48 protein-coding genes and 1 tRNA gene (1 of these 49 running past the window's edge) are annotated in these 57,671 nt (G+C 39.2%); 30 read left to right on the top strand and 19 right to left on the bottom strand.

Annotated elements, in window-relative coordinates:
• The 4 genes from B4B65_RS15805 to B4B65_RS15790 all read left to right on the top strand — a co-directional run.
• On the top strand, positions 1 to 1,011 hold the 3' portion of the coding sequence (locus tag B4B65_RS15805) for a Na+/H+ antiporter (protein ID WP_293916739.1). Its footprint begins 567 nt before the window's first position; the window shows 1,011 of its 1,578 coding nt (coding positions 568-1,578); its start codon lies off the left edge, out of view; it ends in the stop codon at positions 1,009 to 1,011.
• A gap of 54 nt (positions 1,012 to 1,065) precedes the next feature.
• Entirely contained in the window at positions 1,066 to 1,824 is a 759-nt protein-coding gene (locus B4B65_RS15800) for a sensor histidine kinase (protein WP_293916738.1), read from the top strand.
• A complete protein-coding gene (locus B4B65_RS15795) occupies positions 1,802 to 2,506 on the top strand; it encodes a LytR/AlgR family response regulator transcription factor (RefSeq protein ID WP_293916736.1) in 705 nt (234 codons plus the stop codon). The genes B4B65_RS15800 and B4B65_RS15795 overlap by 23 nt, the downstream gene beginning before the upstream one ends.
• Before the next feature lie 135 nt (positions 2,507 to 2,641).
• The gene (locus B4B65_RS15790; protein WP_293916735.1) at positions 2,642 to 4,918 is read left to right on the top strand and encodes a cation:proton antiporter; all 2,277 of its coding nucleotides are present in this window, start codon (positions 2,642 to 2,644) and stop codon (positions 4,916 to 4,918) included.
• 469 nt (positions 4,919 to 5,387) lie between these two features.
• Here the strand turns inward: B4B65_RS15790 and B4B65_RS15785 are convergent, their stop codons facing one another.
• Complete coding sequence (locus B4B65_RS15785) at positions 5,388 to 7,577, bottom strand: glutamine synthetase III (protein WP_201679900.1); 2,190 nt, start codon at positions 7,575 to 7,577, stop codon at positions 5,388 to 5,390.
• Between the two features lie 472 nt (positions 7,578 to 8,049).
• On the opposite strand from B4B65_RS15785, the gene B4B65_RS15780 reads away from it, so the two are divergent.
• Positions 8,050 to 8,820: a DUF3050 domain-containing protein gene (locus B4B65_RS15780; RefSeq protein WP_293916733.1), complete on the top strand. Its 771-nt coding sequence runs from the start codon at positions 8,050 to 8,052 to the stop codon at positions 8,818 to 8,820.
• The gene (locus tag B4B65_RS15775; RefSeq protein WP_293916731.1) at positions 8,817 to 9,563 is read left to right on the top strand and encodes a metallophosphoesterase family protein; all 747 of its coding nucleotides are present in this window, start codon (positions 8,817 to 8,819) and stop codon (positions 9,561 to 9,563) included. The genes B4B65_RS15780 and B4B65_RS15775 overlap by 4 nt, the downstream gene beginning before the upstream one ends.
• A 150-nt stretch (positions 9,564 to 9,713) precedes the next feature.
• Here the strand turns inward: B4B65_RS15775 and B4B65_RS15770 are convergent, their stop codons facing one another.
• A complete protein-coding gene (locus tag B4B65_RS15770; RefSeq protein WP_293916729.1) occupies positions 9,714 to 12,509 on the bottom strand; it encodes a S9 family peptidase in 2,796 nt (931 codons plus the stop codon).
• Positions 12,510 to 12,619: 110 nt separating this feature from the next.
• Here B4B65_RS15770 and B4B65_RS15765 point away from each other — a divergent pair, with 110 nt between their 5' ends.
• From B4B65_RS15765 to B4B65_RS15740, 6 genes are all read left to right on the top strand, one after another.
• Positions 12,620 to 13,354 carry an SIMPL domain-containing protein gene (locus B4B65_RS15765; RefSeq protein WP_201679896.1) on the top strand — a complete coding sequence of 245 codons (735 nt, stop codon included), beginning with the start codon at positions 12,620 to 12,622 and terminating at the stop codon, positions 13,352 to 13,354.
• 49 nt (positions 13,355 to 13,403) lie between these two features.
• On the top strand, positions 13,404 to 14,921 hold the full coding sequence (locus B4B65_RS15760; protein WP_293916727.1) for an NAD(P)H-hydrate dehydratase: 1,518 nt from the start codon (positions 13,404 to 13,406) through the stop codon (positions 14,919 to 14,921).
• Positions 14,922 to 15,032: 111 nt separating this feature from the next.
• Positions 15,033 to 15,842, top strand: a complete 810-nt coding sequence (locus B4B65_RS15755; RefSeq protein WP_201679894.1) for a DUF2314 domain-containing protein — start codon at positions 15,033 to 15,035, stop codon at positions 15,840 to 15,842.
• A 13-nt stretch (positions 15,843 to 15,855) separates the two neighbouring features.
• A complete protein-coding gene (locus B4B65_RS15750; protein WP_293916725.1) occupies positions 15,856 to 16,626 on the top strand; it encodes an MBL fold metallo-hydrolase in 771 nt (256 codons plus the stop codon).
• Positions 16,627 to 16,661: 35 nt separating this feature from the next.
• On the top strand, positions 16,662 to 17,240 hold the full coding sequence (gene nudK, locus B4B65_RS15745) for a GDP-mannose pyrophosphatase NudK (RefSeq protein ID WP_293916724.1): 579 nt from the start codon (positions 16,662 to 16,664) through the stop codon (positions 17,238 to 17,240).
• Between the two features lie 238 nt (positions 17,241 to 17,478).
• Positions 17,479 to 18,831: a PDZ domain-containing protein gene (locus B4B65_RS15740; protein WP_293916722.1), complete on the top strand. Its 1,353-nt coding sequence runs from the start codon at positions 17,479 to 17,481 to the stop codon at positions 18,829 to 18,831.
• 36 nt (positions 18,832 to 18,867) lie between these two features.
• Here the strand turns inward: B4B65_RS15740 and B4B65_RS15735 are convergent, their stop codons facing one another.
• The 5 genes from B4B65_RS15735 to B4B65_RS15715 form a co-directional block, all read right to left on the bottom strand.
• The gene (locus B4B65_RS15735; RefSeq protein ID WP_003001180.1) at positions 18,868 to 19,269 is read right to left on the bottom strand and encodes a hypothetical protein; all 402 of its coding nucleotides are present in this window, start codon (positions 19,267 to 19,269) and stop codon (positions 18,868 to 18,870) included.
• A gap of 110 nt (positions 19,270 to 19,379) precedes the next feature.
• Complete coding sequence (gene dapA, locus B4B65_RS15730) at positions 19,380 to 20,258, bottom strand: 4-hydroxy-tetrahydrodipicolinate synthase (RefSeq protein WP_293916718.1); 879 nt, start codon at positions 20,256 to 20,258, stop codon at positions 19,380 to 19,382.
• 47 nt (positions 20,259 to 20,305) lie between these two features.
• Positions 20,306 to 22,327: an NAD-dependent DNA ligase LigA gene (ligA, locus tag B4B65_RS15725; RefSeq protein WP_293916715.1), complete on the bottom strand. Its 2,022-nt coding sequence runs from the start codon at positions 22,325 to 22,327 to the stop codon at positions 20,306 to 20,308.
• Between the two features lie 122 nt (positions 22,328 to 22,449).
• Positions 22,450 to 23,481, bottom strand: coding sequence for a glycosyltransferase family 2 protein (locus B4B65_RS15720; RefSeq protein ID WP_293916713.1), 1,032 nt, complete (start codon positions 23,479 to 23,481; stop codon positions 22,450 to 22,452).
• The gene (locus B4B65_RS15715) at positions 23,478 to 24,344 is read right to left on the bottom strand and encodes a lysophospholipid acyltransferase family protein (protein WP_293916711.1); all 867 of its coding nucleotides are present in this window, start codon (positions 24,342 to 24,344) and stop codon (positions 23,478 to 23,480) included. Before B4B65_RS15715 ends, B4B65_RS15720 begins: the two co-directional genes overlap by 4 nt.
• A gap of 83 nt (positions 24,345 to 24,427) precedes the next feature.
• Between B4B65_RS15715 and B4B65_RS15710 the strand changes: the two genes are divergently transcribed.
• The 3 genes from B4B65_RS15710 to B4B65_RS15700 all read left to right on the top strand — a co-directional run bounded on the left by B4B65_RS15710 (position 24,428) and on the right by B4B65_RS15700 (position 27,455).
• Positions 24,428 to 25,039 (top strand): WbqC family protein, encoded by a 612-nt coding sequence (locus tag B4B65_RS15710; protein WP_293916708.1) that lies wholly within the window; start codon positions 24,428 to 24,430, stop codon positions 25,037 to 25,039.
• A 67-nt stretch (positions 25,040 to 25,106) separates the two neighbouring features.
• Positions 25,107 to 25,790 carry a hypothetical protein gene (locus tag B4B65_RS15705; RefSeq protein WP_293916705.1) on the top strand — a complete coding sequence of 228 codons (684 nt, stop codon included), beginning with the start codon at positions 25,107 to 25,109 and terminating at the stop codon, positions 25,788 to 25,790.
• A 6-nt stretch (positions 25,791 to 25,796) separates the two neighbouring features.
• Positions 25,797 to 27,455: an ABC1 kinase family protein gene (locus B4B65_RS15700; RefSeq protein ID WP_293916703.1), complete on the top strand. Its 1,659-nt coding sequence runs from the start codon at positions 25,797 to 25,799 to the stop codon at positions 27,453 to 27,455.
• Between the two features lie 152 nt (positions 27,456 to 27,607).
• Here the strand turns inward: B4B65_RS15700 and lon are convergent, their stop codons facing one another.
• A complete protein-coding gene (gene lon, locus B4B65_RS15695; RefSeq protein WP_293916701.1) occupies positions 27,608 to 30,073 on the bottom strand; it encodes an endopeptidase La in 2,466 nt (821 codons plus the stop codon).
• A 372-nt stretch (positions 30,074 to 30,445) separates the two neighbouring features.
• On the opposite strand from lon, the gene B4B65_RS15690 reads away from it, so the two are divergent.
• Both B4B65_RS15690 and B4B65_RS15685 read left to right on the top strand, forming a co-directional pair.
• Positions 30,446 to 31,120 carry a tetratricopeptide repeat protein gene (locus B4B65_RS15690; protein ID WP_201679882.1) on the top strand — a complete coding sequence of 225 codons (675 nt, stop codon included), beginning with the start codon at positions 30,446 to 30,448 and terminating at the stop codon, positions 31,118 to 31,120.
• 338 nt (positions 31,121 to 31,458) lie between these two features.
• A complete protein-coding gene (locus B4B65_RS15685; protein WP_293916699.1) occupies positions 31,459 to 32,973 on the top strand; it encodes a DUF3943 domain-containing protein in 1,515 nt (504 codons plus the stop codon).
• Positions 32,974 to 32,997: 24 nt separating this feature from the next.
• Here B4B65_RS15685 and B4B65_RS15680 read toward each other — a convergent pair whose 3' ends face one another.
• On the bottom strand, positions 32,998 to 33,645 hold the full coding sequence (locus B4B65_RS15680) for a hypothetical protein (RefSeq protein WP_293916696.1): 648 nt from the start codon (positions 33,643 to 33,645) through the stop codon (positions 32,998 to 33,000).
• Between the two features lie 339 nt (positions 33,646 to 33,984).
• On the opposite strand from B4B65_RS15680, the gene B4B65_RS15675 reads away from it, so the two are divergent.
• Positions 33,985 to 34,425, top strand: a complete 441-nt coding sequence (locus B4B65_RS15675; protein WP_293916694.1) for a DoxX family protein — start codon at positions 33,985 to 33,987, stop codon at positions 34,423 to 34,425.
• Positions 34,426 to 34,589: 164 nt separating this feature from the next.
• Here the strand turns inward: B4B65_RS15675 and B4B65_RS15670 are convergent, their stop codons facing one another.
• Positions 34,590 to 35,900 (bottom strand): ABC transporter permease, encoded by a 1,311-nt coding sequence (locus B4B65_RS15670; RefSeq protein ID WP_293916692.1) that lies wholly within the window; start codon positions 35,898 to 35,900, stop codon positions 34,590 to 34,592.
• A complete protein-coding gene (locus tag B4B65_RS15665) occupies positions 35,893 to 36,837 on the bottom strand; it encodes an ABC transporter ATP-binding protein (RefSeq protein ID WP_293916690.1) in 945 nt (314 codons plus the stop codon). Before B4B65_RS15665 ends, B4B65_RS15670 begins: the two co-directional genes overlap by 8 nt.
• A gap of 243 nt (positions 36,838 to 37,080) precedes the next feature.
• Here B4B65_RS15665 and yihA point away from each other — a divergent pair, with 243 nt between their 5' ends.
• The 5 genes from yihA (at position 37,081) to cmk (ending at position 42,173) form a co-directional block, all read left to right on the top strand.
• Positions 37,081 to 37,704 (top strand): ribosome biogenesis GTP-binding protein YihA/YsxC, encoded by a 624-nt coding sequence (gene yihA, locus B4B65_RS15660; protein WP_201679877.1) that lies wholly within the window; start codon positions 37,081 to 37,083, stop codon positions 37,702 to 37,704.
• Positions 37,705 to 37,713: 9 nt separating this feature from the next.
• Positions 37,714 to 38,568 carry a 4-hydroxybenzoate octaprenyltransferase gene (locus tag B4B65_RS15655; RefSeq protein WP_293916687.1) on the top strand — a complete coding sequence of 285 codons (855 nt, stop codon included), beginning with the start codon at positions 37,714 to 37,716 and terminating at the stop codon, positions 38,566 to 38,568.
• Between the two features lie 97 nt (positions 38,569 to 38,665).
• The gene (gene topA, locus B4B65_RS15650) at positions 38,666 to 41,035 is read left to right on the top strand and encodes a type I DNA topoisomerase (protein ID WP_293916685.1); all 2,370 of its coding nucleotides are present in this window, start codon (positions 38,666 to 38,668) and stop codon (positions 41,033 to 41,035) included.
• A gap of 25 nt (positions 41,036 to 41,060) precedes the next feature.
• Positions 41,061 to 41,474: a hypothetical protein gene (locus B4B65_RS15645; RefSeq protein ID WP_293916683.1), complete on the top strand. Its 414-nt coding sequence runs from the start codon at positions 41,061 to 41,063 to the stop codon at positions 41,472 to 41,474.
• Positions 41,475 to 41,477: 3 nt separating this feature from the next.
• Complete coding sequence (gene cmk, locus B4B65_RS15640) at positions 41,478 to 42,173, top strand: (d)CMP kinase (RefSeq protein ID WP_293916681.1); 696 nt, start codon at positions 41,478 to 41,480, stop codon at positions 42,171 to 42,173.
• A 93-nt stretch (positions 42,174 to 42,266) separates the two neighbouring features.
• On the opposite strand, the gene B4B65_RS15635 is transcribed toward cmk, so the two are convergent.
• The 5 genes from B4B65_RS15635 to B4B65_RS15615 all read right to left on the bottom strand — a co-directional run bounded on the left by B4B65_RS15635 (position 42,267) and on the right by B4B65_RS15615 (position 46,818).
• A complete protein-coding gene (locus B4B65_RS15635; RefSeq protein ID WP_003001111.1) occupies positions 42,267 to 42,560 on the bottom strand; it encodes a hypothetical protein in 294 nt (97 codons plus the stop codon).
• A gap of 124 nt (positions 42,561 to 42,684) precedes the next feature.
• Positions 42,685 to 43,884, bottom strand: a complete 1,200-nt coding sequence (locus tag B4B65_RS15630; RefSeq protein ID WP_293916677.1) for a pyridoxal phosphate-dependent aminotransferase — start codon at positions 43,882 to 43,884, stop codon at positions 42,685 to 42,687.
• Positions 43,885 to 44,037: 153 nt separating this feature from the next.
• Entirely contained in the window at positions 44,038 to 44,412 is a 375-nt protein-coding gene (locus B4B65_RS15625) for a DUF1573 domain-containing protein (protein WP_003003872.1), read from the bottom strand.
• 119 nt (positions 44,413 to 44,531) lie between these two features.
• Positions 44,532 to 45,794 (bottom strand): cation:proton antiporter, encoded by a 1,263-nt coding sequence (locus tag B4B65_RS15620; RefSeq protein WP_293916672.1) that lies wholly within the window; start codon positions 45,792 to 45,794, stop codon positions 44,532 to 44,534.
• Between the two features lie 58 nt (positions 45,795 to 45,852).
• Positions 45,853 to 46,818, bottom strand: coding sequence for a KpsF/GutQ family sugar-phosphate isomerase (locus tag B4B65_RS15615; RefSeq protein ID WP_293916670.1), 966 nt, complete (start codon positions 46,816 to 46,818; stop codon positions 45,853 to 45,855).
• Positions 46,819 to 46,917: 99 nt separating this feature from the next.
• On the opposite strand from B4B65_RS15615, the gene recQ reads away from it, so the two are divergent.
• Together recQ and kdsA are read left to right on the top strand one after the other, a co-directional pair.
• On the top strand, positions 46,918 to 49,107 hold the full coding sequence (gene recQ, locus B4B65_RS15610; RefSeq protein ID WP_293916667.1) for a DNA helicase RecQ: 2,190 nt from the start codon (positions 46,918 to 46,920) through the stop codon (positions 49,105 to 49,107).
• A 25-nt stretch (positions 49,108 to 49,132) separates the two neighbouring features.
• Positions 49,133 to 49,948 (top strand): 3-deoxy-8-phosphooctulonate synthase, encoded by an 816-nt coding sequence (gene kdsA / locus B4B65_RS15605; protein ID WP_115171065.1) that lies wholly within the window; start codon positions 49,133 to 49,135, stop codon positions 49,946 to 49,948.
• Positions 49,949 to 50,020: 72 nt separating this feature from the next.
• Here kdsA and B4B65_RS15600 read toward each other — a convergent pair whose 3' ends face one another.
• Complete coding sequence (locus B4B65_RS15600; protein WP_293916663.1) at positions 50,021 to 50,572, bottom strand: ferritin; 552 nt, start codon at positions 50,570 to 50,572, stop codon at positions 50,021 to 50,023.
• Between the two features lie 96 nt (positions 50,573 to 50,668).
• Positions 50,669 to 51,571 (bottom strand): serine hydrolase, encoded by a 903-nt coding sequence (locus B4B65_RS15595; protein WP_293916660.1) that lies wholly within the window; start codon positions 51,569 to 51,571, stop codon positions 50,669 to 50,671.
• Between the two features lie 76 nt (positions 51,572 to 51,647).
• Here B4B65_RS15595 and B4B65_RS15590 point away from each other — a divergent pair, with 76 nt between their 5' ends.
• Together B4B65_RS15590 and B4B65_RS15585 are read left to right on the top strand one after the other, a co-directional pair.
• Positions 51,648 to 52,205, top strand: a complete 558-nt coding sequence (locus tag B4B65_RS15590) for a DUF1543 domain-containing protein (RefSeq protein WP_293916658.1) — start codon at positions 51,648 to 51,650, stop codon at positions 52,203 to 52,205.
• 48 nt (positions 52,206 to 52,253) lie between these two features.
• Positions 52,254 to 52,979 carry an AAA family ATPase gene (locus B4B65_RS15585; RefSeq protein WP_293916655.1) on the top strand — a complete coding sequence of 242 codons (726 nt, stop codon included), beginning with the start codon at positions 52,254 to 52,256 and terminating at the stop codon, positions 52,977 to 52,979.
• Between the two features lie 102 nt (positions 52,980 to 53,081).
• On the opposite strand, the gene clpB is transcribed toward B4B65_RS15585, so the two are convergent.
• Positions 53,082 to 55,688 carry an ATP-dependent chaperone ClpB gene (gene clpB / locus B4B65_RS15580; RefSeq protein WP_293916653.1) on the bottom strand — a complete coding sequence of 869 codons (2,607 nt, stop codon included), beginning with the start codon at positions 55,686 to 55,688 and terminating at the stop codon, positions 53,082 to 53,084.
• A gap of 263 nt (positions 55,689 to 55,951) precedes the next feature.
• Here clpB and B4B65_RS15575 point away from each other — a divergent pair.
• From B4B65_RS15575 to B4B65_RS15565, 3 genes are all read left to right on the top strand, one after another.
• Positions 55,952 to 56,024 (top strand) — tRNA-Thr (locus B4B65_RS15575).
• Between the two features lie 121 nt (positions 56,025 to 56,145).
• Positions 56,146 to 56,892 carry a hypothetical protein gene (locus B4B65_RS15570; protein ID WP_293916651.1) on the top strand — a complete coding sequence of 249 codons (747 nt, stop codon included), beginning with the start codon at positions 56,146 to 56,148 and terminating at the stop codon, positions 56,890 to 56,892.
• A 3-nt stretch (positions 56,893 to 56,895) separates the two neighbouring features.
• Positions 56,896 to 57,489, top strand: coding sequence for a hypothetical protein (locus B4B65_RS15565; RefSeq protein ID WP_293916649.1), 594 nt, complete (start codon positions 56,896 to 56,898; stop codon positions 57,487 to 57,489).
• The last annotated feature ends 182 nt before the right edge of the window (positions 57,490 to 57,671 follow it).

Below are 57,671 nucleotides of genomic sequence, written 5' to 3'. Positions count from 1 at the left end.
GGTATAGGGGTGGGAGTCCTGGTCGGTTTTGTATTTTTCAAAGCACACCGTTTGTTTCCGACAGACGTAAATACTGATATTGTCCTGTCACTTGTGGCCCCTTATATTATGTATATAGCGGCCGAATCGATCGAAAGCTCCGGTGTTTTGTCTGTGGTCAGCGGAGGATTGTTCCTCGCAAACAGAAAACATCTTTTTCTAAGTAACAGCAGCCGTCTGCGTGCGGAAAATGTATGGGAATCCCTATGTTTTATCCTGAACGGGCTCGTTTTTATTCTGATTGGCCTGGATTTGCCGGAAATAACAGCAAATCTGAATGATGTCAGTATGGGTGCTGCCATAGGTTATGGAATAATGATCACGGTGGTATTAATAATTGTACGTATACTTTCTGCATATGGAGCAGTTGTATTCACGTTGATTGCTAAAAACTTTATTACAGTTGCGGATACAAGAAGTCCCGGACTTAAGGGGCCGTTTATATTGGGATGGGCAGGGATGCGTGGAGTTGTATCTTTAGCTGCTGCACTTTCTATCCCCATTTATTATAATGGTGTAGCATTTCCGCAACGAAATCTGATCTTGTTTATCACTTTTGTGGTTATTCTGCTGACATTGGTATTGCAGGGGCTTACATTACCTTATCTTATCCGCAAAATGAATCTGGTAGATCAGGATAATCATCTTCCCGAGGGCGAAGCTTATCTGCAATTATACAAGCAACTGGCAGAACAAAGTCTTGTACATCTGAAAGAAAATTATGCTGAAGAACTTCAGCAGCAACAGGTTTTGCAGCAACTTGCCCGAAAATGGGAAGACAGCCACCAACTTCTTGAAAATGAAATTATGGCTACCGAGTGCAGAGTCGTATATGTCCGTATGTTGGATAAGCAAAGAGAATGGCTGAGAGATTGGAATAAGGATTATACAATTGATGAAGAAGTGATCAGAAGGCATTTGCACCGACTGGATCTGGAGGAAGAAAAGATGAAATTCATGGCAACGGAATAATTATTTTTATAAAACAAGGACAATAACGCCGGAATTATTTGATAATTTTAGAAAATGGATATCTTTTATTCTCCGTTAGTGTATCTTTTTGTTATTCTGGTCCTGATTGCTGCGATTGTAATGCTTATTATTTATAATAAACGTCAGCAAGAGCATACCAAGGCAATCGAACAACGCTACAGAGATCTCGAGAAGAAAGTAGATGGGTTTCAATTGAAAAATCTGGAAGCAAAATTACAACCGCATTTATTCAAAAATATACTTAATTCGGTACAGTCCCATGCCTATCAGACTTATTATACATTAGATAAACTGGCTACAGTATTGGACTATGTGTTGTATGAAGCCCGGGACGAATTCGTATCTGTGCGACGTGAAATAGATTTTGCAAAAAGTCTGATCGATATTAATAAGATAAAAGTAAGTCCGCTTTTTGAAATTAAAGTGAAGACCAAAATAGCTACACAGAATCCTTATTATGAACAAAAACTGATTGTTCCGATGGTCTGTCTGGACCTGATCGAGAATGCTTTTAAGCATTCTGATCTGCAAAGTGCTGATGCTTTTATATCGTTCTATTTTGAATTGTCGGAAGATGGTATATTTGGGATTACCGTATCCAATACATCCAGTGAGTTGAAACCGTTGACTAAGCAGGCAGGTGGATTGGGGATGGAAGCTTTTGAACAACGGCTTCGGATATTGTATAAAGACTGTTTCAAACTGGAGCGGTTTATGGAAGGAAATATTTACACAGCTTACCTTAAATTAGATCTTAAACAAATTGAGCGTGCTAAAATGTATAATACTTGATGATGAATTGCCGGGACTTAAGTTTCTGAAACTGATTACCGAACAGATGGAAGAGCTGGAGGTTGTCAGGACCTATAATGATCCCGTAAAATTACTTCAGGAAGCAGATGAATTGCAATTCGATCTCTGCATCATGGATATTGAAATGCCAGTCATCAATGGTTTGCAGATCGCAAAACAACTGCCGGACAAAATGATTATTTTTGTGACAGCATATTCTGAGTATGCTGCGGATGCCTTTGACCTGAATGTGGTGGATTATGTCCGCAAGCCTTTGAGTAAAGAACGGTTGCAGGTAGCTATCGATAAAGCTGTAGCCCGAAAGCCCCGGGAAAAAGAAATCGCACCCATCAATTTTAATACAGATCAGGGTAAATATTTACTTCATCTTAATGAAATAACACATATTCTCAATTCCAAAATCGATGGACGTGATAAAGATGTATTCTTACGTAACGGCGAATCCATCTGTATTAAGAACGTTAATTTTGCAAAATTAGAAGAGCTGTTGCCTGAAAAGAATTTTTGCAGAATCAATAAAAAACAAATAATAGCGCTGGATATTGTAAGATCCTACACGCATAATACCATCAGCTCAATACCATTGACTTCAGGTGAATCTTTTACCTTTCAATTGTCTAATACCTACCGCCAGGCTTTTCTTTCCAAAATAAGAGACTAATTCATTTCATTTTTTTTTAATTTCATTACATCTTGATTCAAGATATAAAATCATTTTCTGTAAAAATTGGCATCTTGCACTGCAAAAAAGCAGAATGACTTTATAATGTTTAAGCACTAAGGGAAAATAGGATAGATGAAAAGATTTAAGAATACGTTTTTTTACGCCGGAGTAATCGGGATATGTGGTCTGCTGATGTACGGGACTTACCAAATGGGATTAGATAAACAGGAGGGCAGACATTTTGAGACCGTAGGAACAGGAAAAGGGCATTGGCCGGAGTTTCTGGATACACTCACACACAATCTTCAACATCCTCTGGCTATTTTGTTAGCCCAGATTATTACTATTATTGTTGCAGCCCGTCTTTTTGGATGGATTTTTAAAAAGATTGGTCAGCCTTATGTTATTGGTGAAATTATAGCAGGTATAGCATTAGGTCCTTCATTTTTCGGTTCATACTTTCCGGAATTCTCGGCATTACTATTTCCGGTAGCCTCGTTAGGTAATCTGCAGATGCTCAGTCAGGTCGGACTGGTCATGTTTATGTTCGTGATCGGTATGGAGCTGGATTTAAATATTTTACGGAATAAGGCGCATGATGCAGTTGTGATCAGTCATGCCAGTATTGTGATTCCATTCTCTCTGGGGATGGTTCTGGCTTACTTTATATACCTGGATTTTGCACCTGAACATGTCGAATATTTATCCTTTAGCTTATTTATGGGAATTGCAATGAGTATTACCGCATTTCCTGTTCTGGCACGTATAGTACAGGAGAGAGGGATACAAAAAACACGTTTAGGAACGGTAGTATTGACCTGTGCTGCGGCCGATGATATCACTGCATGGTGTATCCTTGCTATCGTGATTGCAATAGTAAAAGCCGGTTCATTTGTCAGTTCACTCTATGTAATTGGGTTAGCAGTAGTGTACGTCTGGATTATGATCAAGCTGGTAAGGCCATTTCTGAAAAGAATCGGAGATTTGCACGCACAGCGCGAAAGCTTAGGCACGCCCATAGTAGCAATCTTCTTTATCGTATTAATAATATCTGCCTATCTCAGTGAAATAATTGGTATACATGCATTGTTCGGTGCTTTTATGGCAGGAGCGATTATGCCGGAGAACAAGAAGTTCAGACATATATTTATTGAGAAAGTTGAAGATGTTGCCCTTGTATTATTGTTGCCACTCTTCTTTGTATATACAGGTCTTCGTACACAAATCGGTCTTTTAAATGATATTGAGCTTTGGAAAACGACAGGCTGGATTATTCTGGTTGCTGTGGCGGGTAAATTTATTGGAAGCGCATTGGCCGCAAGATTCGTTGGACAGAACTGGAAAGACAGTCTTACTATCGGTGCGCTAATGAATACAAGAGGGTTAATGGAGCTGGTGGTGTTGAATATCGGCTATGACCTTGGCGTGCTCTCTCCGGAAATATTTGCCATGTTGGTAGTAATGGCATTACTGACGACCTTTATGACCGGCCCTGCACTCGATTTTATCAACTGGGCTTTCCGTAAACAAACACAGATCGCTCCGGATTATATTTCGGACAAAACAAAATATAATATCCTCTTATCTTTTGGCAATCCGGATACCGGAATTTCATTGTTAAGACTGGCCAACAGTATGACGCGTAAAAATACGCAGCTCAATACAGTGACAGCACTGCATCTCTCAGCAGACAATATGTTGCCTCAGTATGATTGGGAAACAGAAGAGAAAGAAAGTTTTGCTCCTTTGATTACGCTTTCAGATGATCTCAAACAACCACTTACCACACATTTTAAGGTGTCTAATGATATCAATGCCGATATCGTAGATATCGTGAATGAGGGTAATTATGACTTATTACTGATCGGAGTAGGACAGTCTATTTTTGAAGGAAGTCTGCTCGGTAAAATATTAGGTTTTACTACTCGTTTTATCAATCCTGAACGTATTTTCAACCAGATGTCCGGTAAAGAGCAAATTTTCTCTTATGCTGCATTTGACGATAGGACATCTTCTATCCTTAGTGGGAGTGAAGTTTCCGTTGGTGTATTGATCGATAAAGGTCAGACTGTGTTTAATAAGATATTAGTTCCGGTATTCTCTGACGAAGATTCTTTCCTTATAGACTATGCAAAGAAATTTATTACCAATAACAATTCACAGGTCGTAATTCTGGATGTACAAGGAATCTTGCGTGATAATTCATATGTAAAGGAAGCGGTAAGAGCTATTGAACATATTGCATCCAATCATATTAGTCTGATGCATGAACGAGTGATTGATAAAACTTTTGTGGCAGAGCAGCAACTGATGCTCGTCAGTCTCAAGAGTTGGAAGAAACTGGTTGAGTCAAAAAGTGTATGGCTTACAGATGCACCTTCTACACTTATTATTAAGCATAAGCTGTGAAGCTGATCCGCAAACAAGATCGTAGAAATTATAAGAAGTCCCGCAGGACATAATATAAATTTATTTACTCTACCTGTTAAAACAAACTAAAGGGGTTGTATCATAAGTACATGATGCAGCCCTTATTTTTTTAGCTATGTGATGAATTAAAGGCACAAGCGGACGCTTGCGCCAGACAATTAATATTTGTTAACCCGGATTAATTCTCTCTTTTATAAGAAGAGATGCCCGCAGGGCAGAGAGGTTGATTGTAGAAGTTAATAGGGTTTATAAAGTTGATAAAGTTAAGAAGTGATAGAGTTAGAGGGCTGTTTGTGTCTGTGCTACTACTGCTATTCTCTCCTTTCTAAGGAGAGATACCCGAAGGGCAGAGAGGATAAGACAGACAAAAAAATCCCGGACTTATTAGGTCAGGGATTTTGATTATTTAAGAAGTATCTCTTTACTCTTTCAGAACAGTAATGTCTGCTTAGCGAATGAAAAGTAACTCTCTCAATTTCGGTAAAGGCCATTTACTGTCATCTACGATTTGCTCCAGTTTGTTAACATGGTAACGGATCTGATCAAAATATGGTTTAACCAATTCGTCATAAGCAATGGAACGCTCACGTACATCTTCCAAAGCATTTGCTTTTTTACGTTCCTGACGCATAGCTTCTGCTTCTTCAAGAATAGTGTTCGCATGTTTAGAGATGCGTTCGATCAGGTTTAACTGAGAGCTGTAAGCTTCTTTTGGAAGACCCAGATCTTTTAATCCTTTTACATTTGTGATCAAATCATTTTGGTAGGTGAATGCTGCAGGAGCAATCAGGCTACTTACGATCTCACCAATCACACGGGCTTCAATCTGAAGTTTTTTGTAAAAGTTCTCTAACAAAATCTCATGACGTGCTTCGCTTTCACGGTGGCTGTAGATACCCATTTTTTCGAATAGTGAAAGAGAGCTCTCTTTCGTGTAGATATCTAATGCTTTTGGTGTAGACTTGATATTAGACAATCCTCTTGCAGCAGCTTCTTGTTCCCATTCGTCGCTGTAACCATTGCCTTCAAAACGAATCGCTTTTGATTCTTTGATATATTTGCGGACAACATTAAGGATTGCAAGATCTTTTTTCGTGCCTTTTTTAATCTGTTTGTCTACTTCAATTTTAAATTCAGCCAGCTGATTTGCTACAATCGCATTTAATACAGTCATTGGCAATGCAGAGTTCGCTGATGAACCTACTGCACGGAATTCAAATTTATTACCTGTAAAGGCAAAAGGAGAAGTACGGTTACGGTCTGTGTTATCCAATCTCAATTCAGGGATTTTAGGAATACCGTGCCATAAGTTAGCTTCTGCTTTTACTTTTTTCGCTACACGTGCAGATTCCACTTCTTCCAGTAATTCATCCAGTTGAGAACCCAGGAAGATAGAAATAATCGCAGGAGGAGCTTCATTAGCACCCAGACGGTGGTCATTGCTCGCACTTGCAATAGATGCGCGTAATAAGTCTGCATGTTCGTGAACAGCTTTGATCGTATTAACGAAGAAGGTCAGGAACATCAGGTTGTTTTTTGGTGTTTTGCCCGGAGACAATAAGTTAACACCTGTATTTGTGATCAGAGACCAGTTGTTGTGTTTTCCTGAACCGTTAACGCCACTGTAAGGCTTCTCATGTAGTAACACTTTGAAACTGTGGCGTAAGGCTACCTGATCCATTACATTTTGCAACAATTGATTGTGGTCGATAGCTAAGTTAATCTCTTCAAACATCGGAGCACACTCAAATTGCGAAGGCGCAACCTCGTTATGTCTTGTTTTCAAAGGAATACCCAGTTTTAAAGATTCATTTTCAAGATCTACCATAAACGCAAGTACACGCTCAGGAATAGCTCCGAAATAATGGTCTTCTAACTGCTGGCCTTTTGCGGAAATATGTCCGAATAATGTACGGCCAGTAAGTTGTAAGTCAGGTCTTGCATTGTATAAAGCAAGATCAACAAGAAAATATTCCTGCTCGATACCCAGAGAAGGCGTAACTTTAGTGACCGCTTTATCAAAGTACTGAGCCACTTCTACTGCAGCTTTGTCAATAGAATTGATTGCTTTCAGCAAAGGTGCTTTATAATCTAAAGATTCACCAGTATAGGATACAAAGACAGTAGGAATACATAAGGTCTTGCCACCACCTGTTTCAAAAATAAATGCAGGTGAAGTCGGATCCCATGCAGTATAACCTCTGGCTTCAAAGGTATTACGAATACCTCCGTTAGGGAAGCTGGAAGCATCCGGCTCTTGTTGAACTAATGCGTCAGCAGTAAATTTTTCAATTGCACTACCATCACTGTCCGGCTCAAAGAAAGCATCGTGTTTTTCAGCTGTAGAACCTGTTAACGGTTGAAACCAGTGCGTGTAGTGTGAAGCTCCATTGGCAATTGCCCAGGATTTCATTGCCTGGGAGATGTGTTCTGCCAAGTCACGGTCAATCGTTGTTCCCTCTTCAATGATCTCTACCAACTGCTTGTATGAGTTCTTTGGTAGAAAATCTTTCATTTTAGAGATGGTAAAAACATTTTTACCATAAAGGGCTGTTGCTTTTTGCAATGCCAATGGTTGTGTAGAGGTCTTAGGTCTGCCACCTGCTGCTTCTACGGCCTGGAATCTTAAGTCTGACATTTAGAATTAGTGTTGAAATTTCTTTTTTTTAATTAAAAAACCATATTGATCCTCTAATAATGTTGTAAAAATATGGTGTTTTGGTAAAAATAAAAATATTTTTTTAAAATAATTTGAATTATTTGGTGATTTTCTTGTGAATTTATGGTTTTTTGAGCTGTTGTTTTTGATTTTTATTGCCTTTAAGGGCTTTGGTGTTGTATTTTGTTTGTTAAATATTGGAATTTACAGTTTTTTATTGATTTCTTGATGTTTTATTAATGGTGGATATTTGTGTAATAAAAAACTGGTTTTTGAGCATTAAAATGAAAAAACAGAAATAATAAGGTTATGTTTTATGAAAAATAAGTGCCTTTTGTGTTTGCTGTGCTTTAGTTTTCGGCAGAAAGCTATTTATTTTCATGATATTGGTCAGACAGACCAAAAGATATTCTTTTGTACTTTTGACTTGATTTTTTAATATTATATAAGGATGGACAAAATACAGGAAGTACAAGATTACATTCAGACAGAAAGAGACGTTTTACTAAAGCACCCGTTATATGAAAGGCTAAATGATCTGGAATCATTAAAACATTTTACAGAAGTGCATGTATATGCGGTGTGGGATTTTATGTCCTTATTGAAAGCTCTCCAGATGAAATTGACCTGTACACAGGTTCCCTGGTTTGCTTCCGAATATCCAAATACCCGATATCTGATTAATGAGATCGTACTTGCTGAAGAATCAGATGAATATGTAGATGGTTCGCGTCTGAGTCATTTTGAAATGTACCTCGATGCTATGCTTACTATAGGTGCGGATCCAAAAACGATGCTGGATTTTATTGACAGCCTGCGGAATGGAGTAAATATACAGGCCGTAATTGATTCAGGTAAGCTGGATACACGCATAAAGGATTTTCTGAATTTTACTTTTGATACCATAGCAAAAGGCGGAGCACATGAGATTGCATCGGCATTTACATTTGGCAGAGAAGATCTTATCCCGGGCATGTTTACGTCCATGCTTAGCAATATTCAGAACAATTCACCTGCAGTTGATCTCAGCAAGCTGATTTATTACTTTGACAGACATATATCTTTAGATGGTGATGAGCATGGACCTCTGGCTATGCAGATGATTGCAGAGCTGGCTGGAGAAGATGACACTAAATGGGAAGAAATCAAAAATACAGCTAAATCAGCTTTGCAAAAAAGAATTGCACTGTGGGATGCCATAAATGACGGACTTGCTAAATGATCAGATTAGCCATTATCAGCGATATACACGGAAATCTACCGGCATTACAGTCGGTATTAGAAGATATTAGAATTAAAGATATAGATCAGATTTACTGTCTTGGCGATCTGGTAGATTTTGCGCCGTGGGGTAATGAAGTAATCGATCAGATAAAATCCAGGGGTATTCCCTGTCTTTTGGGGAATCATGACGAGCGAATTGCTTTTGATCAGGAAATAAGACCTTTGCCTCATCACAGTGAAGAAGAAACTGCTGTAAGATATTTAGCAATCAATCACTCTAAAGCTACAATTACTACAGCGCATAAACAATTTCTTGCTCAATTTCCGTATCAATTCAGGCTGACGTACAAAATCGGAATGAAACAGTGGAACATCCAGCTGGTGCATGCCAGTACCCGAAGCAATGATGAATATGTCTATGAAGATCATGAGGAGGCAGATCTTATACAGATGCTGTCAAAGTCTGATGCAGACTTGCTGGCAATGGGACATACGCATTTATCGTATCAACGTAAGGTCTCCCTTCCTTCAGGAAAGGTTAGTACAGCTTTGAACTGTGGTTCGGTAGGTCGTTCAAAAGAGAAGGATCGTAAAGCTACTTACGCGGTCATTACGCTGACAGAAGAATCGGTGAAAGCTGATATTATAAAAGTAGATTATCCGATAGCAGAAGTAGCAGAGGCTATTGCAGAAAGTAGTATCCCGGATTTTTATGCTGATTTTCTATTAAAATCCAAATAGGAGAAATCTATAAAATCAAATTTTGGATAAAGAAACTCTTCCGCCAGAATCAGTAGATAGGGGGGAACTATTATATTAAAAACCCCGGATTCTTTAAGAATCCGGGGTTTTTTAATGTATCATCTTTTGTGGATTGAATTTACTTCTGTATTAATTTGTGTCAAATCCCCAATCTATTCCTTTGTTTATTGCAGGTACACCTTTAGAAATCCAGTTTGGAGCAGGTTTTCCTTTCAGAAAGTGATCAAAAAACTGTGCTTCGCGTATCTGTATATCCTTACGGTTCTGACGTTGGATAAGATTATGCTCTTCACCATTGTAATTAAGCATCCATACTGGTTTTTGTAATCTTCTTAATGCCGTAAACATTTCAATTCCCTGGTACCATGGCACGGCGCCATCATTGTCATTCGCCATAATCACTACAGGTGTATTGACTTTATCCAGTTGGAATAAAGGAGAGTTTTCCAGGTAAGTATCCAGTCCTTCCCAAAGTGTCTTTCCTAAACGGCTTTGCGTCTTTTCATACTGAAACTGACGGGACATACCCGTTTGCCAACGTATTCCACCGTAAGCTGATGTCATATTAACTACCGGTGCTCCGGTCCATGCTGCAGCATACATATTGGTTCGGGTAATAAGGTGAGCCACCTGATATCCTCCCCAGCTTTGCCCCTGTATTCCCATTTTTGTAGAATCTACCCATGAATTTTGTGCAAGGTAGCGCATACCGGAGTTGATATACTCTTCAGCCGATTTGCCAGGGCTGCCGATTTCATAACGAATGTCAGGAGCAAATACCAGATAACCGTTACTTACAAAATAAGAAATATTCAGGCGGGACGGAGTAGGCGCAGGAGCCTGATAGGTGTAAAGACCATCGGAAAGCTTTTCATAAAAATAAGCGATGATAGGATACTTTTTATTCGGATCAAAGTCTTCCGGTTTATACAGTATACCTTCAGCATCGAATCCGTTTGGTGTTTTCCAGTGCACCAGTTCTGCAGTACCCCAGTTATATTGTTCCTGTTGAGGATTGATATCTGTCAGCGTCGTTTCTTTTACAAAATCTGATGTCAGATACAGATCCGGACTGTGTTGGTAATCTTCTTTTGTGTAGATGATCGCCTTTTTGCTTTCCGAAGCACTGTATCTTCTGAAGGTGTAAGGCGCCATGATAATCTTTTCAGGATTTCTGTTTTTCTTATTGGAAACCTCATAAATCCCACTTTCCTTACTTACTTCATTGAAAGCCGTTACCATATAACCGGCATTATTTGGTATCAGTGTAGATTTACGATCTTCCTCACGGGAAAGGTCTAGATAACGTAATACTGTATTAGATGCGCGGCCAAATCCGTTTGTTGCAATAGATTTATCTTTTCCGTCAAAGGCAAAATTCCAGATGTCATACTTATCATTTATAAATACCGATTTTCCGTCTGCAGACCATCCGGCGATTCCATAAGAACCAGCCTGTGCAGGCATATCGTTATCTTCATCCGAAAAGTTGACAGGAAGATCCTTGTTTAGGTGTATAGTCTGTCCGCTGGCAATATTGAAGCTGTACCAGTTGCTGTTATCCAGATTGAAATACACAATATGTGTACCGTCAGGAGAAATATCAGCATGACCGGAAAAGTTTTCAATTACTTTCTTTTTTTGACCGTTTATGGTCGATATCACATACAGATCCTGTTTTATTGATGTATTCCACTGATAAGCTATTCTTCTGCCATAATCAGATGTAGCCAGAATCCATTCTGTATTTTTACTGTCACTAAGATAAGTTCTCGAAAACGTGTCATCGATCAGCGGTAAAATACGGTTGCCTTGTGCAGGATAGATGACGGCCAGATAATTTTTGGCCAGATCTCTTTTCAGGTTAACCAATTGCTGTGTTTGCAGATAATCATCCTGCCAGCTCCAGATATCAACTTTAGCATGTTCAAAGTCTACCAGAGTCGTATCACGTGTACGGGGAACAGGAGCAAGGCCGAAAAATAGCTTTTCACCGTTATCACTAAACTGTACGTTTCCGTCACCACTTACATACCAGTTCTGGGGTATATTTGTGCTGTTTTTTGCAGCAATTACAGTTGCCGAATCCTGACCGGATTTAAAATAAAACAGGTTGAAATCTTTTAACAGTGATTTGGCTTTAGATAAATCTCCCAGGTAGGCAATCTGATTGCCGGATTTATCAAACTCAAAATTCTTGAAAGCTCCTTTTCTGTTGGTAATCTTCGTTAATTTTTTAGCCGGAAGATCATACAGGTATACTCCTGGAACTTTGGAGAGCGAATCTTTATCCTCTACTTTAGTTGAAAAAATCAATTTAGTTCCCGCCTCATTTATTTTATACTGATCTACCTGAGCAAAATTGGTGGTATCGCCCGTTTGCAGGTTAAATAAATGCAATGTGGTAATTGTTTTTTCCTTTTCCTTTTCTTTTTTCTTTTGCGTTGTGTCTTGTGCAGGTTTTGATTTTACATCAGACACAAATGCCAGATGTGTGGCTATTTCCTTTGGAACCTGATAAGACTTTACATTTGGAAATTTATACTGATTTCCGGTTTTTACAGCATACACAAAAAGAGAATCTTTAGGCATTTCTTCTGCTTTCTTCTTTTTGATTTTTGCCTGGCGCGTTTCCTCAAACGTCGGCTTGATTAGTGAGACAAAATAGCCTTCATCTTTAGTGAGTTGACTGTTATAGCCTCTTGGAAGCGTAAGGATCTCCTTATTCTCATTATTCTTGAGGACAGCTAAAGTATTACCTTCCTGAGGTGTTATACTGTAAAAAATATACGATCCGGAAGGGCTGATATTCGCAGAGCTGATACTTTTCCAGTTGTCATAGACCGTATGGTCGACTGGTTTTTTCTGCGCAAATGCACTGGTAGTAAGAGCTAGTGCTGTGAAAAGACAAAATCTGACTTTCATTTCAGGTAGTGTTAAAATTTTATTATAAATGCCAATAATAGCTAATAAATGCTATATTTAGGGTAGTTTATTTGCAACAATGTAGTTAAATTATAATTATTTGATACGTTATGAAGTCTAATGCTGTAGTTATTGCGGTTATCGCAGGTCTTTCCTTTATTATTTTCGGAGCTGTACTCGGGGGAGCCTATCGTTATAAATTCAAAAGTTCCAACACCATTAATGTCACAGGCAATGCAAAGAAAGACTTTGAGTCTGATCTGGTGAAATGGACAGCAGTGTACAGTAGAAAGTCTATGGAACTTAGTGAAGCTTCTGAACAGCTCAAAAGAGACAGGGATCTTGTACGTGACTTTCTTATTAAGCAAGGAATAAAATCAAATGAGATCCGGTTTAATGCAGTCAGCATTTCCAAAGATTTCAATTACACCAATGACGGAAATGGAAATAGTTACAGTACATTTTCCGGATATAGCCTTTCTCAGAATGTAAGTATTGAATCCAGAGATCTGGATAAGGTCGATGCTGCTTCCAGAGAGATTTCAACACTGATCTCTCAGGGTCTGGAGCTTAGTTCCAATACACCTAGTTACTATTATTCCAAACTGGAAGATCTGAAACTGGAGTTAATTTCGCAGGCTTCAAGTAATGCGCATCTGCGTGCCGGGAATATTGCTAAAGAAGCCGGTTCAAGTCTGGGAGATTTAGTAAAAGCAGATCTGGGAATCTTTCAGATTACCGGACAAAATGATAATGAAGAGTATTCTTACGGAGGAGCTTTCAATACGACTTCCAGAAGCAAAACAGCAAATATCACTGTCAAGACCAGCTATTTGACAAATTAAATAACGATACATCAGCGTAAGCTGACTGATGTATTCAAACGTTGTTAAAATGAAAATACTGAATGCGATCCAGTTAAAGGAAGTCGACCAGTTGACGATTGCTGCGCAGCATATTTCATCATTAGAACTGATGGAAAGAGCTTCATTTGCGCTGACGCAAGCTATAGAAAGGGATCTGAAAGATGTTTCCCGATATTCTTTTGTAGTGTTGTGTGGATCAGGAAATAATGGTGGTGACGGACTCGCCGTTGCCCGCATGTTGCTGGAGAAAGGTGCTGATGTGCAGGTGTATCTTCTGAATTCTCTCCATTACAGCGAGGATAACCTTCAAAATCAGAAAAAAATTCACCCTGATTTTATTAAATCCTTTGAGGCAGAACTGCCACCTGAAATTAATGAAAATGCTATTATTCTGGACTGTCTTTTTGGTGTCGGTTTATCCAGACCGCTGGATGAAAGCTATCGTCCGTTGATAGAAAGCATTAATAATCATGCTGGTTATATCCTGTCAGCAGATCTGCCTTCAGGATTGCAGGCAGATGTGATCAATGCCGCTGATGCAATTGTAGTAAAGGCAACCAAGATATATACATTCCATAGTCCTAAGCTGGCTATGTTACTTCCACAGCATCAGGAATGGGTAGATACATATGAAGTAATTGACATTCAGCTGGATCCGGATGCGATCCGTCAACAACATGTTGATCATTATTATGTAACTGAACAATGGGCATCCGCAAAGTTGAAATCCCGCAATCGCTTTTCGCATAAGGGAACTTTCGGACATGCTTTACTGATCGGCGGAAGCTATGGTAAAATAGGAGCAGTGAGGCTGAGTGCTACTGCTGCGGCCAGATCCGGCTGTGGTCTTGTCACGGTGTATATACCGGGGTGCGGATATACACCTTTTCAGACTGCCGTTCCCGAAATAATGGTGCTCACCGATTCAAATAATAATCATATCGCCAATTATCCTTCTGTCAAATCTTATTCAGCTATCGGAGTAGGTATAGGAATGGGACAGGAGGGACCTACAGGGACCGCTTTTGTGAAATTGATGCGATCTCTGACCCCAGATACCCGACTTGTACTTGATGCAGATGCATTGAACCTGTTGGCTACACGGCAGGATCTGCTGGCAAACCTTCCTCCGGATACGATTCTTACACCCCATCCAAAAGAATTGAAAAGACTGATCGGAGAATGGACGGATGATAGGGAAAAGATAGAAAAAGTCAGGAATTTTGCATCCCTGTATAAGGTTATTATCATTGTAAAGGGGGCTAATACGATGACTGTATTGCCGGATGGGAAGTTATATTTTAATTCTACAGGAAACGCAGGTATGGCAACCGGAGGTAGTGGAGATGTATTAACCGGAATAATCACTTCTTTACTCGCACAGGGGTATTCTGCAGAAGATGCAGCTATACTGGCTGTATATCTTCACGGTGCAGCAGGAGATGAGGCAAGAAAGGAACGGGGAGAAGAAAGCCTGATTGCATCCGATATCATTACCTGCCTGCGTACAGCATTTCAACGCCTCAGATTGTCCCGTATATTTTAAGTAAACGAGAATATTCGTATCCTTTACAGTATTGATATGTAATCTCTAACAATTTCTGTTCTGTAATCTGGGGTCATAATAAGTATAGATGAATAAACTAAAACAGTAATAATGGCAAGTAACGAAATATTTTTTGCGCCCGGAGATAGTCCAAAGATGATGGACGCTTTTAAAAATGCACAACAGACCTTTAAATATTTTTGGCGGGAATGGTCCTGGGAAAACAGACGAATTATCCCCGGGTTGACTGTAGCATGTGTAAAGGTTGCTTTTTCAGAGCGACAGGCAGATCAGGAAGACCCTTTGGTTGAACATATGTGGATCAATGAAGTCGATTTTGACGGAATTAATATACGAGGGGTTTTAGTCAATAGCCCTAATGCATTGACCAATATTGCGAATGGCGATTTTGTCGAAATTCCTTTAGAGCAGATCAGTGACTGGTTATTTGCGATACCGGAAAATAAACCAAAAGGTCTTTCCAAGCTTTTTTCAGGAAATCCTTTACCAAGAGCATATGGTGGATTTACAATACAGGCTATGCGCTCCGATATGTCTGTACAGGAACGCAAAGAGCATGACAAAGCCTGGGGTCTGGAATTTGGCGATTACAAGGAAACGTTAATTGTTAATCAGCAAAAAGAACATCCTGAAAATTTGGAAGAGCATCCGATGAGTAAAAATATGAGAGAAAAGCTTATCGAATTTATAAAAGATAACCCCGATGAACTTTCACATATAGACGAAGAAGGGTATACACTATTGCACAGGGAAACCATTGCTGGAAATCAGACTTCTGTGGAAGTGCTGTTAGCGGCGGGAATGGATAAAGATGTCAAAACGAACCAGGGATATACAGCTCTTGATTTTGCCAGAAAACTGGATTGGCAGCATATTATTCCTTTATTTGAAACTAAGTAGTCTCGCTATCCTCATGATAAAAATACACCATATTAACTGCCTGAAGATCGTAACAGCAGTGAATGCCAATGTGATAGGACATTGTGTATTGATCGAATCGGATCATGAACTATTTCTTATAGACACTGGTGTTGGTCTTTTGGATACGAGGCATCCCAATGAAAGAATAGGAGAGCAGTTGATAGAAATGGCAGGATTCCGCTTTAATGAAGACTGGACTGCAGTAAGGCAAATTAGTGCATTAGGATTGGAGAATAAACCTGTCACACATTGCATTATTTCCCATCTGGATCCGGATCATATAGGAGGACTTGCTGATTTTCCTGATGCTACAGTACATATTGGAAAAGAAGAATATGACAATTTTAATAGTGGAAATCCACGTTATCTGACGCATATGCTGGATCATCATCCTGTGATACAAACATATGCCGAAACTACGGATAAATGGTTTGGTCTGGAAGCCAGAAAAGTTAATATTAATCCGGGTATTGATATATACCTTATTCCTCTATTCGGGCATACACTGGGACATTGTGGAGCGGCATTCCGACAGGATGATAAATGGTTCTTTTATATAGGCGATGCCTACTATATGAAAATAGAGCTGACAGATAAGGGGCATCCTGTCAATGATCTGGCGAAGGCCAGAGCGGATAATAATGAATGGAGGTTGAATACACTGCATAAAATACGTGAATTTATAAATCATCATCCTGATGTAGAGGTTTTTGGTTATCACGATATTGAAGAATTCAACTCACTGCTGAAGGAGATAAAATAAAAATGAGATACTAATAACAACTAAGCATAGGTTTTATGATTGACAAAGTAAAGATTGTAGATACGCAGATCCTTTCAGATAACTGGTATGTATTGCGTAAAATTACCTATGAATACGTCAAAAAGGACGGGACAAAACAAAGACAGAGCAGGGAAGCATACGACCGGGGCAATGGAGCTACTATTTTGCTTTATAATGAGCAGCAAAAAACAGTTATTCTGACCCGGCAATTCAGGTTACCTACCTATGTCAATGGCAATAGTAGTGGTATGCTTATAGAAACCTGTGCAGGATTATTAGATCAGGATAATCCGGAAGACTGTATAAGAAGGGAGACGGAAGAAGAGACCGGTTATAAAATAAAAGATGTCCGCAAAGTATTTGAAGCATATATGTCTCCGGGCTCGGTAACGGAAATTTTATATTTTTTTATTGCTGCATATGATAAAGAGATGAAAGTCACAGAGGGGGGAGGATTGGAGCAGGAGGAAGAGAATATAGAAGTGCTGGAGTATCCTATCGAAGATGCCATGAATATGATAACAAGTGGCGAAATCAAAGACGGTAAAACAATTATGTTACTCCAGTATATAAAATTGTACGGAATTTTATAGGCATATGAACTGTTAAGAAACAAATACAGGCCGGTGTTTTCCACCGGCTGTATTTGATTTTCGGTTGCAGTAAGGAATGCCTTTTTCTCTATACTTTAGTCTGCAACAAGTCTTGTTGTTTTTTAAAGGAATAAGATGTTATTATATAATCTCCTTATAAAACTTTTACTACTGATAATTTTCTCGTAATTTGTGTCAGATTACCATTGTGAAACAATAACCAATATGTACTCCTAATATGAGATACCTTATCATCATATTATTTTTATGCTATGTATTTCCTATACGTGCTCAAGGGCATTTTGAATTTATAAAGGGTGAAGATAAAGCCGTCATCCCTTTTCAATTCGTAAGAAATCTGGTTTTGGTCCCTATCAAGATTAATGGGGTGGATCTGATATTTCTGGTAGATACCGGAGTTAAGGAAACCATCTTATTTAGTCTGGAAGACAATACGCTAAGCTTTAAAAATACAAAAAAACTTAAGTTTAACGGATTAGGCGAAAATGAAGGGATAGAAGCTATTCAGGCAACAGGTAATACAGTAGAGGTGGGTGGAGAACTCATAGATACTACACATACAGTGTATGTTATATTGAATAGTGATTTTAATTTTTCAGCTTATGTTGGAGTACCTATAAACGGCATTCTGGGGAGTCACTTTTTTAAAGATCATCCGGTAGAAGTAGATTTTGTCAAGCATAAGCTTACAGTTTACAGAGATAGCGAGCAGATTGAACGAAAAGTCAGAAAATATGAACGTCTGGATATAGAACTGGAAAACAGCAGACCTTATATTGATGCCTGGTTATCCTTGCAGCAGGAGAAGAAAAAAGCCAAAATGCTGGTCGATATGGGGAATAGTGATGCTATAATGGTGTTTCCTTCGCGGGTACCGGGTTTCAGACTCAATGAGCCGAGTATAGAAGAATTTATAGGTCGGGGATTTAGCGGAGATATACATGGCAGGATGAGTCGTATCCATCAGTTTCAGATGGGCAAATTTAACTTCAGGACCCCTACATCCTCTTTCCCGGACAGTATTGCCGTCCGATCTGCCAAACTGGTAAAAGATAGGGTAGGCTCAGTTGGGAATGAAGTTCTGATGCGGTTTAGTATTATATTTGATTATACAACTCAGGCTATTTATATCCGTAAGAATAAATTTTACAATAAGCCTTTTCTGGTAGATATGAGTGGGCTGGATGTAAAGCATGATGGCATGATATGGGTGCAGGATTGGGTAAAGGTAAATATTCCGTCAGAGGTGACAAATGATCAGTTGACCAGTCCCAAGCCTGTTTATGAAGCATCTACCGGAGCTTTACAGTATAAATTTGTGCTGAAGCCTTCGTACTCTATTGTCAGTGTCAGAAAAGGGTCTCCTGCAGAAAGTGCGGGGTTGAAAAAAGGAGATATGCTCATCAGTATCAACAGAAGATTGACGGGAATGATGTCTCTGGATCAGATCCAACATTCTCTCAGTGAAGATGAAGGGAAAAAAATTAACATGGTCGTCCGAAGAAATGATCAGGATTTTAAGGTTTCTTTCCGGCTTAAAGACCCCATTCCTTATGTAGAACCATCATAGGTTGCGTATTTCGTGATTGGAATAAGGAACCTTTCTTTATCTCATATTGATCACTTTGTCTACAATATATACCGTATTTCCTCTCCAGGGAATAACGCCGTGAAATTCTTTATAATGAAGATCAAAATATTTACCGCTATTCATTTCCAGTACGTGAAATACGGAGTCATCTTCGATTGAAAATTCAAACTCATAGCTGGCCAGTCCTCCGGTTTTACCTTGTCCGATTCCCTCCTGTATCAGTTTGCCTTCATAAGTCTTGAAAATATTTCCTTTTTTGACTGCAAAATTCAATTTTCCGGATTTGACACCTTCTCCAAAGACAAAATAATACTTGTAGTAAACAGATCCGGCTCCTACAGCAATTAAAATGAGAAGGAGAATAATTAAAAACTTTTTAAATCCGCTTTTTTTTCTTGGGGCTGTATTTTCTTCCATATCCTTAGTTATTATTAACTGCTGAATGACAATTAAAAGTAAAGAGAATAATTGGTAATTAACACATGGGTATAAAATAAAAAGAGGTGAATTTTTTCACCTCTTTCTGATTATCCTAATGTTTTCATTTCCTGTTCAATCGCCTGTTGCGTTCTTACACTTACAGGTACAAGCGGAAGGCGCACATGGTCTCTGCCAATACCTTTCTGTTGTAATATGTATTTGACACCGGCTGGATTACCTTCTATAAAGCATAGATCCGTTATTTCCAGTAATTCATTATGAATTTCTCTTGCATCCGCATAGTTACCTTCTGCACAAAGCCTGGATAAGGTAGCTACTTTTGCCGGATATGCATTTCCAACTACTGAAATAATACCTACAGCTCCCAATGCCATCATGGGCAGTGTAGCCGGATCATCTCCCGAAATAAGGAGAAATCCTTCAGGTTTATCTCTCATAATGGCACTGAATTGAGCAAAATTGGCTGATGCTTCTTTAATCGCTACGATATTGTCAAAATCCTTTGCCAGACGAATAGTTGTTTCAGCTGTCATGTTGCTGCCCGTTCTTCCCGGAACATTATATAAGATAACCGGAAGTTTTGAAGCGGTAGCTATTGCCTTATAATGCTGGTAGATACCCTCTTGCGTCGGTTTGTTGTAATATGGAGAAACAGAAAGAATTGCACAGTACGCACTGTTGTCAAATTCCTGTACCTGAGTGACAATTTCTGCAGTATGATTTCCACCAATTCCGGCAACCAATGGAACGCGGCCATTCACCTGTTTGGCAGTAAAATCCCAGATACGCTTTCGTTCTTCTTTAGAAAGTGTAGCGACTTCGCCTGTAGTTCCTAAAGAAACCAAATAGTTCATACCTTCATTGATCTGAAGCTCGATCAGTTGTGCCAGGGCTTCAAAATCAATGGATCCTTCTGCATTAAACGGAGTGACTAATGCGACTCCTGCTCCGTGAAGCTCGTTCATTGTGTTGTTTTTGATTAATGGATATTGTTAATTATAATATTTTTTGTTTAGTTGTTTATCAAAACCAGCAGTTCCTGTTCGTTGATAATTGGAACCTGTAATTTTTCTGCTTTTGCGAGTTTGGATGGTCCCATCTTGTCTCCTGCTACGAGATAATTAAGTTTGGCAGAGATACTGCTTACCATCTTACCTCCGTGACTCTCGATAAGTGCTGTTAATTCTTCTCTTGAAAAATCAGCAAATACCCCAGAGATCAGAAAAGTCTTTCCTTCCAGACCGTTTCCGGCAAGTACTACTTCCTTCTCTTCAATCTCAAACTGCAGTCCGTAATCTTTTAATTTTTGTATCTGCTGCTGATGTATCGGTGTATTCAGATATTGATGCACACTTTCGGCAATACGACCTCCGATATCCTGTACGGATGCGATCTCTTCTACAGAAGCTTGTGCCAATGCATCGATATTCTTAAAATATAAAGCCAGTTTTTTTGCAATAGTTTCTCCTACATGACGTATACCCAATGCAAAAAGTACTTTTTCAAAAGGCTTTTCTTTGGATTTCTCTATGCCCTTAAGCATATTGTCAATAGACTTTTGTCCGAAGCGTTCCAGTTGTTGCAGATCTTCTTCATGTTCTTTCAGGCTGTAGATATCTACGACATTCCGGATCAATCCTTTTTTGAAAAAAGTCTCAATTGTTTCATTTCCCATACCTTCGATATCCATCATTTTACGTCCGATGAAATGTTGCATCTTACCTATAATCTGAGGAGGGCATCCATCTTCATTTGGACAGTAATGTACAGCTTCTCCTTCTTCACGAACGAGTAAGGTCTGGCATTCCGGACAGTGTGTAAGATAATGAAATGGCTGCGCATCTGGTTTGCGTTTTTCCAGATTGGCGGCAATGACTTTAGGGATGATTTCGCCACCTTTTTCTACGTAAACAGTATCCTGTTCATGCAGATCGAGACGTGCTATTTCATTTGCATTATGAAGAGACGCTCGTTTTACTGTGGTTCCGGCCAGTGACACAGGTTGCAGATTGGCTACAGGTGTGACTGCTCCTGTACGGCCTACCTGATAACTGATGGACTTTAAAATAGTCTCTACCCGTTCTGCTTTGAATTTATAAGACGTAGCCCAACGCGGATTTTTGGCTGTAAAGCCCAATTCTTCCTGTTGAGCATAATCATTAACCTTGATGACTATACCATCGATTTCATAACTCAGATTATGTCTTTCGGTATCCCAGTAATTAATAAAAGTAAATACATCATCTATAGTACTGCACAATCGGGTATGATCACAGACATGAAATCCCCATGTTCGGACAGCTTCAAGACTTTCCCAGTGTGTGCTGAAATGTTTTCTTCTGTTGTCCATATAGAGGAAATACAGAAAACAGTCTAAAGGTCTTCTGGCGACTTCTGCAGAGTCCTGTAGTTTGATTGTTCCTGCAGCAAAATTACGGGGATTGGCATAGATCTGATCACCGTTTTCTTCCCGTTCTTTATTTAGTCTCAGGAAGGCAGATTTATGCATGAATATCTCGCCACGGATCTCAAATTCTTCCGGATAATCTTGGGTTTTGAGCGTGAGCGGAATGCTGCGGATTGTCCTTACATTGGCGGTTACCTCATCACCCTGTGTTCCGTCTCCTCTGGTTACTCCTTGTACGAGTTTACCATCTTTGTAGGTCAGACTAATGGAAAGTCCGTCAAATTTTAATTCACATACATATTCAAAATCGTCACCGATGATTTTTCGTACCCGTTGATCGAAATCCCGTAGCTCATCCTGACTGTAAGTATTGCCGAGAGACAGCATCGGCCAACGGTGCTTGACAGTATTAAATTTGGATGTAATATCTCCTCCTACACGACGGGTAGGAGAGTTAGGGTCGGCAAACTGCGGGTATTGCAATTCAAGAGCTTCTAACTCTTTGAGCTTCTGATCAAAATCATAATCAGAAATAAGACTCTGTGCCAGGACATAATACTGATAGTTGTAATGATTAAGTTCCTGAGTGAGCTGTGCTATTTTTTCTTGAATTTCAACTGCCGACATAGTCAGCGAAATTACGAAAAATATCCCCTGTAAAGCAAGTAAAGTGCATTTTTAATGTTAAAATGCACAAATATGTGACTATGCTTATTTGTGCGTTTTTTTAATCATCAACGCAAAGCAGCTTATTCGAAATTTTCACCAGGAAGATCCGAGAATTTCCGACGTTTATTCATGAAATATTCCCATATGACACAGCCTTTGTATTTTCCTTTTTTGTTTTCAAAGCGAATCTGTTCGTTACGTTTTTCTGCTGTTTTGAAAATATTCAGGAAAAAATATTGATGTGCACGACTTACAGCCCAGGCATCTTTGAATTTTTTTTCAGCTAAAAACTTAAAGATTGCTGCAAGATCCAGCCACAAACGCGCAAAAATAACCCATATAGCCGTCCAGAAGGGAAGATTCTTCTGTAACATCAACAGATTGTTTCTGAAATTCAGATACGTCTTTTTCGGATTGCTGGTATTGAGCGTTCCTCCGCCTACATGATACACAGTCGATTGAGGGCAATAACCGATTTTATAATCCATTTTTTTGAGTCTCCAGCACAGGTCGATTTCTTCCATATGAGCAAAGAAATCGGTATCGAAGCCATTCGCTTCTCTCCATGCGTCGGATTTAATAAAAAAGGCAGCTCCTGAGGCCCAGAAGATCTCTTTAGCATCATTATATTGTCCATGATCTTCCTCCAGATGGTCCATAATACGGCCTCTGCAGAAAGGGTAACCATAAGCATCGATAAAACCGCCGGCACCACCCGCATGTTCAAATTTCTGCTTATCGTGGTAGGCTAATATCTTGGGTTGGGCTGCAACCATGTCAGGATCTGCTTCCAGCATATCGATGACAGGAGCAATCCAGTTTTCTGTCACTTCGACATCTGAATTGAGCAATACATAATAATCGGCTTCGACCTGTTCGAGGACTTTGTTGTAGCCTCCGGCAAAACCGTAATTTGTGTCATTTTGTATAATAGTAATATGAGGATAATAGTTCTGAACAAATTCTATAGAATTGTCCGTAGAGTTATTATCTCCAATTACAAATTCAATATTGGGATAAGCGCTGTTGTATACGGAAGGCAGGAATTTCTCAAGGAAAAATGCTCCGTTCCAGTTCAGGATAACAACCGCTACTCTGGGATAATTTTTCATTTTCTACGTTTACGTTTCCAACGTCTGTGTGACCACAGCCAGTATTCAGGTTTTTCTTTGATAATGTCCTCTGTGAATTTGTTGTGCAGATGGGTGATTTCATGCTCAGCATACAGCGATACATCTTCTACTAATGTAGTAAATTTACAGTAATAATAGCCTCTTTTTTCTTTTCGTCCAATGTGACAATATACAATAGGATCATGTGTCATGCGGGCGATCCGTTCTGTACCTGTATACACCAGCGTTTCCTGATTTAGAAATTCCAGAAAATAGTCCGAATCCTGATAAATCGGTGTCTGATCTGCGACAAACATACTGATATGAGGTTGTTTTTTTAACCGTATGATAGCTCTCAAAATTTGCTTCATAGGTACCATCTGTGCTCCAAACCTGCTTCTTATATTGTTATAAAGGGTGTTGAAGGCGGTATTATTGAGCGGTTTGTATATAATTAATACCGGATTGGGTGTCATGAGACTTAAGCGGTGAATACCTAATTCCCAGTTACAATAATGTGCTGTCACACCGATCACCGATTTGCCTGCATCAAAATGCCGGTATACTTCTTCCGGATTGACCAGTTCTATACGTTTCTTAACCTGACTGGAAGAGATACTCGCCATTTTTACAGCTTCTATGACCAGATCCGGAAAGAAGCGGTAAAATCTTTTGGCGATCAAAAGTCTTTCTTTTTCAGTCTTTTCCGGAAATGCATTCTTAAGGTTTTCCAGTACTACTTTTTTACGGTATTTGATCCCGTAAAAAAGCAGATAATAGAAAAGATCAGAGAGCGCATAAAGAACCCAAAAGGGTAATATAGAAAGGCAGAAAAGAATACCTGACAACAATTTTATTTTCATGCTATATCTCTTGAAATGCTATTTTGCTACAAATATCCTTAATTTAAGTTACTTTTGCCTTATAATAAAGAGCTAATTTCATTATGTCAAATCATATCTTATTGCCGGCCTGCTATTTGCCACCTGTTTCTTATTTTCATGTTATCAAACAACATGACCTGCCTTTGCTTCTGGAGAAAAAAGAACATTATCCAAAGCAGACATATAGAAACAGAACGAGTATCATGACTTCAAATGGCAAACTGGATTTGACGGTGCCGATCATGCATAAACGCAAGGATCATGTTGCCATGGGAGATATCCGCATCAATTATGATCACAACTGGCAAAGATTACACTGGCTGAGCCTGCAGACAGCGTATAGAAGCTCAGCTTATTTCGAATATTATGAAGATGACTTTGCACATTTCTACAAACAGGAATACGAATTTCTGTATGAACTGAACAAAGAGCAGCTTTTGTTGATGCTGAAGTTGCTTAAACTGAACAGAACAGTAACAGATACAGATACCTATGTCCGTGAAGATGAAAATGCACTGGATCTGCGTTCTATGATGCACCCCAGGAAGCCTTCTTTACAAGAATCTGCTATTCCGTATTATCAGGTGTTTGAAAACAATAACGGCTTTATGCCCAACCTGAGTATTATTGATTTGCTCTTCAATCAGGGGCCTCAGGCAAAAAACTTTTTATAGCAAATATTGTGTCGGTTCACAAACCTTTGGGGAGGTTAAGTGTTTTTTCGAAAACAAGTATATGTTAATGAAAACAAGTTTAGCTTTTCTCCTTCTTCTGTTTTGTGTTCAGGGAGCCGTCAGGGCGCAGTCGGGTGTAGACACATTACATTATCGTAAAGTTTATTATTTCGGAGGTACAGGGCTTGCATTTCCTATGGGTAAGACCAAAGATGTTCTTACACCAAAGTTTTCAGGAAGTATGGGGCTTGATATTTCTCTGAAAGACAGCCGCTTTTATGTTATGCCTGTACTTTACACGCTTTCATTTGGTTATAAGCAGCAATTGCTGGATAATACGAGTCCCTATCGTATTAATAACGGAGACGCAACATTTTACAATCTGAGTCTTTCAGGTGGTATGCGAAAACAGCATAAGCGACTCAATACATATGGCTATATCGGTCCCGGTTTCGGAATTTTCCTTGAACCGCGGGCTATCGTCAATGATGCTACATCAGTCGTTGAGATCGAAAAGAAATCCAAATTTAATTTTTCTTCAAAACTTGGTGTAGGGGCTGATTATAAATTCAAAGGGTTTTTCGTCGGTCTGGAAGTAGGGTATGTGCACAGTTTTACCAAGATTCAGAATACGCCAATTAATGCCATGACCGTAATGATAGGACTTAAATCCGATATTACCCGCCTGGGAGATAAAGTGGTATCTGTATTGGGAGTGGATGGAAGTATAAGCGGTAAGCAAGAAAAGTAGAGGCATATGATATATGAAATATCGAAAATAAAAAGGGTAGGACGTATAGCAAAAATCTTGTCACAGTATGGATTCGGAGAACTGATCTCCCGTTCTAATATAGATACTTTTGTGCCGGACAGTCTGTTACATCTGAATAGCCATACGGAGAAGCTTTTTGAAAAGGATTTTAATGTACGTATCAGACTGGCAATAGAAGAACTGGGACCGACATTTATTAAACTGGGGCAGTTGCTGAGCAACAGAGAAGATATTATCCCCAAAGATCTGCGCGATGAACTGGTGAAGCTTCAGGATAATGTACCTCCTGAGGAAATGGATGTCAGGCAAAAACTACGCGAGCATTTTGATATAGTACCGGAAGAGCATTTTGAATATATTGATGAGAAACCTCTGGCTGCAGCATCTATTGGTCAGGTGTATAAAGTTCGTCTCAAATCCGGGAAAGATGCAGTCATTAAAATTAAAAGGAGCAATATCAGAGAAGTCATTACTGCGGATCTGGCTTTTATCAAAGACCTGACAAAATTTCTGGAAAGTAAGTATGAGGTCATTTATAAAATGAATCTTTATCAGATCATTCTGTCATTTGAAAATTCGCTGATGCGCGAGTTATCTTTTGTAAATGAGCTGAATAATATAGAACGTTTCCGCAAAAATTTCAAAGAGAATACACAGGTTTACGTTCCAAAGGTATACAGAGCATATTCTGACGATGAAATGCTTTGTATGGAATTTATTGATGGGGTCAAAATCAACGATGTAGAGGGATTGAAAGTAATGGGTTTAGACCCTAAATCTATTGTTCAGCAAGGACTTGATCTGTATCTGGAACAGGTGCTGGTACATGGATTTTTCCATGCTGACCCTCACCCGGGAAATGTATTTGTCAATAAGAGAGGACAAATAGTTTTTATAGATTTCGGAGCTATGGGCATGATGATTCCTATGGACAGAAAACTGATTGAAGCTATGGTCATCAATTTTCTGATGAAAGATGCGAGAGATCTGATCCGTAACATCAAAAAATTAGCTGTTGTGCAGCATATAGAGGATGAGCGAAGGCTTGAGCGCGATGCCTATGAGATTTTCGATATCCTGGATCAAAATTCATTGGCCAACATTGAAATTTCAGTATTGTTGCGTATGGTAAATAATACCTTACAACATAATCATATACTGATGCCTGACTTTATTTATATTCTGATACGCGGTATTGTATTATTGGAAGGAATAGGCCGGCAACTGAATGCAGATCTCAATATTCCGAAGAGTATTTCTCCGTTTGCAGACAGAATTGCGAAGCAAAAAATATCTCCCGGGTATCTCAGAGAACAGACGATAGAGAAAGCTAAGTTTTTAAAAGGATTGTGGAGTGACATTCCGGAAGATGCAATAGCTCTGCTGGATAAGGTTAAGAATGATAAAATACTTCTTCATCACAAGCTCAGAGATTTTGATAGTTTTCAGGTTATTCTGCACAGAATGGGGAATAAGCTGATGCTGTCCATATTGGCTATGACATTTGGGATAGGGGCAAGTATTCTTGCGCATGGAAGAGTTGGCTATTTGTTATGGGATATACCGCTGCTTTCCTGGTTGGGATTTCTGATGAGCTTCTTATTGACCGTAGCTTTGCTGCTGCAATTATTCCGGTCAAAATAAATAAGTGAAAATATTTTTAAAAGAATACAATAAATAAATTTCGCAGACGTTTATAATAGCGAAATATAAAATTTCATAATTTAGGTTAATAATTGGTTTGGATACCCCTGAAGCTCCCCGCTTCAGGGGTTCCATTATTTTACACCTTTGTGTTAACTCTCTTTGCTGTTGATATCCAGAACTTTAGCGTTTTTTACTTTCTTGTCCAGTAATGCTAATTTAATGACTTCAGACATCTCGGTAACATAATGAAACGTCAGGTCTTTGATATAATCCTCTTTGATCTCTATAATGTCTTTCTGGTTTGATTTACAGAGGATAATTTCTTTGATATTTGCCCGTTTAGCTGCTAAAATCTTCTCCTTGATACCGCCTACAGGAAGCACTTTACCTCTTAGCGTGATCTCACCTGTCATGGCTAGTTTAGCTTTGACCTGTCTTTGTGTGAATAATGAGGTCAATGCGGTAAGCATTGTCACACCTGCAGAAGGGCCGTCTTTTGGAGTAGCGCCGGCCGGCACATGTATATTGACATCCCACTGATCAAATACCTTATAATTAATGCCAAACTCTTCAGCATGAGATCTGAGGTATGCCATAGCTATACTGGCAGATTCTTTCATGACTTCACCCAGATTACCTGTCATACTTAGTTTGCCTTTTCCGGGGCTCAGGCTCGATTCTATAAACAGAATATCACCACCTACGGAAGTCCATGCAAGACCTGTGACTACACCTGCGACATCATTGTTTTCATACATATCTTTGTCGAAAATAGGTGCTCCCAGGATTTGTTCAATATCGGCTTCAGACACATTCGGATCATACTCCTTTTGCATCACAATACGGGTAGCGATACCACGTACTACAGAACCTATTTTCTTTTCCAGACCTCGCACACCTGATTCACGTGTGTAATCCTCAATAATCTTTTCGACCACTTTTGGACGCATCGCTACATCTTTAGTCTGCAGACCGTGCATCTCACGTTGTTTTGGAAGAAGGTGTTTTTTCGCTATTTCTATCTTTTCCTCTATCGTATATCCGTTGACCTCAATGATTTCCATGCGATCCAGTAATGCAGGTTGTACACCATTTAATGAATTTGCAGTAGCAATAAACATAACCTTCGACAAATCATATTCCATTTCCACATAATGATCGTAGAAAGCGGTGTTTTGTTCAGGATCAAGAACCTCCAGTAGGGCAGAAGAAGGATCTCCTTTGAAGTCTGCACCTATTTTGTCAATCTCATCCAGTACAAATACCGGGTTAGAGGTTCCGGCTTTCTTAAGGGATTGCACAATGCGTCCCGGCATAGCACCTATGTAGGTTTTGCGGTGTCCTCTTATTTCAGCCTCATCACGTACACCACCCAGCGCCATACGGGTATATTTACGTCCCAAAGCGCGTGCTATTGATTTGCCTAAAGAAGTTTTACCAACTCCCGGAGGGCCTACCAGACACAGAATCGGAGCTTTCATATCATTTTTAAGCTTCAGTACAGCAAGGTATTCAACGATACGCTGCTTTACTTTTTCCAGCCCGTAATGATCTTTGTCCAGCACTTTCTGTGCACGTGCCAGATCGAAATTATCTTTTGTATATTCTCCCCATGGCAAATCCAGCAGCAGTTCCAGATAGTTAAGCTGAACGGAGTAATCTGCAGCAGCGGGATTGATTCGGGCTAATTTTTCAATTTCTTTATTAAAGTGTTTGGCGACATCATCTTTCCATTTCTTGGACTTGGCGCGTTTTTTCAGTTCTTCCAGTTCCAGATCCGGAGTACTGCCTCCCAATTCCTCCTGAATGGTCTTGATTTGCTGATTAAGAAAGTAATCGCGTTGCTGCTTGTCCAGATCTATGCGCACTTTATTCTGAATCTGGTTTTTCAGTTCGAGCAACTGGATTTCGGTTGTGAGGTATTCCAGCAATTGCTTTGCACGCTTCTCAAAGTCTTTCATTTCCAGTAATTCCTGTTTACTTTCTACTTCCAGACTCATGTTTGAAGCGATGAAGTTGACCAGGAAAGTCGGACTTTCTATGTTTTTTATCGCAATGCCTGCTTCACTTGGAAGATTCGGAGACAATTGGATAATTTGCAGTGCCAGTTCCTTAATTGAAGAAATAAGCGCCTTGAATTCTTTATTAACCTTTGGTTTTTCTTCCTTGAATCGCTCAACTTTTGCTTTCAGATAAGGCTCTGACTGAATCGCTTCTGTCAGTTTAAAGCGTTGTTTACCCTGAATAATGACAGTTGTATTACCATCAGGCATTTGCAGCAACTTAATGATATTGGCTACTGTTCCGATTTTATTGAGTTGTTCAACATTCGGATCTTCAATAGTCATATCCTTTTGGGAAACCACGCCTATTGTTTTGTCACCTTTGTAAGCATCCTTTACCAACTTGATGGATTTGTCCCTGCCCACAGTGATCGGGATCACAACACCTGGAAATAACACGGTATTGCGAAGAGGTAAAATGGCTAATACTTCCGGTATGTCAGCATTACTCATTTCATCTTCATCCTGTTGGGATAGTAAAGGGAAAAATTCAGTGTCTTCATTTATAATGGGAATGGCTTGATTGAAATCAAAGGGCTCAAATTTGCTCATATATTATTATTAATGTCTCGGACAGACTGTCAGACTTTGTTGTTTTAAAATGTAAAAAAAAATACTATTTGGTATATGCAAGCACAGTGCCAAGATAAAAATTGGTATTATTTATGCTATACTAACATAAAAAGGCTGAAAAAAAGACAGTCTCCGGGACTGATTTGTCATAAATATTTTTAAGACTGCAAATATACGAATTGAATTTTTTAGCAGTTATTATATAGTGAAATACATGCAGATATAACAGAAATGTGGAAATGTGAATAACTTCTGATTGTGGTATTAAACTATTTGGATCAACTTTACTCTATTCTAGGGAATTGGTGTTCAAATAACATCAAACAACATTAAAAACGAAATAATTTAGATATGAAACTTAATTTCTTAAACATCACTTTGAAAAATGCCAAAATGGGTTTGGCGACTCTAGCATTAGCTTTCTTCGCTCTTAGTGCTTCTGCACAGCAAAAAGAACAGGAACACAGTAATCCTAATGTGAGATTGGGTCAAAAAGCACTATTGGATGGTGATTTCAAAAGTGCAGCAACACACTTGGAAAAAGCCCTTCCTAAAGAAGGAAGTGATCCAAACGTACTGTACATGTTGGGTTACTCGCAATTCCATAATGGTGATTTCAAAAAAGCATCAGATACATTTGGTAAAGTAGTCGCTTTGGATGCTAAGAATGGAACAGCTTATTATTATAAAGCTAAAGCTGCAAATAATCTTGCTGTACAGACCGAAACAAAACTTTCAAGCGCTAACCGTGAGCAATTATTGAAAACGGCAATTGATGATTTTTCTAAAGCAATCGCTATTAATTCAAGTGATGCTAAATTATACCAAAACAGAGCTATTGCTTACCGTGATTTAGGTATTTTAGTAGGTACTTCAGGAGCCGCTAATTATAATAAAGCAGCTGCAACTGATGCTTACAATAAAGCAATCACAGATTACCAAAAGTTGTTGTCATTTGATTCATCAAGAAAAGACATTCAACGTGAAGTGAAAAAAGCTACAGTTTACAGAGATAACCTGAAGTAAGCTGAAAGTATAATGAACAGAACGGGTCGAAAATCAAAATTTTCGACCCGTTTTTTTATAACTGAGACGCTATCAGTTGCAAGCGTGTGTTTGTTATTCAGGTACTAGCGACACGCTCGCACAAGCTTTAGAGGACTCCGGCAAATGCCGTTGTTGCGTCTGTTGCTGTCCTCACCAATAGTGTAGTTGTGACTTTCCAGTATCCTGCTTTTAACTTAAAAACGTATTCAACTGTATTGTTGCGTCTGTTGGTGTCCTCACCAACAGTATAGTTGTGTCTTTCCAGTATCCTGCTTATAACATAAAGAGGTATTCACCTTGTATTTACGGATAATTAAATGAATAACTTTATTTTTGTCCTTATATCATTGAGTATGCCGATTCGATTTATAAATAGAGCCCTGCTATTCGTTTTTCTGTTAAGTACGATACTAATCGGTTTTCAGAATCCAACATTGGCGCAGGATTTTCCATTTTCTACGCAACTAAAGGATACCACCATCGCAGATCCTTATCTGAGAAAAACAAAACCGGATAGTCTCCGATTGCCGGATTATATGGATACCCTATATGCCAGCAAGAAGAACTTCTGGAGGGCAGCTACAGAATGGACACTTACCCAGGCTTTTCCGGCCTCATTCAATTATTTTGTACGTAAAGATCCTTACTCGCATATTACTTTCAAAAATTTTATAGATCATCAGCGTTTAAGCGCATGGAAATGGGATGATAATGAATTTATGACGAATCAGATTTCCCATCCTTATCATGGGCAGCTATATTTTAACTCCTTTCGGAGTAATGGTTATTCGTTTACCACCTCTTCACTTGCCACACTGGCAGGAAGTTATATCTGGGAGACAGGTGGAGAGACGCAGGCTCCGTCTATTAATGATCTGGTTAATACCACATATGGTGGTATCGTGTTAGGGGAAATGACGCATCGTATTGCAAATAATATACTTGCGAAACCGGCTTATGGTTTTCAGAAACAAGCGAATGAGGTAGTTGCATTTCTGGTTAATCCTATAAATGGTCTGAATCGTCTTCTGGATGGTAAATGGGGAAAATATGAGAAACGAAATCTGACAGATTCATCTGTGATAACAGCAGAAGTGGATATGGGAATAAGGCGATTTGATACAAAAGTTTCCAATCTGCTGGAAAAGGGAAAGAATGCGGCATATGGCAGATTGCGTATTATCTATTCGGCAGGTGACAGTGAGTATAAGAAACCCTTTGAAGAGTTTTATGTCAATTTGGAACTGGGAAGTGATGACAGTTCATTTGTCAATTCCGTCAATGCGTATGGTGTGCTTTATGGAGAGCCTTTATTGATCAGACTTCCAGGCAAACACTATGGTACGATTACAGCTAACTATGATTTTCTGTACAATGAAGCTTTCTTTTATGGAGGACAGAGCCTGAACTATAATGTATTGTCAACATTTAATCTGGGACGTAAGAATAAGCTGAAAACAGCTATGGGGATGGGTTTTGTGTTGTTATCAGCTATTCCGGATCCGCATCTGCTATATGGAGAAAGCCGTAATTACAATTACGGTTCGGGTTTCTCTGTAAAGTTTGATTCTGAACTCAACCTCTTTGGCCGGTTAAGAATAGGAGTAGGATATAATGGAGCATATTCCTATACATGGGAAAAAAGCGGGAATGCATCCACCTATTACCTGCACGCTTTCTCAGGCAACTTTGGATTCAGGTTCTACAAAGACTTGTCGCTGAATCTCAATTCAGGCTATTATCGCCTTGAAGGCGAATTCAGAGATTATCCGGATCTGGACAAGACTTACCCTTTTGCACGTATTTCACTGGGTTACAATATTCGGTTTTGAAATTAAAGTTCAGCGTATATAAAGTTATTTTATGTGTAATTTCATGAATTCAATAATTTCAGATGGAACTTCTTCATTTAACTTTTTTATTTCCCATTTAACTGTTTGCTCCCTGTCGTTTTCCTTCTCAAATACATGAATTTTTACAAGCTTTTTCATTTCTTTTTTTTCTAATATTTCAGAAAAACTAAAATTTGTAGGAGGTATATCGTCTGAGAAAAAGAGTTTTTGGTAATAACTTTTATTCTCCTTAACATCACTTTCTTCTTTAATATAGTATTTTCCTAAAGTGTATTCTTTTATCTGTGCATTATTTTGTGGAAGAATAATCTGATCATTAAAAGTGAATAGGTTTATGTATAATGAATCATAGCTCATAGATATTGGATTGGAATCTATAAATGATTTGAATTTCAATACGGTCTTTTGCGTATTATCAACAAGAGCATAATAATGCGATACTACATGATCGGCTTCTAATATATTTTCCAATTCTACATTATCATCCAGTTTCAATGTATCATTTTGATAAACACCATAAATTGGAAGTTTACAAAGCATAAGATCTTTGTAAGAAAAAATGTCGATGATTTTTTCTGGAGGATTGAAGATAGTGTTATTCTGTGTTATAGAAATTGAAAATTTAAATTCAAGTGTACTTATTTCATTCATGTGTTGAGCTAGACTAAATTTTGAGATTAGGAAAATAGCGCTAATGATTATATATCTCATAATGTTAATCTAAATACTAAAAATCTTTTCAATATCAATAGGATGTGAGTCTACCATAGGAAAACCTTTACATATCATATTTATTTTATAAGCTTTTGGGTAGTGTCTATTAATTAATTCGTAACTATTCATGTTTTTTTATATCCATTTTTTGTTTATATTTTTTTAGATAAAAATAGAAGTTATTTTTAGTGTTAAAATTTTTATTTTTTTTCTTAAACCAGTTTAAGTTTTTTATGCAGCTGTTAGCTGAAATTTGTACATAATAAATTATTTCTGATGAAACAGACCGATAACACCCTTTACTCACAGCTTTTTCTTCGGTTAGCGATAGGGATTACCCTTTTATCTGCTGTTGCTGATCGTTTTGGACTATGGTCTGCTGCCTATTCCACCTGGGGAAATATGGATGCCTTTATTGCATATACAGGACAGATTACCTCATTTATGCCGGCTGTAATGACAAACTTAAATGCCTACTTTGCTACTGCTGCTGAAATTATTTTAGGCATTTTGATTATGCTTGGGTTTAAGACAAGAATAGCCGCAATTAGCTGTGGGATACTATTACTGATTTTTGCGCTTTCTATGACCGTGACACTGGGTGTCAAAGCTACTTTTGATTATTCTGTATGGATAGGAAGTGCAGCATCTTTTCTATTAGCAACGCAGCGGAAATTCGCATATAGTGTAGATGAAGGGTTAAAAAAGCAAAAGTAAATACGCTAAAGAAGGCTTAAAATTTACAATAACTCTTTTATATGAACATTAACCGGGGCGCAGTTTGACCGTCATTATACCTTTTGCTGATCTGTTGGGGTACGAAAAAGCCCTTATACCTAAGATGTTTCAGATATAAGGGCTAAGTATGTTTATTTTTGTTATTAACGTTTATAGTTAAACCATTTTATCATTTCTTTAAAGCTGGCTTTCTTACCGTACATCAATATACCTACTCTATAGATCCGGGCAGCTATCCATGTTGTCAGGAGGAATCCACCTACGAGTAGCAAAGCGGAGACTATAATCTGCCATGTCGGGACGCCAAAAGGAATTCTGACGAGCATGGCAATAGGAGAGGTGAGCGGAATAAAACTCAGCCATGTGGCAACAGGGCCGTTCGGATCATTGACCAGTACGCCAAATGAAAGGATGTAGGTCAGTAAAAGCGGCATCGTAATAGGCATCGTAAACTGTGATGCTTCCGTTTCGCTTTCTACTGCAGATCCTGCTGCAGCAAATAATGCACTGTAAAGCAGATATCCACCGATAAAGAAAATAAAGAAACAGATAATTAACTGTGGAAAATTCACAGATTGCATAGCCTCTTGAAAATCGAATCCCGAAGAATTCATAGCCTCCAGTTGTTGCGCCTGTTGCTGACTGTTCATGGCGCCGCTGAGATCTTCTTTAGACAACATTGTTGATGTTGCTATAGTGGTCAGTCCCACAGTGAGCAACAGCCATAGAATAAACTGCGTAAGTCCCACCATTCCGATTCCAATGATTTTTCCGAGCATAAGCTGGAAAGGTTTTACACTGGAAATAATGACTTCCACTATACGACTGCTTTTTTCTTCAATAATGCCACGCATTACCTGCGCTCCGTACAGGAACAGAGAGATATAGATCAGAATAGAGAGTCCCATCGCTATTCCCATTGCCACCTCCGTATGGCTCGCCTTTTCAGAGCCTGTTTCTGTTAATTCCTTGGCGACAAGATTGATTTTAGGACGTATACTGTCTAAAGTTTTTATGTCAATTCCCGCCTCCTTATATTCATAGTTTCTGACGATCTCTTCCAGTTGATTCTCAATCTCGGACTGAGTACTTACACCTGCCTTACCTATTGTAAGGTATTCTATGTGAGTTGTTTTATAAAAATCTTTGGGAATAATAAGGATACCTGAGTTATCTTTCTCCGGATCCAGATCTTTCTTCTGATCCTGAAGTGATTTTAGCGATTCGATATAGGTGATATTCTTATTGCTTTTTAATAATGCACCCGTGTTCCCTTCATTATCTATAACATAAACGGTCGCATGAGAATCTTCAAAGCTCTTTTTTGTTAAATAGAATATCAGTACATACATCCCGATAAAGAATAACGGTACCAGAAAGGTGAGCAGTAAAAAAGATTTCTTTTTTACTCTTGAAAAATATTCACGTTTTATAATCAATAATACCTTATTCATAAGAGGAACTGTTAAGTTGGGATTTCGTTACATTTTCAATAAAGATGTCCTGCATAGAAGGAACCTTTTCTATAATCTGATGAATGCTGATTTTAGGAATAAGATAAGAAAGAGCATCGTTAAGTTTGATCCCTTCCTGAAGCTTTAATGTTATCTCTGCATGGTCATCCGACGATCCATCAGCTTGCGGGTATGCGATGACTTCAAACAGTTCCGGATTATCCCAGTCCTGAGGCATGGCGTTCTGTTCAAACTGCACGGTAAAAGTCTGATTTTTATATTTCTGTTTGATCTCTCTGACCGATCCGTCCAGGATCTTCTTTGACTTGTTAATCAGCGCAATATTATCACATAACTCTTCCACCGTCTCCATCCGGTGAGTAGAATAGATTATAGTAGCTCCTTTTTTATTCAGTTCCAGGATCTCGTCCTGAATAATCTGAGCATTGACAGGGTCAAATCCCGAAAAAGGTTCATCCAGAATAATCAGTTCCGGCTCATGCACTATTGTAGCCACAAACTGTACTTTCTGCTGCATACCCTTACTCAGATCTTCTACCTTTTTGTCCCACCAGGATTGAATCTGCAGTTTTTCGAACCAATATCGGATTTTAGCAGAAGCTTCAGCTTTTGACAGCCCTTTTAGTTGCGCAAGATAAAGCATCTGCTCCCCAATCTTCATTTTTTTATAAAGACCACGTTCTTCAGGCAGGTATCCGATTTTACCTATATGATTGGGGTTTAAGACTTCTCCATTAAAGAGTATCTCTCCTTCGTCAGGTGCTGTAATCTGATTGATAATACGTATAAGGGAAGTCTTTCCTGCTCCGTTAGGCCCTAAAAGTCCGAATATTTTCCCTTTTGGAATAAAAAGGGAAACATCATCTAAGGCTCTGTGGTTAGCATACTGTTTGACTATGTGTTTAATGTCAAGCATATTAATTTTGATTGTTTGGCCTAAAATAAATGAAATAAATCAGAATATAATGCATCACATCAGGCTAACTGATTATTTTTTTATTAATAGTATATATGGTGATTATAACCAATAGGTTTACTGCTCATTTGTATGTGTGATCAGGTTACAGATTATTTAGCTGTTAGCCTGTTTCAAATCTTTGCGTAATACAGATCTCAGCACTCATTTAATTTTCCAATCAATTAATCATACCTTTGTCCCATGCTAGTAAAGAAAGCTGAATTCGTCTGCAGCAATACAAGAGTCGACAAACTTCCTGATCCTACATTGCCGGAGTATGCTTTTATCGGACGTTCTAACGTCGGTAAATCTTCTCTGATCAATGCTATGACCAACAAGAAAGGACTTGCCAAGACCTCACAAAAACCCGGGAAAACACAACTGATCAATCATTTTATTATTAATGATGAATGGTTTTTAGTGGATTTGCCCGGATATGGATTTGCCCAGACTTCAAAGACAAACCGTTCGGAATGGCAAAAATTTATCAGAAGATATCTGACACACCGTGATAATCTGCAGTGTGTATTTGTTCTGATAGACAGTCGCCATGAGCCACAGAAAATAGATCTTGATTTTTGTTGCTGGTTAGGAGAGTGCGGACTTCCGTTTATGCTGATCTTCACAAAAGCCGATAAACAGTCTGCTGTAAAATCGGATATGAATATCGCAAAATTCAGAAAATCATTGTTACAATGGTTTGAAGAAGTACCTCCTCATTTCCTTACTTCTGCCGAAGCAAAGACTGGATGTGAACCCATTTTAGAAATGATCAATGACATCAATACACGTTTCGTTCCACCGGAGGCCGAGAGTAAGTTTTAAGTAGTTTGTATGAAGAAGTATTTTTCTTTAGTCTTATTTGCACACAGTGTTTTTGCCCTTCCGTTTGCTCTGATCGGATTTTTTCTGGCTGTACATACTACATCTTACTCTTTTGAATGGATCAAACTTGCGTTGATGCTGGTTTGTATGGTGACGGCACGAAATGCTGCTATGGCTTTCAACAGGTATCTGGACAGAGATATTGATGCTAAAAATCCACGTACAGTTATGCGTGATATACCGGCTGGTCGTATCAGTGCCCGTCAGGCTTTATTGTTTACGATTATCAATTGTGCGATTTTTACAGGAGCTACGTATCTGATCAATCCGTTGTGTTTCTATTTATCTCCGATAGCTTTATTTGTTGTCCTTTTTTATAGTTATACCAAGCGGATCACTCCTTTATGCCATTTAGTATTGGGAGTTGGTCTTGGACTGGCTCCAATAGGTGCTTACCTTGTTGTGACGGGACAATTTAATATCATCCCTGTCTTTTATGGTATTGCTGTTATGACATGGGCCAGTGGGTTTGATATTATTTATGCTTTGCAGGATGAAGCATTTGACCGGGCCAACAATCTGAATTCCATTCCGGTACGATTGGGCACTAAAAATGCTTTGCGGGTGTCCGAATGCCTGCATGTGATCTCTTTTATATTTGTTGTCCTGCCGGCCTTTTATATGCATGTCAGTTGGTTCTATTATCTGGGATTGGCATTTTACGGTCTGTTGCTGATCTATCAGCACCGGATTGTAAGTCCTACGGATCTCAGTAAGGTGGATAGAGCTTTTATGACGACAAATGGTATTGCCTCTGTCATATTCGCAGTATTTTACCTTTTGGATGTGATTTTTTTACAATAATAGCCAGAGATTTTCATAAGTTTGCCCCAATATAGTGACGACAATAGTTGTCTATTCTTTAAGAAATACTTTTATTTGCAGAAATCAAAATACATAGATGGCTAAAAATTTGCTCATAGTAGAGTCGCCTGCTAAGGCTAAAACAATCGAAGGATATTTGGGAAAGGACTTTCTGGTGAAGTCTAGTTATGGACATATCAGGGATCTGGTGAAGACAGATGATGCCATTGATACGGAAAATAACTTTCAGCAGAAGTACGAAGTTCCTTCAGATAAAAAGGCCGTAGTCAGTGAGTTGAAAAAATTAGCAAAAGAAGCCGAAATGGTATGGCTGGCGTCCGATGAGGACCGGGAAGGAGAAGCAATTTCCTGGCACTTATACGAAACTTTAGGACTTAAAGAGCAAAATACAAAACGTATTGTCTTTCATGAAATTACAAAGCCGGCCATTTTAAAAGCGATTGAAACTCCCCGTACAATAGATTACAATCTGGTAAATGCGCAGCAAGCCAGACGTGTACTCGACCGTTTGGTGGGATTCGAATTGTCACCTGTGTTATGGCGTAAAGTAAAACCTTCTCTTTCTGCTGGTCGTGTACAGTCTGTGGCTGTAAGACTTATTGTAGAGCGTGAAAGAGAGATCAATAAATTTGAAGCAGAGGCTTCTTTCAAAATAATAGCTCTTTTTCTGACAGGAAAAGGCAAAGAACAGTTTAAAGCGGAACTACCTCAGCGTTTTGAAACGGAGGCAGAAGCAGCACAGTTTCTGAAAGATTGTATTGCCGCTTCTTTTTCAGTGTCTTCACTGGAGAAAAAACCGGCCAAAAGAACACCTTCAGCACCTTTCACTACTTCTACTCTTCAGCAGGAAGCCAGCCGCAAGCTAGGTTTTTCAGTTGCCAGAACAATGCAGGTTGCACAGCGCCTTTACGAAGCCGGACGTATTACCTATATGCGTACCGACTCTGTCAATCTGAGTGATACAGCAATAGAATCGGCTGAAAAGGAGATTACAAATGCTTATGGTACCAAATACCATAAGATGAGAAAATATAAAACAAAAGCTGCAGGAGCACAGGAAGCGCACGAGGCAATTCGTCCTACCTATTTTTCGGATCATACCATTGAAGGTGATTCTTCAGAAAGACGCCTTTATGAATTAATCTGGAAACGTGCTATCGCTTCGCAGATGAGTGAGGCTGAGTTTGAAAAAACAACTGCCAAAATTGCTGTTTCCACCCGTTCGGAGATGCTGGTTGCTTCAGGAGAAGTCATGAAATTTGACGGTTTCCTAAAAGTATATATGGAATCTACGGATGATGATACTGATCTTGGAACAGATGACGATTCGTCAAATACACTTTTACCTCCTTTAGAGCAGGGACAGGCTGTGCAGTTGAAAACAATGAATGCTATTCAGCGTTTCTCCCGTCCTCCGGCGAGATATACAGAAGCTTCTCTGGTCAAGAAACTGGAAGAACTGGGTATAGGCCGTCCGTCTACTTATGCACCTACGATTTCAACGATTCAAAATCGCGGATATGTAGAGAAAGAAGATAGAGAAGGACGATCACGCGATTATCAGGTTTTGACCTTAGAAAACGGTCAGGTAAATACAGTGACTAAAACTGAGATCACCGGCGCTGAAAAATCTAAAATGTTTCCTACTGATATCGGTGTACTGGTTAATGATTTTCTGGTAGAGCATTTCAAAGGAATCGTAGACTATCATTTTACGGCCAAAGTAGAGAAGGAGTTTGATGATATCGCTCAGGGACTTACGGAATGGACGGAAATGATGAAAGGCTTCTACGGCCCGTTTCATACCGAAGTACAGGATACGCTTGAAAATGCGGAGCGTGCCACACATGAGCGTGAGCTGGGCACGGATCCGGAAACAGGTAAGCCGGTGACTGTCAGAGTAGGCCGTTTCGGACCATTAGTACAGATTGGTAGTGCAGATGATGAAGAGAAACCACGTTTTGCGTCTCTAAGAAAAGGTCAGATGATCGAAACTATTACTTTTGAAGATGCGTTGGAACTTTTCAAGCTTCCTAAAAAAGTAGGTGCTTTTGAAGAGAAAGATATGACCGTTGCAATAGGTCGTTTCGGACCTTATATCAGACATGACAGTTCATTCTATTCCTTACCAAAGGGGATGGATCCGCATGACGTGACTGAAGAAGAAGCGATCGAGATCATAAAAGAGAAAAGACAAAAAGATAAAGATAAAGTAATCCGTGTATTTGATGAAAATCCGGATGCGCAGATCGAAAATGGAAGATGGGGTCCTTTTATACGTTTTGGTAAACAAAATATTAAAATCCCTAAAGGTACAGAAGTAGAAAAAATCAGTTATGAAGATGTCCTGAAATGGGCTGAAGCAGATGCTCCGAAAGGTAAGGCTGCGAAAAGTACAGCAAAAAAAGCTGCTCCGAGAGCAAAAAAAACAACAGCAAAAAAGTAACTTTAATCGTTGATAAGAGCGTTGCATGAAAAAAGATTTGCCTGAAAATATTGTAGAAGATATTCTGATTTCTGTGGTACTCGAGGGAGATACACCGACTTCCCAGAACTGGAAAGTCTATCTGATCAATGAAAAAAATGAGAGACTGGAGAATGTATTTGTCAGTTCTAAAGGCTACGGAAAAAAAGATGGTAAGGAAGTGAAGACAACAACACTCCGACATTTTATCGGAGATGTGGCACCGTCTTCGTTTGTTAAAATAGAAGCTATTGATGATCAGGTGTTTGGATTGACAAATGAGTATTGGTTAAGTTATTATATTGGTGGGGTGATTTATGATAAAAAATACATCTTCCTTCCGGAAAGTATTGTTGATGAAAATCTCTCAAAGGTTCCGTTAGTTAACAAGCCTGGAGTCATTATAGGAGGAAATGTTTAAGATATGAGTATCCGGCATAATTTTATTATTGCAATAGATGGTTTCTCTTCCTGCGGAAAGAGTACATTGGCAAAAGCTCTTGCTAAAAAATTAAATTTTGTATTCATCGATAGCGGAGCGATGTACCGTGCAGTAACATTGTATTTTATCCGCGAACAAATCGATATGAACAATGAAGAAGCAATAAACAAAGCTTTGGATCTTATACATATAGATTTTATTCCTAATACTGAAAAAACGGAGATACATCTCAATGATGAAGATATTTCAGATGAAATTCGTCAGATGTATATTTCCGACAAAGTAAGTGAAGTAAGTGCACTCAAAGCTGTACGGAAAGCTATGGTAGCCCAGCAACAGAAATTGGGGAAGAGAAGAAATATCATCATGGATGGCCGGGATATAGGTACAACAGTATTTCCGGATGCAGATCTTAAGATCTTTATGACAGCAGATCCGATGGTTCGTGCAGAACGTCGGTACCTGGAATTAACGGCTAAAGGAGAGCAAGTCACGATGAAAGATGTCATGGAAAATCTGGCTCACCGCGATCATATAGACAGTACACGCGAAGAAAGTCCGCTAAGACAGGCTGAAGATGCTATTGTCCTGGATAACTCAGATCTCAATCAGGAAGAGCAGCTTGAATTTGTAATCGGAGAGTACAAGAAAATTAAAGAAGGCCGAAAAGTAGTTTAGCCCTGAAAGTAGAGAACAGAAAAGTACAAAATATAAAAAAGGGTTGCAAAATAACATTCGCAACCCTTTCTCATTTGTAATTTTGAAAAAAAACTATTTTATACTGTTGATTTGTTGCTGTTCTTTTAGCTTGTCAACATTATTTTTTTCACCGAAATCGTCCGTTTTCTCCTGGAAGGAGTTTAACAAATCCCGTATTGCATCTGAATTGTCAGCTGTACGCTGGTAAATATCCGGAAGTGTATTTTCCAGATTTTTATCTCCAAGTTCAATATTGTCAACTTCAATTTTGCCGATTTTTTCTAATACAGCTTGTTGACTGTTACGTACGTCCTCGAGTTCACGTACAATCTTTTCCATCAACTCAAATTTTTTCAATTTATCCATACTATTCCATTTAAATCGTTACTACTATATAAACGGTCTTTGGGCTAAATTGTTTTATTAAAAAGCCTTTTCATGAGAAACATGAAAAGGCTTTTTAATATTCTTGGTGTTGTAATGTTTTGATTTACAGTGTTCTGCCCGGGTATTCGATAAGTGCTTTTTCAAGGCATATCAGTGCATTTTTTAAGTCAGACTGATTCAGTACATACGCCATACGAACCTCATTCAGACCTGCACCCCGTGTACTGTAGAAACCTGTTGCAGGTGCCATCATGACTGTTTGATTTTCATATGAAAATGATTCAAGCATCCATTGACAGAATTTGTCAGCATTATCGATTGGTAATTTTGCAACGACATAGAATGCTCCTCCCGGGTTGGGGCAGAATACACCTTCAATACTGTTAAGTCCTTTTACCAAAGTGTCTCTGCGAGCTGTATATTCTTTGGAAACGGCTTCAAAATAACTGTCAGGTGTATCTACCGCTGCCGTTGCAGCAATCTGCGCTACAGCAGGTGGACTCAAACGAGCCTGAGCAAATTTTAAGGCAACATTGTACAATTCCTTGTTTTTGGTAACCAGACATCCCAGTCTTGCACCACATGCAGAATAACGTTTTGAAACAGTGTCAAAGATAACAACATGCTGTTCCAGACCTTCCAGATGCATAGGAGATATAAAAGCTTTACCATCGTAACAAAACTCGCGGTATGCTTCATCCGAAAATAAAAACAAATCGTATTTCAGGCACAGATCACGTAATGCTTCTAATTCTTCAAGGGAATACAGATATCCTGTAGGATTATTCGGATTACAGATAGCAATGGCTTTCGTTTTTTCGGTAATCAGCTTTTCGAATTCCGCAATAGGAGGCAATGCAAATCCATTGTCTATATAAGACATAATAGGTTTGACAACAATATCTGCAGCACATGCGAATCCGTTGTAGTTTGCATAAAATGGTTCAGGGATTATAACTTCTTCTCCCGGATTAAGACAAGCCTGCATAGCAATGGTAATCGCTTCCGAACCTCCGTTAGTTACCAGAATATCTGCAGCTGTAACATTATAATCAAGTTTATTATAATATTCAACCAGTTTATTTCGATATGCTGCAGTTCCTTCTGAAGGTGTATAGGCCCATACTTTGAAATCAATGTTCTTAATGGCATCTAACATAATCTGAGGCGTCTCGATATCCGGTTGGCCAATGTTTAAATGGTAGATTTTTTTTCCTTCTTTCTTGGCTTTATCTGCAAATGGTGTCAGTTTACGGATTGGCGAAGCGGGCATGTGAATGCCTTTACTTGAAATTGCTGGCATAGTAAATTGTTCTAAAATTTTGATGCCAAATCTACGAATTTTTTAATACTTAGCAGTTAGTATTTAGATATATATAATCTGTACAAGCCCCTTAAACGAACAAAGGCATCCGTTGGGGATGCCTTTGTGAATTTTCTTTTTAAAGGAAATCTGTTATTCAACAATTCCTTTGATGTATAATGTTTTTACTGGTGTTTTCGTGTTAGAAGTTACAGTAAAACTTTTTGTAAAAGGACCTTTGGAAGCCGCATTATACGTTACTTTTACTACACCTGCATCTCCGGGTTTGATCGGAGTTTTAGTGAATTCAGCAACTGAACATCCGCAAGCTGGCTTTACATCAGAGATGATAATAGGTTCTGAACCGCCATTTGTAAATTTGAATTCATATGAAGCTGGCTTTGCTACAGGAATGCTGTTAAAGTCATGTGTTTCTTTCTCGAATTTAAATTCACCTTTACCTGTCTGCATCGAGGTAAATCCTACGAATGCAATTACTACTGCTACGATGGCGAAGAGATTTTTCATATTTCAATTTGTTTAAGTTAAGTATATCAATCTATGTACCAAATTTAGGCTATATCTATTTAAAACAATGGGTTATAACACCTTTTTAACAACAATATTACGAAAATGATGTAGTATTGTTACTTTAACTTGTCCTGTATCGCCATTTTCTTAATTCTACCGGCCAGATTTCCGAGAGTCAAGCCCTGAACTAATATAGAAAAAATAACTACAAAATAGGTAATTCCTAAAACTAAGTCTTTATGTTCTCCGACAGGAAGAGAGAGCGCAAGGGCGATAGAAACGCCTCCCCGCAGACCTCCCCAAACCAGTAATGTGGTTGCTGCTTTATTAATATTTAATTTGGGGAATAATCGTCCGGGAACATATATGGATACAAACCTTGCAATCAATACCAGTACTACAGAAGTAAAACCCAGAATCCAATAATTAGGAATGCTCGGAATGATTAACAGCTCAAAACCGATAATCAGAAACAGAATAGCATTCAGGATCTCGTCTATCAGTTCCCAGAATTTATTGAGGTAGTCTTTTGTTTCTTCAGACATAGCGCCCTTCGTGTTGTTTTTGTTACCGATGAATAATCCTGCTGCCACCATCGTAAGTGGACCTGAACAATGGAAAGAATGAGCTACCAGATAACCTCCCATTACGACAGCCAGACTCATGAGTACCGAAACTTTATAATCATCGATCTTTCTCATCAGATAGGAGCAGAGCTGACCAAGTGCTATACCCAGTACGAGACCTCCTCCGGCTTCTTTTACAAATAACCAGCCTACATTGGCAATTGTCACATCTGTAGATGTACCTAATGCAATATTCAGTAAGACAGCGAAAAGAACTACCGCTACTCCGTCATTAAAAAGGGATTCGCCCGCAAATTTTGTTTCCAGAGCTTTAGACACACCGGTTGTTTTGAGAATACTCAACACAGCAATAGGATCGGTAGGAGAGATTAACGCGCCAAATATCAGACAATAGATCAGCGGAAGGTGGATGTTGAGAACCGGTAAGATGTAAAACATCAACAAACCTACCATGAAGGTCGAAATCACTACCCCTAAAGTGGAGAAGAACATGACAGCTCCCTTTTGACTCTTGAGATCGTTAATGTTGATGTGTATAGCTCCTGCAAAAAGTAAAAAATTAAGCATCGCACCCATCAGTACATCCGAAAAGTCAAGTTTCGTAATCATCGAAGAAAACTTCGAAATCTCATTACCCGCTATTCTGTCTCCGAAAAGTACAATACATACGGATACTAATAATGCAATCAGCATAATGCCAATCGAAGAGGGCAACCGGAGAAACCGATGATTGAGGTAGGCAAAGACAGCTGCCAGTACTATTAATATAGAAAATGTATAGTATAATTCCATTCATTTAAGTGTTTGAATTAAAAGGTATGATGAAGGATGTGCTCCTCTGCTTACACCATTAGATTATCCCTTCTTTCAATAGATCCTGAATGTGGACTATTCCTGCATATTTTCCATTTTCGGTCGCCAGTAACTGTGTGATATTATTGTCTTTCATCTGATGAAGGGCATTGACAGCTAATTCATTTTTGTCAATAAGTTTAGGGCTTCTGCCCATAATATCTTTTGCTGTAATAGAAGAAAGATCTTGATGCGTTTCCAGCATCCGGCGAATATCTCCATCCGTAATAATACCCAGAATAGTATCCTGATCGATTACGGCTGTGGCTCCAAGGCGAAACTGTGTGATCGTAATGATAATTTGTCTGACGGAGGCATCAGGGCTAACTTCAGGTTTACCGTTTTGGTCTGAAAGATCACTCACTTTAAGATACAGTTGCTTACCTAATGCTCCTCCGGGGTGATACTTTGCAAAGTCACGGTCTGAAAATTCACGACATTCCTGCAGTACAACAGCTAGTGCATCTCCCATTGCCAGTTGCGCAGTAGTGCTTGTGGTGGGAGCGAGGTTGTTGGGACATGCTTCGCGCTCGACGGTCGTATCCAGAATATAATCTGCATGCTGAGCCAGAAAAGATTCGGTATTTCCGACTATGGCTACAAGCTTGTTTTGTGTTTGCTTTAAAAAGGGAACCAGGACTTTGATTTCCGGTGTATTGCCACTTTTTGATAAGGCTATGATCAGATCCTGCGGCTGTACGATACCCAGATCTCCGTGGATAGCATCTGCCGCATGAAGAAAAATAGAAGGCGTACCTGTCGAGTTGAGGGTAGCTACTATCTTCTGTGCTATGATAGCACTTTTGCCGATTCCCGTGACGATAACACGCCCTTTGAGGTTAAGAATTTCATGTACAACACCTACAAAATCATCATTGATATTGTTTGTCAGATTCTGTACAGATTGCGCTTCCAGCTCGATGGCTTCAATGGCTATGTTTTTGATTTCAGTATTGTTTTTCACAAATATTATATCTATTTTTATATATTCATTTATTCACAAAAATAAGTTATTATTTAACTTAAAAAAAGGTTGTAGTCTATCTTAATTTTCCCTTAGTCAATGGATATAGAAAAGTCATTATTTGATAATCTTCAGGATTTTTTCGGGTTTGATACGTTTAAAGGAGACCAGGAGGCTATTATTACAAATGTGCTCAATAAAAAAGACACTTTCGTAATTATGCCGACAGGTGGGGGTAAGTCCATATGTTATCAGCTGCCTGCACTTATGAGTCAGGGTACTGCTATTGTCATCTCTCCACTCATTGCACTGATGAAGAATCAGGTAGACCAACTCCGGGCATTCGGGGGCACGGACAGTATTGCACATTTTCTGAATTCTTCTCTTAATAAGGGAGAGATTACGAAAGTAAAACAGGATGTAACACAGGGTAAGACTAAGTTGTTATATGTAGCCCCTGAGTCGCTGTCAAAAGAAGAGAATATTGAATTTTTAAGACAGATCACAGTCTCATTTGTAGCTGTGGATGAAGCACATTGTATCTCGGAATGGGGACATGACTTCAGACCTGAATATCGTAAGATCCGGCAGGTAATCAATGGTATAGGTGAAAATATTCCAATTATCGCACTTACCGCTACAGCCACACCTAAGGTGCAGTCAGATATCCGCAAAAATCTGCAGATGACGGATGCAACGCTGTTCAAATCATCCTTTAACCGTACCAATCTGTATTATGAAGTACGGACAAAAAAGAATGTGGTTAAAGAGATTGTTCGTTTTATAAAAAATAATTCGGGTAAGACCGGAATCGTATATTGTCTGAGCCGGAAAAAGGTTGAAGAAATTGCTGAGGTATTAAATATCAACGGAATCAAAGCATTGCCTTACCATGCAGGTCTGGATGCGAAGACACGGGCAGATACACAGGATAAGTTCCTGATGGAAGATGTGGAAGTCATTGTAGCCACAATAGCATTTGGAATGGGCATTGATAAACCTGATGTCAGATATGTGATCCACCATGATATTCCAAAATCAATGGAGGGCTACTATCAGGAGACCGGACGTGCAGGACGCGATGGAGGTGAGGGAGTATGTATCACATTCTATTCTGAAAAAGATGTTGAAAAGCTGACCAAATTCATGAAAGATAAGCCGGTGTCAGAACGTGAAATCGGTACACAGATATTAAAAGAAGTAATAGATTATTCTGAGTCAGCTGTATGCCGTCGTAAACAGATTCTACACTATTTTGGTGAAAATTTTGATGAGGCTGGCTGTAACAATATGTGCGACAACTGTAAGACAAAGAAAACCTATTTTGATGCAGAAGAGTCTCTGCTGAAAATACTGGGATTCATTAAAGAGCAAGGGGAGAAGTTTGACGATCAGCACATGATCAATGTGCTGATGGGACAGACTAATCAACCGGTGTCGGCCTACAAACACGATGAACATGCGTTGTTCGGTAAAGGTAAAGAACAAGGGGTGATTTACTGGAAATCTGTACTCAGACAGGCAGAGCTTGCTAATTTTCTGAAAAAGGATATCGATCATTACGGTCTGTTAATGCTGACTGACGGAGGACGTAAGTACATCGATAATCCGTATGCAATCAAATTTATTCTCAACAGACCTATGGAAAAGGCTGATGCAGATGGTTCTGAAGAACCGGCGCAAAGCTCTGGAGCCATGGATACCGAATTGTTGAAAATGCTGAAAGAACTGCGCAAAAAGATTGCTAAGCAAAAATCTCTTCCGCCATTTGTTATCTTTCAGGATCCTTCACTGGATGAAATGTGTACCTGTTATCCGATTTCTATGGATGAAATGAAACAGATTCATGGTGTGGGATCAGGTAAGGCTCTTAAGTTTGGGTCGCCATTTGTCGAACTCATCAAAAAATATGTGGAAGATCATGATATTGATCGTCCACAGGATATGGTTATCAAGAGTACAGCTAATAAATCAGCACTGAAAGTCTCTATTATCCAAAATATAGACCGTAAGATTGGATTGGAAGATATTGCTTCATCAAAAGGAGTATCCTATGAAGATCTTCTGAAAGAAGTAGAATCCATAGTCAATTCAGGCACAAAGTTAAATATCGGATATTTTGTAGACGAAATGATCGATCAGGATCGACAGGATGAGGTGTATGATTATTTCAAAAGTGCAGAAGTGGATTCTATAGAAGCGGCATTAAAAGAACTGGGCGAAGCGGATTATACCTATGAGGATATTCAACTGATGCGTATTAAGTTTATGTCCGAACTGGGGAACTAACAACAACGAATTTTTTTATTATTACATGATACAATCTTATTTACCTCATATCAAAAACGGGCAGTCTGCCAATTTTTTTCTGATGGCTGGTCCTTGTGCAATTGAAGGAGAAGATATTGCTCTCCGCATTGCTGAAAAAATCGTTACTATTACCGATAAACTTAATATCCCTTATATTTTTAAAGGATCTTACCGCAAAGCAAACCGTTCCCGGGTAGATTCATTTACCGGAATCGGCGATGAAAAAGCATTGAAGATCCTGGAAAAGGTAGGGCAGACTTTTGGAGTACCTACGGTTACTGATATTCACGAAAGCCATGAGGCGGCTTTGGCAGCGGCATATGTAGATGTTCTTCAGATTCCTGCTTTTCTATGCCGTCAAACCGAATTGCTGGTTGCTGCGGCTGAGACAGGGAAAGTTGTCAATATTAAAAAAGGACAGTTCCTGTCTGCTGAGTCTATGAAATTTGCGGTAGATAAAGTAATCGATTCAGGGAATAATAAAGTTTTTCTGACGGATCGCGGAAATACATTCGGATATCAGGATCTGGTTGTGGATTTCAGAGGAATTCCACAAATGAAAGCATTTCAGGTACCTACAGTAATGGACTGTACGCACTCTTTGCAACAGCCGAATCAGACTTCGGGTGTGACGGGAGGAAAGCCAGAACTTATCGAGACCATTGCTAAAGCTGCTATTGCAGTAGGAGCAGACGGCCTTTTTATTGAAACACATCCGGATCCAGCTAACGCGAAATCTGATGGTGCAAATATGCTTCATTTAGATCTTCTGGAAGGTCTTTTGACAAAATTGGTGCGTGTCAGAGAAGCAATCCTTTAGGAGACAAAAAATATTATTCTGTATAACAAAAGCGGNNCCGCTTTTGTTATAGTACAACTTTTGCTGTCAGTTTTACGGATTTTCAGCAGTTGCCTCACGGGCCAGACTCACCTCATCATCGGCTTCTCCCAATGCTTTATCCAGGTTGAACAGCGATTCGTCTGAAGCCTTGTCTCCGCCTGCTATTTTTAACTTGTCTATTAATTCCAGAGCCAGTTTCTCTTCTTCAATCTGCTCTTTTACAAACCATTGCGCAAAATTCCATGTTGCCCAATCCTGTTCTTTCATCGATAGATTAACGATGTTGTATATGGCCTCTGTATTATCTACTTCATGCTTAAATACTCTGTTGAAGCATTCTGTTAATGATGTTGGATCTGCAGGAGGAGCAGGAATAGCCTCTACACGAGGTTTCCCTCCACGTTCCAGAATGTATTCCATGAACTTCGTCATATGGTTCCGTTCCTCATTGGCATGTCTGAACAAAAAGTTTGCGATACCACCATATCCCTGATCATCCGCCCATATACCCAATGACAGGTAAATTTGTGCTGCACTAGCTTCTTTTGTCATTTGAGCGATCAGTGCGGACTGCATTTCTTTTGATAATCTGTTTGTATTCATAGTATTAAAAGGTAAATGTGCTTTGTGTGCACTGTATACCCTAATAACGTTCTACACCGGATTTGGTTTTTGAATGCAGTTAAAATAGAACCAATCTTAATCCAGAAGACGTTGTTTTGGAAAAGGATGCTTAGGCTCAAAATAATTCCATAGTAGGCTGGATATGCTGCGTGTCAGTACTTCTGCCTCATTGGATTTTTCCCAGCTTCTATCCTTGTTGTTTTTAGTAAAGACACTGAAGACATAATCTCCATTCGGAGCATTGACCAGTACGACTTCACTTCTCACATCTTCCAGTGAACCACTTTTAGAAGCCGTCTTTATGTAAGATGGTATCTGGGACAATGAACGTTCGTTGTAAAAGACATTTCCAAGTATGCGATACATCTTGTCGGACAGATCCGGGGATATTACTTTGCCTTCACGTATTAGTGTCAGAAGAGTAGCCATCTCCCGAGGCGTAGTATGTCCCCAGCCGTATTTTTTCCAGATAGCTTCTCTTCCTGCTGTCCGGGAATTCACACGGGTATTAGGCAGACCTAATTCATCCATTAGTGCATTAATCTTGGTGCCCTCGGCTAGTTCCTGACACCAGATCGAAGTCACATTATCACTGTATCCTATCATCAGTGCGGCCATAGTGGAAAGATCTGTTTCCACGCTGTCTTTAAAGAACTGCATTAATCCTGACCCGCCATAAGCCCTGTTCTGGCGATATATAAATTTGTCATTGTATTTTAATTCCCCTTTTCCGATTTTATTAAATACACCTGCCAGAATGGGTACTTTGACAATACTTGCTGTAGGAAAAATGCTGTCTGCATTAATCATGACTTCTTTGTTCGTTTTGAGATGACGTACGTAGATGCCGATGTCGCCCCTGAAGTCGCGGGTAAGTTCTTTAAGTTTTTTTTCCAGTTTCTGATCAGTCTTCTGAGCAAAGGCTGAGCCTGCAACGGATAGTAAAATTAGGGTCAGGATTAAGGAAAGGTTTTTCATTTGTTTTTTATAGATGGTATTTATTTGAATATATTTAAGTGTAATTTGCGAAAAATATTTGTCAATTTGTCTAATTATGGAGCAGAAATTATTTATGGTTTTGCTGGGATGTAAGCCGGAAGGCCGACACACTGAACAGCATGATATGTATTTTGGAATAGGAGACAGCCTGCCATCTCTTTTATTTTCTATGCGCGATTTCTGGAAAGAAGCATCGGGCAATCTCCATGTAGATGTATGGCGTGAAGTGAAGGTAGTGGATGGTTATACGATTGAAGTGATTGAAAAAGAGACGCCAAAAAATGAGAAATTGAAACTGTTCTTTGTGAATCTCGGGGGATATAAAGAAAATGATTTTGAGGAGTATCATTACAAACAACTGGTGGTCGCCGAACATATGGCAGCAGCTATTGCTGCTGCAAAAGAAACAGTCTTTTGGAAACACCATACTTCTTCGCATATCGATGACAAATACGGGATAGATGTAGACGATGTATATGAGGTAGAAGACCTGCTGTCCGAAGATTTCAGATCACACTACAGCCTGTCTATCCGGCAAACAGAAATTTCAGAAGCGGATGAGCTTCATATCGGATATCTGAAATTCTCAAAATTGGAAAAGGGAGAGGTGTAATCTTTGAATGTCAACGAGGACTTTTTATCACTTTAAATAACTTGTCATATGATATATATCAAGCAGGTGGAAAATATCCGGCCCAGATCACAACGTATATCTTATCCTTATCATATTCCGTCGATTTTTCATCTCGAAAAATTTAGATTCACACAGCCGGTTACTTTTATCGTGGGAGAAAACGGATCCGGTAAGTCTACATTTATTGAGTCCATTGCTATTCGATCGGGTTTTAACCCGGAAGGAGGAAGTATAAATTTTAACTTTGCAACTAAAAATTCGCATTCAGATCTTTTTCAGGATATCAAAATAGGAAAGGGTGTTGATCGTTTCAGGGACGGTTACTTTCTGAGGGCAGAGAGCTTTTACAACGTAGCCAGCGAAGTAGATAACTTATATGAAGGGGCTAAGGGAGATCTGGAACGGGCATACGGAGGATCATTACATGAATGTTCACACGGGGAAAGTTTTCTGACGCTGCTACATAACAGATTGTCCGGAAAAGGACTGTATATATTTGATGAGCCTGAATCGGCACTTTCATTTGGAAGCCAGCTCAATATGATGGTCAGGATAAAAGAACTGACCGATGCAGATTCACAATTTATAATTGCTACACATTCTCCGATTCTTCTGGCTTATCCTGATGCCGAAATCTATAAAGTAACAGACGAAGGTCTTCAGCTGACAGCATATGAAGACACAGATCAATACAGGCTTACAAAGTTCTTTATGAACAGTCCTCAAACAATATTAGATGAACTGGGATTGTAATCCTGATGAATGAAAATAAAAGAGCTGCAGTAAACTTATCATTTTGTGAATAGCTTACTGCAGCTTCTTTTTATGGTTTGTCCTGTAACAGGATTTTAACTTTTATTTGGTCTCTTTATCCTTATTCAGGAACACAAACTGTCCGTCGAATGTATCCAGTTGTATAATGGAATCTCTTGAGATTTTTCCGGAAAGAATCTCTTTTGATAATTCATTCAATATGCGTTTTTGAATCACACGTTTCAACGGTCTTGCCCCATATACAGGGTCATATCCGAGTTGAGCCAGCCAATCAAGTGCTTCATCTGTAGCCGAGATAAATATATTCTGTTCTGCCAGCTGATGTTGAACTTTATTGAACTGAAGACGGACGATATCCCCAATCTCTGTCCGGCTCAGAGGTGTGAACATGATAACTTCATCAATTCTGTTCAGAAACTCCGGACGGATAGATTTTTGTAATAATTCGAAAACCTCGCTTCTGGTTTTGGCAACGACTTCATCTCTGTTGTCGTCATTGAGATGCGAGAAGTTTTCCTGGATAATATGTGATCCGGTATTCGAAGTCATGATGATAATCGTATTTTTGAAGTTAACAACACGACCTTTATTGTCCGTCAGATGTCCGTCATCCAATACCTGCAATAGGATATTAAAAACATCAGGATGCGCTTTCTCAATTTCATCGAGTAATACGACCGAATAGGGGCGACGTCTTACGGCCTCAGTCAGCTGACCTCCTTCATCATAACCTACATATCCCGGAGGCGCTCCGATAAGACGTGACACGGCATGACGTTCCTGATACTCGGACATATCGATACGGATCATAGCCTGCTCATCATCGAAAAGAAATTCTGCCAGTGCTTTTGCTAATTCAGTCTTACCTACCCCTGTTGTACCCAGAAAGATAAACGATCCGATCGGACGTTTGGCATCACTCAGTCCGGCACGCGATCTGCGTATAGCATCCGATATGGCTTCTATCGCTTCATGTTGTCCCGCTACACGTTTGTGTAATTCTTCTTCCAGTGTAAGTAACTTTTCACGTTCAGATTGCACCATTTTATTAACCGGAATACCTGTCCAGCGTGATACAACATCTGCAATGTCTTCAGAAGTCACTTCTTCCTTTAGCATACGGCTGCTGGCTTGTTTTTCCGCCAGTTCAGCTTTTAACTTCTCGACGTGATCCTGTGCTTCTTTAATTTTACCGTATCGCAGCTCCGCTACTTTACCGTAATCTCCTGCACGCTCGGCCTGATCTGCTTCCAGTTTAAAGTTCTCTATATTCGCAATCTCCTGATTGACCTCATCTACCAGCGATTTTTCAGATTGCCACGCGGCTTTGAGTGAATCACGTTCGGAAGCCAGATTAGCAATGACCTCAGACAGTTCGTTCACTTTCTTCTCATCGTTTTCCCTTTTGATCGCTTCACGTTCGATTTCCAGTTGCATGATCCGGCGTTCCAGTTCATCTACCGCTTCTGGAACGGAGTCCATTTCCAAACGAAGTTTTGAAGCTGCTTCATCCACAAGGTCGATAGCTTTATCCGGTAAAAAACGATCGGTGATATAGCGCTGAGATAGCTCTACAGCCGAAATAATGGCTTCATCCAGAATCCTTACTTTATGATGTGTCTCATATCGCTCTTTTAATCCTCTTAATATAGATATAGCATCCTGTGTGTCGGGCTCTCCAACCATTACTTTTTGGAAACGACGCTCTAAAGCTTTATCCTTTTCAAAATATTTCTGATACTCATTGAGTGTAGTCGCACCTATGGCACGTAGTTCACCTCTTGCTAAGGCTGGTTTCAGGATATTAGCTGCATCCATAGCTCCTTCACCACCTCCGGCACCTACCAGCGTGTGGATCTCGTCTATAAAAAGTATAATTTCTCCGTCACTGTCGGAAACTTCTTTTACAACAGCTTTTAGACGTTCCTCAAATTCACCTTTATATTTGGCTCCGGCAATGAGTGCACCCATATCCAGAGAAAATACCGTTTTGGATTTGAGGTTTTCCGGTGCATCACCTTTGATTATCCGGTGAGCGATGCCTTCTGCAATAGCCGTTTTTCCCACTCCCGGTTCACCTACGAGTATAGGATTGTTTTTAGTTCTTCGGGAAAGGATCTGCATCACCCGGCGAATCTCTTCGTCACGGCCGATTACAGGATCAAGTTTTCCGGATTCTGCAAATTCATTCAGATTACGGGCATATTTATTTAAGGCATTGAAAGTGGCCTCCGCATTCTGATCAGTAACACGGTTATTTCCGCGTAGTTCCTTGATCGCCAGTTTCAGATCCTTCTCATTTACACCCTGATCTTTAAGCAAAGAAGCAGTTTTGCCGCCCGCATTCAGTATCCCTAAAAGTAAATGCTCAATGGAGACAAACTCATCATTGAACTCCTTGAGATAGGATTGTGCTTTCTGAAGTGCAGAGTTAGCCTCATTACTAAGATAGATGTTACTTCCGCTAACCTTTGGATAACTTTGGATCTGTTTATCCACTTCTCCTTCAAGGTAAGCGATATTTACATTTAGTTTTTTTAATAGGTGACCAATGATGTTTTCATCAACGGTCAGTAATGCTTTTAGAATATGTGCGGGTTCGATCGCCTGCTGCTGATTGCCGGAGGCGATTTCAGAAGCCTTTTGAATGGCTTCCTGAGCTTTGATCGTATAGTTGTTGAAATTCATATCGTATTAGATTTTCTATGAGGGTAACAATCATTATGCCTATACGGTTTTCATAAAATAATCGGAAAAAATGTCTGTTTAAATTGATTTGAAGCGACATTTTTTCAGGTTTGAGGAAGTAAAACTGAAATTATGTCTAAATAATTGGCTTGGTTTTCAGCGGTTTGCTTTCAGGTAATAAGAAAATGAATGAAAAGACTTGCAAAAAAAGGATCTGATTTCGATATTTGCAGCGTTAACGGGAAACGTTGACGATCAGCGACGCCTCCTTAGCTCAGCTGGTAGAGCAACTGACTTGTAATCAGTAGGTCATTGGTTCGATTCCGATAGGAGGCTCAGAAAGGTCTGGTATTTACTTACCAGACCTTTTTATTTTGCCTAAATCCACAAACTTATCTATTCTTGGTACAATATTTATATGTATATCGGACGTTAATACATGGTCAACACATATTATATGAATAGATTTACCGCAGTTGTACTGCTTTTCTCTGTATTGGTTTTAATATTAAGTAGTTGTAGTTCTATCTATATGCCCAATGTCCCGGCAACTCCGATGTTTAGTAAACAGGGAGAAGGATATTTATCAGGACATGTTAATCTTAAAGGAAATGTTAGTGGTAATGCAGGTGTGGCGATATCGGATCATATCGGTATTATAGCCAACGGTTCTTATGTCAATCACAAAAAGCAGATTAAAGAATTCAAGCAATATCTTTATGAAGGAGGGTTAGGGTATTTTACAACTATTGGTAAATCCAAGAGACAGATTTTTGAAGTATACGCCGGATATGGGATGGGTAATTCGGTAGAAACAGATCTGCGATCTACGACTACAGGTATGCAGCCGGTAGAGATACGGGATATGGACTTTGAGAAAATATTTGTGCAGGTAAACTATTCTTCGACCAAGAAGGATAAGATAAAATTATTTGGCGCAAAGCGTGAGTTAAATTACGGAACAGCTATCCGCATGAGTCGTGTGGCTATGAAAGATTTCACCATTGATGAAGTTAATGCTGAAAAGGAAGATAATATTTTTATAGAACCTGTTTTTTTTACGAGATTAGCACTTAATCGTAATTGGCAGTTGCAATACACAACCGGCTTTAATATCGGAGTTAACAGCAATGAATATCTTAAAGCGGGCAATGCTGTTTTTACATTGGGTGTAAGTTATAATTTTGGTAAAAAGAACAAATAAAACATGAATAGATTAAAAGGACTGGGTATCTGCCTGATCGTATTGCTAATGGCGGGTTGTGGAGTGAACAAACAGAAAACACAGATAGAAAACCTGAGTAAATGCAAGTATGAACTGGAAGCTGTAGATAGTTTAATGCTGGCAGGTACGAGCTTTAAGAATGTTATGCAGGATGGTGAACTGAATCTTTCTGCCTTACCGGGCCTGGCAATCGCGATGTTGCGAAGAGACGTTCCTATGGAAGCAAATCTCAAACTAAAGGTGACGAATCCTACAGCTAAAAAAGCTGCTATTAATAAATTTCAATATAAGATAGCTTTCCAGCAAACGGATCTTGCGGAAGGAGAGGTGGAGCAAAAGTTGTCTATCGATCCTAATCAATCTGCTGTTGTACCTATCAAAATAAAAATGAATCTGTATGAATCGCTTAAAAGTGATGGAATTCAGGATTTCTTAAAAGCTTTAGGAAGTAACTCTGGTAATAAAGGTGTTCTTACTTTAAAGATTAAGCCAGCTATAACTATTGCCGGGCAGTCGTTTTATTATCCTGGATATATTACTATTGATAAGGAAGTCAGTCAGAAGCTGTTGTTTTAAACTGTTTTATTCTGACTGAAGGCACAAGCGGACGCTTGCGCCAGATAAAGGCATGCGTAAAAGCGTTTGCCGGAGTCCTCTCCGGCAATATGTTTTATAGTAGGTGTTTTGCAATATGTTAAAAGTACTACAGATCTTAGCGACTTTTTCTCTCCTTTCTAAGGAGAGATCCCGATAAATCG

This window comes from Sphingobacterium sp. UBA5789, assembly GCF_002418355.1.
Classification (GTDB): Bacteria; Bacteroidota; Bacteroidia; order Sphingobacteriales; family Sphingobacteriaceae; genus Sphingobacterium.
The sequence above is the reverse complement of the archived record's forward strand: the minus strand, read 5'-3'. Positions and strand labels throughout refer to the sequence as shown.

Excerpts from the sequence above, each read along its gene's own strand:
- B4B65_RS15800 (WP_293916738.1), top strand. The coding sequence starts at position 1,066 with ATGGATATCTTTTATTCTCCGTTAGTGTATCTTTTTGTTATTCTGGTC.
- B4B65_RS15790 (WP_293916735.1), top strand. The coding sequence starts at position 2,642 with ATGAAAAGATTTAAGAATACGTTTTTTTACGCCGGAGTAATCGGGATA.
- B4B65_RS15785 (WP_201679900.1), bottom strand. The coding sequence starts at position 7,577 with ATGTCAGACTTAAGATTCCAGGCCGTAGAAGCAGCAGGTGGCAGACCT.
- B4B65_RS15780 (WP_293916733.1), top strand. The coding sequence starts at position 8,050 with ATGGACAAAATACAGGAAGTACAAGATTACATTCAGACAGAAAGAGAC.
- B4B65_RS15775 (WP_293916731.1), top strand. The coding sequence starts at position 8,817 with ATGATCAGATTAGCCATTATCAGCGATATACACGGAAATCTACCGGCA.
- B4B65_RS15770 (WP_293916729.1), bottom strand. The coding sequence starts at position 12,509 with ATGAAAGTCAGATTTTGTCTTTTCACAGCACTAGCTCTTACTACCAGT.
- B4B65_RS15765 (WP_201679896.1), top strand. The coding sequence starts at position 12,620 with ATGAAGTCTAATGCTGTAGTTATTGCGGTTATCGCAGGTCTTTCCTTT.
- B4B65_RS15760 (WP_293916727.1), top strand. The coding sequence starts at position 13,404 with ATGAAAATACTGAATGCGATCCAGTTAAAGGAAGTCGACCAGTTGACG.
- B4B65_RS15755 (WP_201679894.1), top strand. The coding sequence starts at position 15,033 with ATGGCAAGTAACGAAATATTTTTTGCGCCCGGAGATAGTCCAAAGATG.
- B4B65_RS15750 (WP_293916725.1), top strand. The coding sequence starts at position 15,856 with ATGATAAAAATACACCATATTAACTGCCTGAAGATCGTAACAGCAGTG.
- nudK (WP_293916724.1), top strand. The coding sequence starts at position 16,662 with ATGATTGACAAAGTAAAGATTGTAGATACGCAGATCCTTTCAGATAAC.
- B4B65_RS15740 (WP_293916722.1), top strand. The coding sequence starts at position 17,479 with ATGAGATACCTTATCATCATATTATTTTTATGCTATGTATTTCCTATA.
- B4B65_RS15735 (WP_003001180.1), bottom strand. The coding sequence starts at position 19,269 with ATGGAAGAAAATACAGCCCCAAGAAAAAAAAGCGGATTTAAAAAGTTT.
- dapA (WP_293916718.1), bottom strand. The coding sequence starts at position 20,258 with ATGAACGAGCTTCACGGAGCAGGAGTCGCATTAGTCACTCCGTTTAAT.
- ligA (WP_293916715.1), bottom strand. The coding sequence starts at position 22,327 with ATGTCGGCAGTTGAAATTCAAGAAAAAATAGCACAGCTCACTCAGGAA.
- B4B65_RS15720 (WP_293916713.1), bottom strand. The coding sequence starts at position 23,481 with ATGAAAAATTATCCCAGAGTAGCGGTTGTTATCCTGAACTGGAACGGA.
- B4B65_RS15715 (WP_293916711.1), bottom strand. The coding sequence starts at position 24,344 with ATGAAAATAAAATTGTTGTCAGGTATTCTTTTCTGCCTTTCTATATTA.
- B4B65_RS15710 (WP_293916708.1), top strand. The coding sequence starts at position 24,428 with ATGTCAAATCATATCTTATTGCCGGCCTGCTATTTGCCACCTGTTTCT.
- B4B65_RS15705 (WP_293916705.1), top strand. The coding sequence starts at position 25,107 with ATGAAAACAAGTTTAGCTTTTCTCCTTCTTCTGTTTTGTGTTCAGGGA.
- B4B65_RS15700 (WP_293916703.1), top strand. The coding sequence starts at position 25,797 with ATGATATATGAAATATCGAAAATAAAAAGGGTAGGACGTATAGCAAAA.
- lon (WP_293916701.1), bottom strand. The coding sequence starts at position 30,073 with ATGAGCAAATTTGAGCCCTTTGATTTCAATCAAGCCATTCCCATTATA.
- B4B65_RS15690 (WP_201679882.1), top strand. The coding sequence starts at position 30,446 with ATGAAACTTAATTTCTTAAACATCACTTTGAAAAATGCCAAAATGGGT.
- B4B65_RS15685 (WP_293916699.1), top strand. The coding sequence starts at position 31,459 with ATGAATAACTTTATTTTTGTCCTTATATCATTGAGTATGCCGATTCGA.
- B4B65_RS15680 (WP_293916696.1), bottom strand. The coding sequence starts at position 33,645 with ATGAATGAAATAAGTACACTTGAATTTAAATTTTCAATTTCTATAACA.
- B4B65_RS15675 (WP_293916694.1), top strand. The coding sequence starts at position 33,985 with ATGAAACAGACCGATAACACCCTTTACTCACAGCTTTTTCTTCGGTTA.
- B4B65_RS15670 (WP_293916692.1), bottom strand. The coding sequence starts at position 35,900 with ATGAATAAGGTATTATTGATTATAAAACGTGAATATTTTTCAAGAGTA.
- B4B65_RS15665 (WP_293916690.1), bottom strand. The coding sequence starts at position 36,837 with ATGCTTGACATTAAACACATAGTCAAACAGTATGCTAACCACAGAGCC.
- yihA (WP_201679877.1), top strand. The coding sequence starts at position 37,081 with ATGCTAGTAAAGAAAGCTGAATTCGTCTGCAGCAATACAAGAGTCGAC.
- B4B65_RS15655 (WP_293916687.1), top strand. The coding sequence starts at position 37,714 with ATGAAGAAGTATTTTTCTTTAGTCTTATTTGCACACAGTGTTTTTGCC.
- topA (WP_293916685.1), top strand. The coding sequence starts at position 38,666 with ATGGCTAAAAATTTGCTCATAGTAGAGTCGCCTGCTAAGGCTAAAACA.
- B4B65_RS15645 (WP_293916683.1), top strand. The coding sequence starts at position 41,061 with ATGAAAAAAGATTTGCCTGAAAATATTGTAGAAGATATTCTGATTTCT.
- cmk (WP_293916681.1), top strand. The coding sequence starts at position 41,478 with ATGAGTATCCGGCATAATTTTATTATTGCAATAGATGGTTTCTCTTCC.
- B4B65_RS15635 (WP_003001111.1), bottom strand. The coding sequence starts at position 42,560 with ATGGATAAATTGAAAAAATTTGAGTTGATGGAAAAGATTGTACGTGAA.
- B4B65_RS15630 (WP_293916677.1), bottom strand. The coding sequence starts at position 43,884 with ATGCCAGCAATTTCAAGTAAAGGCATTCACATGCCCGCTTCGCCAATC.
- B4B65_RS15625 (WP_003003872.1), bottom strand. The coding sequence starts at position 44,412 with ATGAAAAATCTCTTCGCCATCGTAGCAGTAGTAATTGCATTCGTAGGA.
- B4B65_RS15620 (WP_293916672.1), bottom strand. The coding sequence starts at position 45,794 with ATGGAATTATACTATACATTTTCTATATTAATAGTACTGGCAGCTGTC.
- recQ (WP_293916667.1), top strand. The coding sequence starts at position 46,918 with ATGGATATAGAAAAGTCATTATTTGATAATCTTCAGGATTTTTTCGGG.
- kdsA (WP_115171065.1), top strand. The coding sequence starts at position 49,133 with ATGATACAATCTTATTTACCTCATATCAAAAACGGGCAGTCTGCCAAT.
- B4B65_RS15600 (WP_293916663.1), bottom strand. The coding sequence starts at position 50,572 with ATGAATACAAACAGATTATCAAAAGAAATGCAGTCCGCACTGATCGCT.
- B4B65_RS15595 (WP_293916660.1), bottom strand. The coding sequence starts at position 51,571 with ATGAAAAACCTTTCCTTAATCCTGACCCTAATTTTACTATCCGTTGCA.
- B4B65_RS15590 (WP_293916658.1), top strand. The coding sequence starts at position 51,648 with ATGGAGCAGAAATTATTTATGGTTTTGCTGGGATGTAAGCCGGAAGGC.
- B4B65_RS15585 (WP_293916655.1), top strand. The coding sequence starts at position 52,254 with ATGATATATATCAAGCAGGTGGAAAATATCCGGCCCAGATCACAACGT.
- clpB (WP_293916653.1), bottom strand. The coding sequence starts at position 55,688 with ATGAATTTCAACAACTATACGATCAAAGCTCAGGAAGCCATTCAAAAG.
- B4B65_RS15570 (WP_293916651.1), top strand. The coding sequence starts at position 56,146 with ATGAATAGATTTACCGCAGTTGTACTGCTTTTCTCTGTATTGGTTTTA.
- B4B65_RS15565 (WP_293916649.1), top strand. The coding sequence starts at position 56,896 with ATGAATAGATTAAAAGGACTGGGTATCTGCCTGATCGTATTGCTAATG.